The 57671-nt window shown below is 36.8% G+C and carries 41 protein-coding genes, 1 tRNA gene and 1 riboswitch (1 of these 43 running past the window's edge); of the genes, 21 read left to right on the top strand and 21 right to left on the bottom strand.

The features are described 5' to 3' along the window. On the bottom strand, positions 1-1964 hold the 5' portion of the coding sequence (locus VCM44_RS08485; RefSeq protein WP_334678542.1) for a hypothetical protein. It extends 1432 nt beyond the left edge of the window; 1964 of the gene's 3396 nt are visible here — the first part of the coding sequence; its start codon is at positions 1962-1964; the stop codon falls past the left edge of the window. 171 nt (positions 1965-2135) lie between these two features. Between VCM44_RS08485 and VCM44_RS08480 the strand changes: the two genes are divergently transcribed. Next, positions 2136-3509 carry an alanine/glycine:cation symporter family protein gene (locus tag VCM44_RS08480; protein WP_115362708.1) on the top strand — a complete coding sequence of 458 codons (1374 nt, stop codon included), beginning with the start codon at positions 2136-2138 and terminating at the stop codon, positions 3507-3509. Here VCM44_RS08480 and VCM44_RS08475 read toward each other — a convergent pair. The 5 genes from VCM44_RS08475 to asd all read right to left on the bottom strand — a co-directional run bounded on the left by VCM44_RS08475 (position 3506) and on the right by asd (position 8133). Beyond that, positions 3506-3745, bottom strand: coding sequence for a hypothetical protein (locus VCM44_RS08475; RefSeq protein ID WP_115362710.1), 240 nt, complete (start codon positions 3743-3745; stop codon positions 3506-3508). The two genes, VCM44_RS08480 and VCM44_RS08475, sit on opposite strands and share 4 nt — an antisense overlap. A gap of 3 nt (positions 3746-3748) precedes the next feature. Beyond that, positions 3749-4555 (bottom strand): hypothetical protein, encoded by an 807-nt coding sequence (locus tag VCM44_RS08470; protein WP_334678541.1) that lies wholly within the window; start codon positions 4553-4555, stop codon positions 3749-3751. A gap of 83 nt (positions 4556-4638) precedes the next feature. Further along, positions 4639-6183: a DUF1254 domain-containing protein gene (locus VCM44_RS08465; RefSeq protein ID WP_115362713.1), complete on the bottom strand. Its 1545-nt coding sequence runs from the start codon at positions 6181-6183 to the stop codon at positions 4639-4641. A gap of 95 nt (positions 6184-6278) precedes the next feature. Then, on the bottom strand, positions 6279-7028 hold the full coding sequence (locus tag VCM44_RS08460; protein ID WP_120404813.1) for a phytanoyl-CoA dioxygenase family protein: 750 nt from the start codon (positions 7026-7028) through the stop codon (positions 6279-6281). A gap of 7 nt (positions 7029-7035) precedes the next feature. Next, positions 7036-8133: an aspartate-semialdehyde dehydrogenase gene (asd, locus tag VCM44_RS08455; protein WP_120404814.1), complete on the bottom strand. Its 1098-nt coding sequence runs from the start codon at positions 8131-8133 to the stop codon at positions 7036-7038. Between the two features lie 87 nt (positions 8134-8220). Continuing rightward, positions 8221-8433: riboswitch (Lysine riboswitch) on the top strand. 116 nt (positions 8434-8549) lie between these two features. Here asd and lysC point away from each other — a divergent pair. From lysC to VCM44_RS08430, 5 genes are read left to right on the top strand one after another with little or no spacing between them, the layout of a single operon-like run. Continuing rightward, a complete protein-coding gene (lysC, locus tag VCM44_RS08450; RefSeq protein ID WP_334678540.1) occupies positions 8550-9911 on the top strand; it encodes a lysine-sensitive aspartokinase 3 in 1362 nt (453 codons plus the stop codon). After that, positions 9908-10609, top strand: coding sequence for a 4-hydroxy-tetrahydrodipicolinate reductase (locus tag VCM44_RS08445; RefSeq protein ID WP_334678539.1), 702 nt, complete (start codon positions 9908-9910; stop codon positions 10607-10609). Before lysC ends, VCM44_RS08445 begins: the two co-directional genes overlap by 4 nt. 14 nt (positions 10610-10623) lie before the next feature. Further along, the gene (gene dapA / locus VCM44_RS08440; protein WP_120404817.1) at positions 10624-11529 is read left to right on the top strand and encodes a 4-hydroxy-tetrahydrodipicolinate synthase; all 906 of its coding nucleotides are present in this window, start codon (positions 10624-10626) and stop codon (positions 11527-11529) included. A 2-nt stretch (positions 11530-11531) separates the two neighbouring features. Then, positions 11532-12287: a 2,3,4,5-tetrahydropyridine-2,6-dicarboxylate N-succinyltransferase gene (locus VCM44_RS08435; protein WP_115362725.1), complete on the top strand. Its 756-nt coding sequence runs from the start codon at positions 11532-11534 to the stop codon at positions 12285-12287. Between the two features lie 10 nt (positions 12288-12297). Then, the gene (locus VCM44_RS08430; RefSeq protein WP_334678537.1) at positions 12298-13506 is read left to right on the top strand and encodes a PLP-dependent decarboxylase; all 1209 of its coding nucleotides are present in this window, start codon (positions 12298-12300) and stop codon (positions 13504-13506) included. Positions 13507-13510: 4 nt separating this feature from the next. On the opposite strand, the gene VCM44_RS08425 is transcribed toward VCM44_RS08430, so the two are convergent. Together VCM44_RS08425 and VCM44_RS08420 are read right to left on the bottom strand one after the other, a co-directional pair. Then, a complete protein-coding gene (locus VCM44_RS08425; RefSeq protein WP_334678536.1) occupies positions 13511-17002 on the bottom strand; it encodes a hypothetical protein in 3492 nt (1163 codons plus the stop codon). Further along, on the bottom strand, positions 16999-17574 hold the full coding sequence (locus VCM44_RS08420) for a hypothetical protein (RefSeq protein ID WP_120404821.1): 576 nt from the start codon (positions 17572-17574) through the stop codon (positions 16999-17001). Before VCM44_RS08420 ends, VCM44_RS08425 begins: the two co-directional genes overlap by 4 nt. A gap of 183 nt (positions 17575-17757) precedes the next feature. On the opposite strand from VCM44_RS08420, the gene VCM44_RS08415 reads away from it, so the two are divergent. Continuing rightward, positions 17758-18861, top strand: coding sequence for a succinylglutamate desuccinylase/aspartoacylase domain-containing protein (locus VCM44_RS08415; RefSeq protein ID WP_334678535.1), 1104 nt, complete (start codon positions 17758-17760; stop codon positions 18859-18861). Here the strand turns inward: VCM44_RS08415 and VCM44_RS08410 are convergent. Further along, complete coding sequence (locus tag VCM44_RS08410; protein WP_334678534.1) at positions 18851-20152, bottom strand: M14 family metallopeptidase; 1302 nt, start codon at positions 20150-20152, stop codon at positions 18851-18853. The two genes, VCM44_RS08415 and VCM44_RS08410, sit on opposite strands and share 11 nt — an antisense overlap. 65 nt (positions 20153-20217) lie before the next feature. After that, positions 20218-21108 carry a protease HtpX gene (gene htpX / locus VCM44_RS08405; protein WP_334678533.1) on the bottom strand — a complete coding sequence of 297 codons (891 nt, stop codon included), beginning with the start codon at positions 21106-21108 and terminating at the stop codon, positions 20218-20220. Positions 21109-21313: 205 nt separating this feature from the next. Between htpX and VCM44_RS08400 the strand changes: the two genes are divergently transcribed. The 3 genes from VCM44_RS08400 to VCM44_RS08390 all read left to right on the top strand — a co-directional run bounded on the left by VCM44_RS08400 (position 21314) and on the right by VCM44_RS08390 (position 25484). After that, positions 21314-22654: a cyclic nucleotide-binding domain-containing protein gene (locus VCM44_RS08400; RefSeq protein ID WP_334678532.1), complete on the top strand. Its 1341-nt coding sequence runs from the start codon at positions 21314-21316 to the stop codon at positions 22652-22654. 89 nt (positions 22655-22743) lie between these two features. Then, positions 22744-24129: a TldD/PmbA family protein gene (locus tag VCM44_RS08395; protein WP_115362742.1), complete on the top strand. Its 1386-nt coding sequence runs from the start codon at positions 22744-22746 to the stop codon at positions 24127-24129. Then, a complete protein-coding gene (locus tag VCM44_RS08390; RefSeq protein ID WP_334678531.1) occupies positions 24129-25484 on the top strand; it encodes a TldD/PmbA family protein in 1356 nt (451 codons plus the stop codon). Before VCM44_RS08395 ends, VCM44_RS08390 begins: the two co-directional genes overlap by 1 nt. 30 nt (positions 25485-25514) lie before the next feature. Here VCM44_RS08390 and VCM44_RS08385 read toward each other — a convergent pair whose 3' ends face one another. Then, positions 25515-29789, bottom strand: a complete 4275-nt coding sequence (locus VCM44_RS08385; protein WP_334678530.1) for a hypothetical protein — start codon at positions 29787-29789, stop codon at positions 25515-25517. A gap of 199 nt (positions 29790-29988) precedes the next feature. Beyond that, positions 29989-31320: a KamA family radical SAM protein gene (locus VCM44_RS08380; RefSeq protein ID WP_115362748.1), complete on the bottom strand. Its 1332-nt coding sequence runs from the start codon at positions 31318-31320 to the stop codon at positions 29989-29991. Positions 31321-31404: 84 nt separating this feature from the next. Here VCM44_RS08380 and VCM44_RS08375 point away from each other — a divergent pair, with 84 nt between their 5' ends. Next, positions 31405-33591 (top strand): penicillin acylase family protein, encoded by a 2187-nt coding sequence (locus VCM44_RS08375; protein WP_334678529.1) that lies wholly within the window; start codon positions 31405-31407, stop codon positions 33589-33591. A gap of 70 nt (positions 33592-33661) precedes the next feature. Further along, positions 33662-35248 (top strand): hypothetical protein, encoded by a 1587-nt coding sequence (locus tag VCM44_RS08370; RefSeq protein ID WP_334678528.1) that lies wholly within the window; start codon positions 33662-33664, stop codon positions 35246-35248. A 32-nt stretch (positions 35249-35280) separates the two neighbouring features. On the opposite strand, the gene VCM44_RS08365 is transcribed toward VCM44_RS08370, so the two are convergent. Further along, positions 35281-36639 (bottom strand): S8 family serine peptidase, encoded by a 1359-nt coding sequence (locus tag VCM44_RS08365; protein ID WP_334678527.1) that lies wholly within the window; start codon positions 36637-36639, stop codon positions 35281-35283. A gap of 135 nt (positions 36640-36774) precedes the next feature. Between VCM44_RS08365 and VCM44_RS08360 the strand changes: the two genes are divergently transcribed. From VCM44_RS08360 to VCM44_RS08350, 3 genes are all read left to right on the top strand, one after another. Continuing rightward, a complete protein-coding gene (locus VCM44_RS08360) occupies positions 36775-37746 on the top strand; it encodes a 2-hydroxyacid dehydrogenase (RefSeq protein WP_334678526.1) in 972 nt (323 codons plus the stop codon). A gap of 76 nt (positions 37747-37822) precedes the next feature. Further along, positions 37823-38503, top strand: coding sequence for a response regulator transcription factor (locus VCM44_RS08355; protein WP_158536894.1), 681 nt, complete (start codon positions 37823-37825; stop codon positions 38501-38503). Positions 38504-38614: 111 nt separating this feature from the next. Then, positions 38615-39259: a response regulator gene (locus VCM44_RS08350; RefSeq protein ID WP_115362760.1), complete on the top strand. Its 645-nt coding sequence runs from the start codon at positions 38615-38617 to the stop codon at positions 39257-39259. On the opposite strand, the gene VCM44_RS08345 is transcribed toward VCM44_RS08350, so the two are convergent. The 6 genes from VCM44_RS08345 to tilS form a co-directional block, all read right to left on the bottom strand. Continuing rightward, entirely contained in the window at positions 39246-40649 is a 1404-nt protein-coding gene (locus VCM44_RS08345; RefSeq protein ID WP_334678525.1) for a S8 family peptidase, read from the bottom strand. The genes VCM44_RS08350 and VCM44_RS08345 overlap by 14 nt on opposite strands. Positions 40650-40868: 219 nt before the next feature. Further along, the gene (locus VCM44_RS08340; protein ID WP_115362764.1) at positions 40869-41258 is read right to left on the bottom strand and encodes a hypothetical protein; all 390 of its coding nucleotides are present in this window, start codon (positions 41256-41258) and stop codon (positions 40869-40871) included. Positions 41259-41261: 3 nt separating this feature from the next. Beyond that, the gene (locus VCM44_RS08335; protein WP_120404829.1) at positions 41262-42191 is read right to left on the bottom strand and encodes a trypsin-like serine peptidase; all 930 of its coding nucleotides are present in this window, start codon (positions 42189-42191) and stop codon (positions 41262-41264) included. Positions 42192-42248: 57 nt separating this feature from the next. Further along, positions 42249-43082, bottom strand: coding sequence for a dihydropteroate synthase (locus VCM44_RS08330; protein ID WP_334678524.1), 834 nt, complete (start codon positions 43080-43082; stop codon positions 42249-42251). Positions 43083-43095: 13 nt separating this feature from the next. Then, positions 43096-45030 carry an ATP-dependent zinc metalloprotease FtsH gene (gene ftsH / locus VCM44_RS08325; RefSeq protein ID WP_334678523.1) on the bottom strand — a complete coding sequence of 645 codons (1935 nt, stop codon included), beginning with the start codon at positions 45028-45030 and terminating at the stop codon, positions 43096-43098. Between the two features lie 144 nt (positions 45031-45174). After that, the gene (gene tilS, locus VCM44_RS08320; protein ID WP_334678522.1) at positions 45175-46323 is read right to left on the bottom strand and encodes a tRNA lysidine(34) synthetase TilS; all 1149 of its coding nucleotides are present in this window, start codon (positions 46321-46323) and stop codon (positions 45175-45177) included. Between the two features lie 93 nt (positions 46324-46416). On the opposite strand from tilS, the gene VCM44_RS08315 reads away from it, so the two are divergent. The 3 genes from VCM44_RS08315 (at position 46417) to VCM44_RS08305 (ending at position 50772) form a co-directional block, all read left to right on the top strand. After that, positions 46417-46493, top strand: a tRNA-Met gene (locus tag VCM44_RS08315). Positions 46494-46733: 240 nt separating this feature from the next. Next, positions 46734-47930, top strand: coding sequence for a hypothetical protein (locus VCM44_RS08310; protein ID WP_334678521.1), 1197 nt, complete (start codon positions 46734-46736; stop codon positions 47928-47930). Continuing rightward, positions 47917-50772 (top strand): hypothetical protein, encoded by a 2856-nt coding sequence (locus VCM44_RS08305; protein ID WP_115362777.1) that lies wholly within the window; start codon positions 47917-47919, stop codon positions 50770-50772. Before VCM44_RS08310 ends, VCM44_RS08305 begins: the two co-directional genes overlap by 14 nt. Positions 50773-50817: 45 nt before the next feature. On the opposite strand, the gene VCM44_RS08300 is transcribed toward VCM44_RS08305, so the two are convergent. Beyond that, the gene (locus VCM44_RS08300) at positions 50818-51393 is read right to left on the bottom strand and encodes a TetR/AcrR family transcriptional regulator (protein WP_115362779.1); all 576 of its coding nucleotides are present in this window, start codon (positions 51391-51393) and stop codon (positions 50818-50820) included. A gap of 169 nt (positions 51394-51562) precedes the next feature. Between VCM44_RS08300 and VCM44_RS08295 the strand changes: the two genes are divergently transcribed. Then, entirely contained in the window at positions 51563-53197 is a 1635-nt protein-coding gene (locus VCM44_RS08295; RefSeq protein ID WP_334678520.1) for a YiiX/YebB-like N1pC/P60 family cysteine hydrolase, read from the top strand. A gap of 49 nt (positions 53198-53246) precedes the next feature. Further along, complete coding sequence (locus VCM44_RS08290) at positions 53247-54005, top strand: DUF3050 domain-containing protein (RefSeq protein ID WP_334678519.1); 759 nt, start codon at positions 53247-53249, stop codon at positions 54003-54005. On the opposite strand, the gene VCM44_RS08285 is transcribed toward VCM44_RS08290, so the two are convergent. Beyond that, on the bottom strand, positions 53988-54926 hold the full coding sequence (locus tag VCM44_RS08285) for an FAD-dependent oxidoreductase (RefSeq protein ID WP_334678518.1): 939 nt from the start codon (positions 54924-54926) through the stop codon (positions 53988-53990). The genes VCM44_RS08290 and VCM44_RS08285 overlap by 18 nt on opposite strands. A 120-nt stretch (positions 54927-55046) precedes the next feature. Here VCM44_RS08285 and VCM44_RS08280 point away from each other — a divergent pair, with 120 nt between their 5' ends. Then, the gene (locus tag VCM44_RS08280) at positions 55047-57410 is read left to right on the top strand and encodes a Tex family protein (protein ID WP_334678517.1); all 2364 of its coding nucleotides are present in this window, start codon (positions 55047-55049) and stop codon (positions 57408-57410) included. Positions 57411-57671: the final 261 nt, after the last annotated feature.

Genomic DNA, 57671 nt, shown 5'->3' with positions numbered 1-57671 from the left:
AGATCTAGGTATGTCTTATCCATTAACTTGTCGAATATTGGCTCAATATTCCAAACCTGAATATTGTTTTGAGCATAGAGGATCTTCTCACTCAATATCTTTGGATCAAGGTTAATTTGTAAACGTCCTGTATGACGATCGATACCTAAGATATTGTTAAAGAATTCAACAAGATTCTCTTCAGTCATTTCTTCAGGAATCGACGTAAACGGCCCTTGTAGATCAAGTTTTTTAACTTCAATTAATTTATCAACAGTTTTTACAGAGTTAATAGAAGCAAAGTTATTTTTGAAGCTTTCAAGTTTTCTAATTAGATCTTCTTTAATCTCTTTTGGATCAGTTTTCTGCTCATCACCTTCTTTTGATGCAAGAGGATCACTAATTAAATATGTTTTTAAGATATTTGCAGTTGCAAGTTTTGTGAACTCTTCTAGAAAGTATCCTTTATCTGTCTTAGGTGTTAAATGAACTCGGCCTTGGCTTCCTTCACCTAGTACGGCCTCTTTAATATCAAGCTCTAAGACACCATTATCTCTCATATATACATATAGTGATAATTCAAATGGAACAGAGTCCCCATATGTCTTACTATCAAGTCTTATATCTGGATTATTAAAATCAATTCCTTCACCTTCAAGCCCCATCTCAAATAGAGAATTTAACTCTAAATTAACTCTCCCTTTTAAAACAACACCTGGTAAGTGTGGTGCTAACACAACATTTAATTCTTTAAACAATGGTTCTTTTTCGATTAATTTAAAATCTCTAAAAAAGTTTGTGAATTGTGATACAGCATTTTGAGAAACACGAGTTTCAACAAATGGCATTGTCTTGGCCTTGCTTCCACCATTTCTATTTTCCATGTCAATAACATGTCTAAGTTTCAAGTCAGCAATGGATACTCTTAAAAACTCTTCAGCTGCGACAAAGAAGTTAATATTTGCTTTTTGTGGCTCATCAATAAAGTACAAGTCGTCTTTAGAAAGGGCCTTGCGAGCTTTTGAGATGAGAGTTGAGCGGATTTCATCAATAATTCTCTCTTCACGCACGTTCCAATTAAAAATACCTGTTGCTTCCATCAGGCGTGAGTGAAGCTTTGTTAATCTCGTTTCAACGTCTTTATTAAAACCATAAGTAATATATTCTTGTTCTCTTAATTTAAGCAATTCATTAGCGGCAACTTTTCCAGCATCACGAATCCCTTTAATATAGCTAATTGATGGATTACCAATTCCGGCCTCCACCATAAAGGCAGCACCTTGAGCTGTTCCCTTCATTTTCTTTGGTCCAATATACCAAATCTGTAGATCTTCTAAGTCACTATAACGAGTGAATCCAGTAATTTTTGTAAAGTTAAAACGCGCACGTATGCGGTTGTCTTTAATCACAATATCTTGATTGTCGAATAATTCACGAATCATTTTTGATAGGTCTTCATCAGAATAATCAGTTGGAGCTTTATGATCTGCTAGAAAATAATTCAATAGGCTTCGGTTTTTTAATAGTGCAGCTGTAACATTAGTTACCATGTGCATACCATTTGTATAATCAACGTCATCAAGGACAAATTTCTTAATTTCTAATTCAATATACTGGCCACGAACATACGAAGGAAAACCAAGCACTAGAGAGATTGTGTGCTCGTTTAATAATTTATCACCGGCCTTATCTTCCATACTCAAAAGCATCGAATCTGGCATGATTATAGTGGCATCTAAATGAAGAGTGCGATCAATAGGATTTAAATCAATCTTGCTGATCTCTTTAAAGTAAGAATCTTCTGGCTTAACTAGAACATCTTGAAGGTCTTGTCTTAAAAACTTTAAAGGAAACTTTAGTGAAACAAGGGCCTCTTCATTTCCAAATTCCTCATCGGCAGCTTTATAGATAGCCCCGCTGTGTGTACGCTTAGCGTAGACGTGAACTTGTGTCGAAAATATCGACAGTGTCAAAAATATGGCCAACAGAATCCTTGATTTAAGCACTTTATACCTCTCTCATTTGTATGTTGTAGATATAGGTTGCAATCTAAATGCCAATTATTGTCTATAAGAATATTCAAAGCGCACCTTGTTGTAATTTCGACGAAGCTATGGAAAAATTATTGATAATTCAATTAATTACAAAGGATTTACATGAATTTCTCTGCATTTCTTGCGGAAGCCGTCGAGATCGTCTGGGGCCTGCCACTTATTATCTTATTACTTGGTGGTGGGATATATCTCGTTGCTATTTCACGTTTAAAAACATTAGCAGGTTTCTTTCACGCTTTTCGACTCATTTCAGGTAAATTCCATCACAAGAACGACAATGAAAGTAAGGGACAGATCTCTCACTTTAAGGCCTTAACAAATGCCCTCTCCTCTACCGTAGGAATGGGAAATGTTGCAGGTGTTGCAGTTGCAATATCACAAGGTGGACCAGGTGCTATTTTTTGGATGTGGGTTGGGGCCCTAATTGGGATGAATACGAAGTTTTTCGAGTGTACTCTGGCCGTTATGTATCGACGCAATGATCACCACGGAGAAATTCAAGGTGGCCCTATGTATACGATTATCGAAGCGCTACCAAAGTATATGCACTTTCTTGCTTATTTCTTTGCTGGAGCAGGCCTAATAGGTTCATTAGGTGTCTTTAATACAAATCAAATGGCAACATTCATGGCCTCTAATTATAGCATTCCTACACATATCACAGGCATACTGGCGGCCGTTCTTCTTGTCTATATTCTAATGGGTGGTGTTAAAAGAATTGGAGAGGCCACTTCTAAACTAGTGCCAGCAATGTGTACTCTTTATATTGGATGTGCTCTTATTATTATCATTATGAATTTTGGTAACGTTGCCGATGTATTTGCTTTAATTTTCAAAGAAGCATTCGCTGGGCGAGCTGCAGTGGGTGGAGTCTCAGGTCTAGCGGTAATCCATATCTTTAAAACAGGAATCAAACGAGCAACATATTCTAATGAAGCAGGTGTCGGTTCTGCTCCAATGGCCCATGGAAACGCAAAAACAAGTGAACCCGTGGCCGAAGGTCTAGTTGCTATGGTTGGCCCTTTCATTGACACAATTATCGTTTGTACAATGACTTCAATAGTAATTCTAAGTTCACTTTCTCCTGCTGAGCTACAAGAATCAAATGGTGTACTGATTACTCAAATGGCCTTTATGAAAAACTTTGGAATGGCCGGATCGCATCTTCTAGGAATTTCAATTATTCTTTTTGCCTTATCCACTGTCATTGGATCTGCTAACTACTGTGAGAAATGTTGGGACTTCTTATTTGGTGGCGTACCAATAATGGGAGCAAGGCTTACCTTTGCTCTATTCTATGCTTCGACAGTACTACTAGGGGCCGTATCTGCTCCTACAGACATGGTAAATGCAATGGATATCGGATTTGCTTTGATGGCCATACCAAATATGATTGCCACTATTGCACTAGCGCCTAAGGTTAAGCATAAATTTGATGAATATTATGAGAAGTATATTCGAAAGAGTGCAGCTTAGCCCTCTTTCGTATTAATGACTTTTTTCTCAAGTAGATCAATACGCCCCTCGAGTCTTTTAATAAGGTTTAAATAGTGGCGATGGCAACTTAGATCCTGCATTCCACATGTATTTCGACTTAAACGAGCTTTCTTATGTTGAAGTTTGAGGCTTTTAAGATCGTCATGCTCAACATTAAGAGACAGAATTGCTGCTAATACAAGAAATGCTCCACTTAGGATAAATACTCTATTCATGCCCTACCTCTCTAATTCCTTACTCTCAAACTTATCGGCACACTCACCGAAAGCTTCAACTTTCTTTATTTTTTGCTCCCACTCATTCTTATAAGGAAGCTCTTCGCAATCATTAAAGCTGACAAAATTATTCAACGTTACTTTAATTTGTCCTTCACATGAGCTAGTTTCAATAACATAAACACGATTTAAGAAACTTAATGCTTCAGTTGATCTCAATATTTCAACATCATCTTCCTTAAAAGACTTTTCGAGATGATCTTGTATCTCATCTAAACAAATATTTTTATTTCTAGATGGGATTACTTCTTTATCAAACTCAATTTCTTCTATTTTTTGTCCATGTGGATCTGCTGGCATCATTCTTTGGATTTCATCTTGATCTTGTTGTGATAATTCATGATAGCCTCGGATATGATTCCAACCATAGCCCCAAGCATAACCAGTATGAAGATCAGGGCCACCTCCAATATAAACGGCCACTTCCATTGCTCTTCCAAAGATTCCAGAAAAAACATCTGAAACACATTGATTTAAAGCACTATCTGCATCTTTCTTATCTTGGAGAGTTCCACCATACCAATAAGCAATATCGTGCTCAACACAACAATGTTGCCATAGGGTAGGCCTGCCAATCGTTCCATCTGGTGAAACACTAGAGCAGCCATCTGTTTTAAATGGACGAAGGTAATTCTCAATTTTTTTATATGAAACCTTTCCATCAGCAATAGTTAGAAAACCATATTCCTGTGCATTGACAGAATGATTGCCAATTATTGCGATAAATATGAGAAAGATAAGATATTTCATATCTATCAATGTAACAAAAAAGGGCCTATTTCTAGGCCCCTATTGTAAAGATTCAAAAGGTGTAAAAAGTTAGAACAGACTATTTATTTTGAAACCATTGAAAGGACTTTAGTTTCAACTGGTTCCACTTCTGGCAGCTTCCACTTAAGGCTTAATACATCCTCATGGGGAATGTATATCCTAGTAATGATGTAAAATGCTCCAACAGGTGCGGCCAGCCAGTTAGCACGCTTTTTTGAGTCTGATGGCATTTGATTAGAGAAAGTAATTTCAAATGATCCATCTGGATTCTTCATTAAATCACTTTCTCCGCCAAGAGAATAACGTTTTAAGGCATTGTATACAAGAAGCTTAGTCTCAGCATCATAAACTGTTATTGACCAAAAACCATCATTAGGTGGATTTGAATTAAACTTCATACGATACTGTTTACTTCCAACAAGTGTATTACCCTTAGAATCTTTATAACGAATTGGATATATGGCCTCTTTCTCTCCTTGACCTCCCAAATAGGGATGAGCAACCATTGATCTTAATGCATAATCCTGTCCAAAATTATCTAAATCAAATACATAGCTCCAGCCATTTACTATTTTTGTATGTGCGGGATTGTAAATTTGAGCATTAGCGATTTCAACGCCATCTTTTAGAACTTGTTTTAAGATGTCTTGTTGAGCGGGAGTTAGCATCTCTTTTTTAAAGCCTTCAGATGTAATTCCTATCTTTTCTAATTGTTGCATTTGCGCTTTATCAATATCATTTAATACATTATCTAAGAGATATTCATTAAGTTCAGTAAAAAATCTCAATGGATCTTTCTCATCTCCTGGGCGATTTGATAAACCAAATAATTGTACTTTCTTGCCATCAGTGTATTCTGCTAATGGAGTTAACTTATATTGATCTTGTATTTCATGGACTTTTTTTAGATCTTGCTCTGTCTTTTTTAATACTTCAGTACGGCCCCAGAGCCAAACTTTTGTTGTTGGTGAACGAACAACTTTAAGGCCTTTTAACTTCTCGCTACTTCGTCCATTCCAATTTGGTGGAACAATAAGAAAATTTTGTGCATCTGTACCAGTAACTCTCGTACCAACATATTGGATAAGGTTATGCCACATATCAAATACATTAATAACATAGTATCGATCTTTCACTGCCGGAACAGATAACACCATCGGAGACTGTGAAAGATCAAGAATAGCACTTGAGTACAAAGTGTCTTGATTAGGTGTTGGCATATCAGCATCTTCTGGGCCAGGAAGTCTTCTTGCATGACCAAACTCTCCAACAGGTGCACGATAACTTGTATCTTTTTCACTTTGAGAAACTTCTGTGTATTGCCTTGAAACTTGCTCCATTCGAACCAATGTCGATCCCCATAAATATGCATTTATACCTAACGCATATGTTTCTTTTAAAAGAGGATCGTCAGCAGGAGCAATTGAAGCAACACCTCTAGAAACACCATCTTTTTGAGTAGCAGAAGCAGGAAGCCTGGTAACTTGTCCCTCTGGAGTATTACTTTGAACAAGATAGGTTACAGAAAAAACCCATGTTAATAACACCGCTACTGCAACAGCAGGATAGCGATACTTTCCATAATTTGATTTCTTTTTATCTGACATAGAATCTTCCTCGATTAACGACTGTATGCATTAATTTTAGAGGATCTATCAAAGACATGTTCTTAAATATCGTGAATAAAGGTAAAGAAACTCTCTTAAGAGTTTAGTTTCAAGTGTCTTCCAAGACCTACACCTGGATACTCTCTTTTATTAGCACCTGGCTGAGCGTAACCGTTAATAAGGACACGGCGAGGAGAATCGGTTTTATTTAAGCTCGAAGAATGAAAAACATATGGCCCAAAGAAGGCGACGTCACCTGCTTTTAGCATCACATCAACGGCCTCATATTTCTCAAGCATCTCATCGATAATACTAGGATCTTCTTTATAATTAAGATGACCTTCTTGATTGGAATTAGGGATAAATTTAAGAGGGCCATTGTCCGCATTCATATCATCAATGGCAAGAAGAGTTTGAACGTAACTTCCACGGCCATCGACATCTTCCCACATATGTGTTCCATAGCGACGGTGTTCACTATCTTGGTGCCATTTGAATTCTACTTTTTGACCAGGTAGTTTAAAGTGGGCCTGATTAATTAATTGAACCATCTCATTAGATTCAAGGATTCTTGATACAATATTCAGTATTCGTTTATCAGCACCTACATCAAGAAGAAATTCATCGTAGCCACCACACCAAACAATGCGATTTAGTGCGTCTTCATTAAAGACAAATTGAGCTAGCTTTAACATTTGTGTCTCATCAAGAGAGAGACTTGCTTGATATAAATTATCAAAAGACTTTTCAATATTCTTAAGATCTTTGGGATCAAAAAGTCCTTCGACTACACAATAGCCTTGTTGATAAAAGTCTTTTACTAATTTATCGTAATCTAATTCCATATAATGACTATAACACAATATTTAACATGCGACGAAGAGGTTCTGCAGCTCCCCAAAGAAGTTGATCACCAGATGTGAAAATATTTAAATATTCATCACCTAGATTCATTTTTCTAACTCGTCCGACTGTTGTTTTGAGAGTACCAGATACATAACGTGGATTAAGTTTTTCTCGTGTGGCCTCAGGAGTATTTTCAACAAATTCAGTAAATTCTGAAAAGTTCTTGATCATGTCTTCAATCGTTTTAATATCGACAGACTTATTCAATTTAATCGTTAATGCCTGTGAATGAGATCTCAGAGCACCAACCCTTACACAAGTTCCATCAATAGGTATTGGATTATCTTTTCTGCCAAGAATTTTATTTGTCTCACTAAAGGCCTTCCACTCTTCTCGAGTTTGCCCTTTTTCAACAGCGCTATCAATCCAAGGAATCAAATTAAGTGCCAACGGAACACCAAAGCAATCAGCATCAAGTTTTTCACTTTTAAGTAAATTTGAAATATCTGTATCCAGCTGAAGAATCGGCCCTTCCATTATCGGATTGGCCACATCGCCAATGACCTTCATTTGCGTTAGAAGCTCCTTCATATGACGAGCACCACCACCAGAGGCCGCCTGATATGACATCGATGTCATCCACTCTACTAAGTTCTCTTGAAATAAACTTCCAATTCCCATAAGCATAAGGCTAACGGTACAATTACCACCAATAAAGTTTTTCACACCATCATTAAGCGCTTTATCAATAATATCTTTATTAACAGGATCCAGGATTATAAGGGAGTCATCATCCATTCGTTTTGCGGAAGCCGCATCAATCCAATACCCTTGCCAGTTCACTTCATCTAGCGCCGGTCTAAGCTTCTTTGTGTAATCACCGCCTTGACATGAGATTATAATATCCATATCAGCAAGTTCATTTACATCATTAGCATCTCTTAAGGTATGTGTTTTATTATAAATTAATGGGCCATTTTGCCCAGCTTGAGAAGTTGAAAAGAAGTATGGATCAATTTTTGCAAAGTCTCCTTCCATTTCCATTCTTTCTAAAAGAACAGATCCGACCATTCCACGCCAACCGATAATTCCAACTTTTTTCATTTTATACCCCTAGGATGTAATTTTAAATTCACACAAATTATAAAAGTATAGACATCAATGTGTCTATCCACTAGAATATTCCTTGTAAGATTACGAAGAGGAGCATTGCTTAGTAACTAGTGGTCAGGGTGCGCAACGAATAAGTCCGTTACGAATCACTACGATGGAAGCATTGCCGAAATAGTTTGGTTTAGCGCAAGCCTTACTATTGGTCACTAAGGGAGAAGCCTTAGGACTGTCGCTTAACAAATTATTAACTTCAAATAAGTTTGTTTTGTTATGTGGAGAGCTTCGAATGCAAATCCTATGTTATACAACTGTTTAAGTCGGTTATATTTCACAATTCTTTTTTGCATTTAAACACACTCCTTCATACAATTACCTTATTTATTTGAATCACATATAGGATTTTAAGTATGGGTAATGAAAATTCAGAAATCATTGTTGCAAAATTTGGCGGCTCATCTATGGCAAACCTAGAGGCCATGACTCGAAGTGCTCAAATCAGTGCTGCCAAGAACGCTAATATGGTTATCGTATCGGCCGTTTACGGTGTTACAAATCTCTTAGTGGAAATATCTAAACAGGCACCACTTGGTGAAGGTGAAAAGGTAGAAGCACTAGTTGAAGAAATTGCTGATAAACATAATCAAATACTAATTGATATGAATGCAACAGAAGAACTAAAAGAAGATGTTTCTGAGCTTCTTTCAGAAGTTAATATGATTGCCAATGGAATGCTCCTATTAAGAGAATGTTCAGACCGAGCATATGATTCACTTGTAAGTCTTGGTGAAAGAATGTCTTCATTAATTTTTAGCCAAGTACTAGCAGGAATCCATCAAAAGAAGAATGTTGAGTTATTTGATATTAGACAAGTTCTTAAAACTGATGATCAATTTACAAAAGCTTCACCTGATCTTGTGGCAACAAAGGAAAAGGCCCAGCAACATCTAGTTAACGCCAAGTATGGAGATGTCGTATATGTCTCTCAAGGTTTTATGGGATCAACTTCTGAAGGCTTAACCACAACACTAGGGCGTGGAGGTTCAGATTACTCCGCTGCACTTGTTGCAGAGGCCATGGGGGCTGACACACTTCAAATCTGGACAGATGTCGCAGGTATCGCCACAACAGATCCACGTATTGTAAAAGAAGCAAAATTATTAAATGAAATAACGTTTTCTGAAGCGGCCGAGCTGGCAACTTTTGGTGCAAAAATACTTCATCCAACGACCTTAACACCTGCATTACGTGCAGGTATTAAGGTCTTTGTTGGATCGAGCTATGAGCCTGATGCTCCAGGGACTTGGATTGTTGATAAGACTGATTCAGCACCATTAATTAGAGCAATGGCCTTACGTCGAGAACAAAGCCTTGTGACATTATCAACGCCAAAAATGCTTCATGCACATGGTTTCTTATTTGAGATTTTTAAAATATTTAATGACTTTAAAGTAAGTATTGATTCAATTACAACGTCTGAGATTTCAGTAGCACTTACATTAGATGATAGCGCCCTATTAAATAAGAAGATAATTAGTCGGTTATCGGAGTTATGTAGCGTAAAAGTTGAAACTGACTTAACACTAGTAAGTCTAATCGGAAATGAGATCAACCATACACCAGATATTGCTAAGCGAATTTTTAACTCTGTAGAAGGAATCAACGTTAGAATGATTTGTCTAGGGGCCAGTAAGCATAACTTTTGCTTCTTAGTGGATAAGAATCAAGCGGATTCAGCAATTCAAAAATTACATCAGGAATTCATTCAATGAAATTAGCATTACTAGGAAAAGGAAAAACAGGTTCTAAAGTTATTGAGCTTTGTGAAGAAAATAAAAATGGCGAATATAGTGATATTGAATTAAGTGTTTTTGATTCAAAAAATCCTTTAAAGAAAGATGACCTTAATAGATTTGATATGGTTCTCTCTTTTTTAAATGGGGATACTTTTTTAGAGCACTATTTTGATTTATTAAGCACCTCAGGAATCTGCGTAGTTTGTGGTTCAACTGGATTTGAATGGAAACCAGAAATGCTAGATAAAATAAAGGCCGGTGGTGGAACCTGGATAAAGGCCACAAACTTTAGTCTTGGGATGAATCTGGTCAAAGAGATGATTAAGATTGCCTCCAAAGCTAATTCTCTTTTTAGTGAAGAACAACTAAGCTTCCACATCAACGATATTCACCATACAAAGAAACTTGATGCTCCTAGTGGTACTGCCCTCTCATGGAAAGAATGGTTAGATCGTGACGCCGAGATCAGCTCTGAGCGAACTGGAGATATCGTGGGAATTCATGAATTAACTATTGATACCCCTAACGAAATTGTTACAATTAAACATGAAGCAAAAGATCGAAGAATATTTGCCGCTGGAGCATTGTGGGCAGTAAAGCAAATGCAAACTCTTGGGCCAGGACTCTATGATTTTAGTGATGTTGCCCTTCAAGTAATGAAAGAAAATGAATAATAACTGGAGATTAAATGAATAATATAAATGAGAAAGATCTTGAATTTTTAAACTCAACTCCCCTATGGACGGCCGTAATTACGCCTTTACATGAAGATCAAACAGTTGATTTGGACTCATTAGAGCGTATTTTAAGAGCTCAAGAAGAAGCCGGAAATGGGATACTAATCCTAGGTTCAACGGGAGAGGCCCTTAATCTAAATTTAGAAGAAAGAAAGAATATCCTAAGTTTCACAATCGATCTAGACCTTAAGGTTCCACTTATGTGTGGTGTTGGTGGTATCAATCTAAACGAGACATGTGAATGGGTCTCTTATCTTGATGGCCTTGATATCGATGCTTACCTTCTTGTTACACCTTTATATGCAAAGCCTGGTGATGAGGGACAATACCACTGGTTTAAAACACTAATGGATGTCTCAAATAAGCCGGTTATGCTCTATAATGTTCCATCTCGTGCAGGTATCGGACTGTCTCTGGAGGCAGTTAAAAGACTTAATGGGCACCGTGCATTTTGGGCAATAAAGGAGGCCAGTGGCTCAGTTGAGATGTTTGCCAAATATGTTGAGGCCGCAAATGGTGGACGAGTCTATAGTGGTGACGATGCAATGCTGCCGGCCTTTACGCCTTTAGGTGCAAAGGGATTAGTTTCTGTAGCAGCAAACCCATGGCCAGCCGAGACTAATAAATATGTAAGAGACTGCCTAAATGGTGAATTAAATGAAAGCGATGCTCAAATGTGGATTGAAGCAAGTAACACGATGTTTGTTTGTTCAAATCCTGTGCCGGCAAAGTGGCTCATGAAAGAGCAGGGACAAATTGAGACGGCCGTTCTTAGGCCACCACTATCACTAAAAGATATGACAAAAGAATCAATCGTAAAATCAGCAAATGATAAAATTAAGAATTGGAGAAAATAAAAATGACAGTTGATGAAATACTACTAGGCCTAGAAAGTGGAACACTTAGATCAGCACAAAAAGTTGATGGTAAGTGGCAAGCAAATACAGAAGTTAAGCAAATGATTCTTGAGGTCTTTAAGGCCGGAAAGAATGTTGAACAATCAAAATTTGGTTATGAAGGATTTGTTGATAAACACAATATTCCAGCTCAAAAATTTGATACTGATCGCGGTGTAAGAATCGTTCCAGGTGGCTCAAGTGTTCGCCGAGGAGCTTATGTTTCAAAAGGCGTTATTATCATGCCTCCTGCATACATCAATATTGGAGCTTATGTTGACGAAGGTACAATGGTTGATTCACACGCTCTCGTTGGCTCATGTGCTCAAATTGGAAAGAACGTCCATTTAAGTGCTGGAGTACAAATTGGTGGCGTACTAGAGCCTATTGGACTAGCTCCGGTTATTATTGAAGACGATGCTTTTATTGGAGCAGGTGCTGTTATCGTTGAAGGTATTCAAGTTTTAAAACGCGCTGTAATCGCACCAGGTGTTATCCTTTCAAAAGGTGTACCTATTTATGACTGTGTAAATGAGAGAAGACTTGAACCAGGTGAGCCTATTCCAGAAGGTGCAGTTGTTGTACCGGGAACAAGACCGGTAAACGATAAACTTGCCTGGGCAAAGGATCAGGGCCTTTCAATGAATTGTGCCATGATTATCAAATACCGTGATGAGAAATCAGATGCATCACTAGAACTCGAATCATTTTTAAGATAGATAAATTATAATGTTAGATAAAAATATCACAAAAGAATTAAAGAAGTTAACGAAGAGAATCGACTCTTCGTTTTACTTCTATGACTTAGACAAACTTGAAGATCACTTACGATACATCGTAGAGAACAAAGATGAGAGCATTAAACTTTACTATGCATGTAAAGCAAATCCCCTATCATCTATCTTAAAGCTCATTAGAAATTTAGGAATTGGAATTGATGTGGCATCTAAGGGTGAATTAACTCAAGTTGTTGCAAGTGGAGTTAAATCTAGTGATATTATCTCAACAGGCCCAAGCAAATCTCGCGGCTATATAAGAACTCTCTTAGAACATGAAATCAATTGCGTTGTGGTTGAAAGTATCTATCAATTAAAATGGCTAAATGAACAGGCCAGTGAGATGGGAATAAAGGCACGCGCTCTATTAAGAGTTCAACTAGAGTGGGATAGCAAGGAAAAATCTGTTCTTGGTGGCGATGACATCACCGCATTTGGCCTAGATGAAAAAGGGTGGAAATCAATAGATCTAAGCAAGTATGAAAATGTGGAAGTGATTGGCTACCACGTCTTCCAATGGGGGAATATTTTAAGTGCATCAAAGCTTGAAGAAATTTGGGATCACACATGTGCTCGAATTAATAAACTAGCTCAAGATATGGGTGTAAGACCTCAAGTTATTGATCTCGGCGGAGGACTTGGTATCCCTTACCAAAACGAAAGTGAGCGAATTGATTTCAAGGATATCAATGCAGCTCTAGTGCGCCTTAAGAAAAAGCATAAACTTGAAAAGATCTGGATGGAGCTTGGCCGCTACGCCGTTGGTGAGTGTGGACTATACCTAAGCCAAGTTATTGATCGCAAAAACGTTAGAGGACAAGAAATTCTCGTACTTGATGGTGGAATAAATCATATAGCAAGGGCCGCACTCACAAATCAGGCCTTTCCCTGCGAAGTTCTTGAAGAATGTGAATCAAAGCAGAATCAAGAATTCCATGTACATGGTCCATTATGTACATCTCTAGATAAGCTTGGCGTATTTGATCTTCCAAAAGATTGCGATTACGGAAATTGGTTAGTGTTCACCCAATGCGGAGCATACGGTTTTACTGAAAGTATGCCATTTTTCCTATGCCATAACCTGCCTGCAGAAGTCGTTAAGTACAAAGGTGATATCATGATCCCACGTACAATTAAAACTAGTGCAGATTGGATTGAATAAGTACTTATAGTGTATTTAAAACAGGGGCCCCTGGAATATTTCCTTGTGGTGGAGCAAATTGTCTTAAAGGTGCTGGATTAAGTCTTAGCTGGAATGGTTTCCCACTCGCATCAGTTTCCGTTTCACACTCATCTCCATCACATTTATAGATAGGAATTCTCGCTTCTCCACTGATCTTTAGATCTGGAAAGTTTGATGAAGCTGTCGTTGCAAGTTTGTAATCACCATCAGTTTTACATTCAACGCTTACTGTAAAATTAAATCTTTCTTTAGTGACTTCCATTTCTTCGCCATTTTCAACAGCACCAAGAGTTGTTGTTTTAGCGTCAACTTCCTCACCATCATCATCAACTGATGCTGGAATATTCTTTTGAAGTCGACAGGCCGTAACAGGTTCAACATGTGTTACTTTTATAATATTGTCGCTATATTCAATTTTAATATTAAATTCAACATCATCATCCGAATTATTATCAGGGTTTTCATCAACATTTGTTGGCTCTACTGGTTGAATTTCAGGTTCAACGACTGCAACGTTTTCATTATTAGATGTTGTCGTATTTACACTGATAGCAGGTGCGGCCACAACTGTTGCCCTAATATTATCTTCAAGTCCTCTGTTTCTAGTAGTTGAAGTTTGAGGAGTGTTTCGATTTCTTGAAAGGCCAACACTTCCATTAGTAGCGCTATTATCTGATTGTCTTAGTGCATCTGTACCATCTTCAAACATATCAAGTTGTCGTGGCGGGTTATTCGTATTTGTGGAAGCAGAAGTTGCATTATCACTTTGCTTAACAGCATCATCTACATTATCGAATAATCCAATTTGTTCAGTAGGAGATGGCCGAGGGTTTGTATTGCGAACACTATCTGTAGCAGCAACAGTTGCGCTTCTTCTATCGTTATCCATTATTTCTTCAATAGCGGCCCTTCTTGATTGAGATTTACCACTTGGTCCACGAGCAATTTCATCGGCCGTTAAAGAAGATTGTGATCTATTTCTAATAACATCTAATGCACTATCATATGCTTGTGGAGAAATGCGGTTGCCGGCCGCTCCATTAAATCTTACGCTAGGATTAATTAAGTCTGCTCTAAAAAGAGCTCCGGCCGCTTCATAATCGCTTAGGCGAACACCGTTTTGAATCTTGTTATCAACACGAGCATAAAATGCATTAAGCTCTCGTTGTGTCATATTATCAATATCACTTAAAACAGAATCCAATCTTGCTCGATCTTGAACAGGCTTTGCCATTGTCGGTTGAGTCTCATCTAATCGTTCGATAATACTCTTATCTGGCTTATTAAATTGGTACGCCCTTTGTATTCTTGCATTATCTTTGGCCGCTCCAGGTGTACTTTGATGACGGACAATTGAACTGTCAATATCATCGCCAAACTTAAGAACAATATCACCGTTTAAGTTTGGACTTAAGCCTTTTTCCTCTAATAATTTATAATGCTCAGGATGTGATGACTTACTAATCATAATACCTGATCCATCAGCAGTATAACGGACATCCTTAACTGCCATCATATCCATTGGAAAATCATCAGTGAAATGAAAGTCAATATTTGGATTAACAACATCATCACGTGATACCATTGTTCTAAAGTCGTCGACACCATTGAAGTTCTCACTTATTGGCCTAGAGCTAGATGTAATAGAAGTGTTAGACGATTGTCTTGAGAGACGATTATCAGCTTCCATTGTAACGTTACCATGCTCATCAAATAATGAACCTTGCTCTGGTGCTTTTGTTTGTACACCACCATTATCAGCTTGTGCAGTAACCTTACCATTCTCATCAAAAAGACGACCTTGTTCTGGTTCTTTTGCTTGTACTCCACCATTATCGGCCTGTGCTGTTGTCTTACCATTCTCATCAAATAACTCCCCCTGCTTAGGAGAATCATCTGCATTTCGTGAAGCGCTTGCAGTGCTATCAGTTGCATCACTTGCTTTTGAGGCTTGAGAAGAAACGCTAGAGGCACCATCAAAGTAATTAGCTCCTCGTCTTAGTGCATCTGAAGAAGTGGCCAGTGCAGTTGAAGCTCGTCTTTTTGTCGCAAAATCAAGAGTTTTACCAAGGTAGCCATTAAAGGCCGTTGGAATATTATCAAGTTGATTTGCCACACCTCTCATTGTCATAGCAGTAAGTTTATCAGCGGCCCAACCATATGCTTGAACAGCTTGTGCTACTTTTTTACCACCATACATCGCAGTTTTACCTGTTAATTTAGCGGCCATAGAGAAAGCTTTTACCAATTTATTTTTTTGTAGATTAACTACGCGCGGGCCTATTTTAACAGCGAATCCCTTACCTGTTTGAACGATTTTGGCCCCGGCAACACCAGCAATCTTAATCGCCTTACCCAGTGGAGAAAATAAACGTGACTTTGATACGGCCCTTGCTCCGACCATAATACCTTTACCTGCAACTTTTGCAGCATTGATCGTACCAGCAGTTAATAAACCAATTAGGACTTCGCCGCCTACAACGCCGACAATACCACATGCCATATTCAATTTTTGGCCACAAGTTGCACATTCAAAACTTGTCACTGGTTCGACGCAAGTATCTTCACCATTTGCATCTTTTTCAAATTTTGCACATGCAAAATTATCATAAATACTTTCAGTAATATAATTTCCAATACCAGTCATTAAATTGGCAAAACCATCTTTTAATGTATTCACTGGATCATCTAAGAGCTTATCAACAAATGATTCTTCAGCAGAAGAAAGTAAGTGGAGCTTGTCTGAAGCTGCATCTTCAGCTTCCTCAGACCCACTAAAGAAATTTCCTATTTTATTGCCAATCCAACTGAAACCACCAGCAGCGACATCCCAAAAGAATTCCGCTGTACCTATTAAGTTTTTAACAAGGCCATTCCATGCAGTAGAAAGGCAGTTTGTATCAGTAGACTTTGGACATTCCATTCCAAGCTTTTCAGTTATAACGTCGCCAAGACCAAATGAAACAGTACTTGCAGCGTTACAAATTAGATCGTTTACACATTCTGAAGTTGGTTGTGACTTACCCTTACACTCATAAATCTCTTCTAAAACTAGATCCATATCTCTTGCAAGAGTTAGCTGATCCATCACGTTCCAGTCTTGAGTAGCACAAGCATAAAACTCTTCTGCCTCTAAACCTTGAGCGCCATCTTTAATTGATGCGACTTCAAGTGCTAGAAAATCAGGACAATTTATCGCTTTTTCATCGTCACCTAATTTACGCTCAGATGAACTCTCAATACTTTCAACAATACTAGATGGTAATGCAACAGCATCAGAGCGCCAACGGCCAGATGCATCTGTACAGAGCGACTTAGCGGAAGCTAAGTATAATTGGGTGATTTCAACAACGACTTCATCTGGCACTGAGTTTTCAGCTTGTAGTGATAATTGCGCAAATGAATATGAATTAACAATTAAAGTAAGTTGTAATAATAAACTAGTGAATATTGTTTTAACTGAGTTTCTAATCAAGACTCTCCTCCACGTCTACACGATAGACTTTGAAGGACACTATTAATTATTTGACGATCTGATTTTTCATCAGTCATATTCATTAAATACTTAATGTGGAATACTTCTCCACTACAATTGGCATAAATACTCTTTTCTTCAAAATGTTTTTTAGAAACAATGTATTGATGACCGACAGAAAATGAGCTTATTTTAGGTATAGAATTCTCACGAAATTTTAAAAACTTTACGCTTTCGCCTTCATATTTCTCAACCCAACTCAGTCTTCCTTTCTTATAATCGTCAACTTGAGATTTAATCATCTGGCGATCAAGACTTTTGCTTTTAATTTTAGTTGGTGTAAATGAGATGATACTTCGATGGCCACTTGCATGCTTCTTTGACATTAGAACATATGGGAAGCCTAAGATATTTTCTTCAAAACGCCAGTCCTTAGGAACATCTCCTGTAATGACGGCCTTCTTTGTTTTATTTTTAACAACGAAATTACTTGCAAACGCACTACTTGCCGTTAAATACACAACAGTACAAAAAACAAGATGAATGACGCTTTTAAGGCAAGGCTTTCTCATAGTAGTTTTATCGGTAATTTCTTCTTAATACTTAATAAATATTACTGAAGATATTAATATTATTAGTATGTTATAATAGTACTAAATTTTAGGAAATCCCCTCTTCTGTATTCAATAACTTATACTAATTAGGGTGTGAAAACAGCGGCTTAAATAATTGGCTATGAGTAAAAAGGAAAGATGATGTTAACGAAAAGATCTCAAATTATTGATGAAACCAATCAAGGGCAATACGCACTCAATATCTATGAATTAACACCAGAAAATATTAATGAAAATGCACCGACAGTCTATATACAAGCAAATGTTCACGGCGCAGAACTTCAAGGGAATATGGCCATATTAAAGCTTTTAAATCTCTTAGAAGACAAGAAGATTAATAGTAAGATCACCCTAATTCCAAATGCCAATCCTTATGCGACTTCTGTAAAAATGGGAACCTACACTTATGGACGATTCAACCCTATTACCGGTGATAATTGGAATCGCATGTATCTGGACTTCTTCTCACAGTCACAAGGACAAGGCCTTATAAGTGATGATGAAATCAAGGAGTGCAAATCAAAACAAGATTATAAAATTCTTATAAAAAATAAAGTTAATGAGTATCGTCGCTATCACCAAGAGTATGGAATAAATGAGAATAAGAATCTCTTTATCACTCTCCAGGAACTTGCCAGTGATGCCGACATTGTCCTAGATCTTCACACGGCCGGAGTTGGATGTCGTTATGTCTATGGCCCAGATTACTTGAAAGAACAAATGAAAGAATTAAACTTTCCATTTAACCTAGTTATTCCTCCAGAATTTGGCGGGGCCATGGATGAGGCAACTTTTTATCCATGGGTAAAATTTCATGAAATTCATAAGAGTGAAAATACATTTGAATCCTACACTCTCGAATTAGGAAGTGAAGAGATCATCGATTCAAAAGCAGGCAAGGCCGATGCGATCAATATATTTAACTACCTAGTTAAAAAAGGCGTTATCGAAGATAAAGAAATAGAATGTCCAAAAAATGAAGCAACATTTTGCTTACTTAAAGACTACAAATCATTCTTTGCACCAAAGTCAGGTTTTGTGGAATACCATAAGTCACCAGGCGAATTCTTTAAAAAAGGTGAAAAGATTATGAGTCTATACCACTTTGATAAGATGGAGAGGCCAGAAGAGGTCATAACCCCTATTTTGGCCCCAGTTGATGGCATCGTCATAAATCATGCCCCAAGTTCAAATGTGAAAAGGGGCATGAATATATTAGAGGCCTTTACAAATTTTACCTCTTAAAGCTAAGCTTAAAGTCTGAAGCCTTACTACCTTCTGGCAGAACAATAAAGTAGCTTCCGTCAGGATTAATACGATACTCTGTTGAGAAATCTTCATTTTCAACTTTTATCGTTGTTGCATTCTTATTAATTCCTCTAACCATTGGGCCATCAAGACGATCTAGGAGAAGCTGCCAACCCAAACGATTATGGGCAACTGTTGGATCTCTTTTATCATAAGATGGTTGAAAGCCATCAGAGCGTGGACTAACCTCAATAACATAAGGGATGACTTGCTCTTCTTCATACATCCAATCAATATCTGATCCGTCTACAGAATACAGCGTTTCCCAAGCAGTCCCTGGAGTATAATTTAAAACACGTCCAAGCTCCTTTCCAATTCCCTCTACAACCTCACGATTAAGAGTTCTTTGGCCACGGCAACCATATGGGTAAATAACAAGTTCTGAATAGGCGTGATAAGAAATATTAAATACTGGTTTTATCTGTGAGACAAAGTTCATAAGAACATTAGTTTCAGGCTCACTTGCGGCCTCACTTCCGCGATATGTTTGTGAGAATTTCCATCCACTTGAACCACGACAAGCATTCCAATTAGTTGGATAGTTTCGGTTGATATCTACACCGTAGCCACCTCTCGCATTCTTGCGCCACATATTCTCACCTTCCCATACTTTGATATTTCCATCAATATTCACAATAGGAAGAACATAAATCTCATTCGAATCTACCCAATGAGTAATCTTTTGATCTTTGTTATACTTCGTTAAAAGCTCTTTAATAATGTCTGTCGTTACTTCTGCTGTCATAATCTCACGTGAGTGGTGCATACCATTAAATAAAACAGAAGGCTCACTAACCTCATCTTCATCTACATTATCTGAGATCTTCATTGCATAAATCGAGCGTCCTTCTAGAGTCTCTCCAATCTTGATTTTCTTTGCAATTGTTGGGTATTTTTCAGCATACTCAGTCATAAGCGCTTCAACTTCTACAGAGTTTAAATAGCGCTCATCAATAGAGCTTGTAAGAAGCTCATTTCGAGATTCGTTGATTTTGAAATTATATTTTTTAAATTCAATGAATTCATCTTTCGTTAGGGCCACATCAATTAGCTCATTTTTAATATCCACACCAAGAACATCAAAACCATTTTCTTGCAGGCCCTTAAGAGTTTTAGCGTAATTTGATTTAGCGTTGATGGTAAGTACTTTTGATGCTTTCGTAGAACTGCTATGGGCATAGCTAGTCAGTTGAGACAGCATCCATGCTGCCAAGATTAACTTCTTCATTATAACTCCTCATGTGTTAATTATATAATTATCCGCCATGAGGAGATTTTGCACAAATAGTGTTATTAAATGTTAGAACGGCTTTGAAGAGCGTGTATTCTCTTTTCTAATGTAGGGTGAGAACTAAAAATCTCGGCCATTGTTGTGCCACTAGAGATTTTAAAAGCACTCATATTAGGGTTGCTATTATCAACCATTTTAGTACTTTGTTGCAGCTTTCTAAGAGCAGCAATCATTTTCTCACGTCCAGCAAGGCGCGCACTTCCTGCATCGGCCCTATATTCGCGAAAGCGTGAAAACCACATTGTTATTGGCATTGCCAGTAGTCCAAAGACAATATCTAAAACAACAACGAGCATTGTTTGAGCAAAGTAGCCAAGACCTGGTCCTTCATCGTCTTCAGAACGCATAGCATTTGAGATTGCCATGGCAGCTAAACGAGATAAAATCATAACAAAGGCGTTTACCACACCTTGTACAAGTGCCATTGTTACCATGTCACCATTGGCAATATGGGCAACTTCATGTCCAATTACACCCTCTGCTTCATCACGACTCATGGTATGAATAAGTCCAGCAGAGACAGCTACCATGGAATTATTTCGACTTGGCCCTGTAGCAAATGCATTAACTTCATTTGAGTTGTAAATATAGACTTCTGGCTTCTTAATTCCACTTAATTTAGCGTAATTTGATACAGATTGAGCAACCCATCCGTAATTAGGATCGTTTTCACTAATTTCAGTCATTGGATACATTCTTTTTGCCATAAACTTTGACATGGCCAAAGAAATAAATGATCCAGCAAATCCCCATACAGAACAAAAGATGATAAGCATTTCAAAGCTATATCCACCTTGATTCATATGCATTGGAATCCCTAATAGACTAAGGATGATTCCAACTGTTGCGACAACTAAGATATTAGTGAGAATAAAGAGTCCGACTCTTAACATTGTATTTTACTCCATTAAAAAATAATAATATCGACATAATTATGCCTGAAAGCTCTATACGGTCAATAACAACCGTATTGCTTGACAAAAAATTTACAAAAATTCTCCTGGCCCAATAAAAAATACTAAAGAATTAAGGGATTTAGCCGAAGTTAATTAATGAAGTTATAAAACTTCTCAATATTGAGTCAATAAGTCGGGTTAAATGTTTAATAACAAGGTCGTCACAAAGAATGAGATTATCTGGAACGCAATCATATTTGTTGCTGTAATCTTTACTGCTATTGAGGCCCCTTTTTCGTTCATTTTTCAAACCAAGATTCAAAAGTGGCAATTAGTAAGTGATCTTATTATTTCAGGACTTTTTGTAGGTGATCTGATTTTTCGTTTTCAAAAGAAACGTGAACAAAATATGAAGTTCACATCTAAAGGCCATCGCTTAAAGTGGATGACACTTATGAGCGTCGACTTAATTGCCTCAATTCCTTATGACATCTTAAGTTACGCGCTAGGCTTTCACGCTTTTACTTACTTTAGATTATTTCGCTTAGTACGAGTTGTAAGATTATTTGAAATAGTCTCACATCTTGCCTTTGTGCCAAAGGCCATTAAATTTACGGCCATTTTAACTGTCTTCTCAGTTGCAGTTCACTGGATTAGCTTATGCTGGATTATGATTGCTCCAATAGATCAGGCGCAAGTCATTGACCGAACTTCACATTATATAACGGCCATGTATTGGACGGTAACTACTCTTACAACAATTGGTTATGGAGATATTACTCCTACGACAAATCAAGGTCGCCTCTTTACGATGGTGATCATGATCTTAGGAGTTGGTGTTTATGGTTTTGTCATTGGTACTGTAACAAAAATGGTTCAAGATGGTGAGCGCTACAAGCAACAAAACCGTGAGAAGATGCATGATCTAGCAAGCTTTATGAAGCATTATAATGTTCCAGAGAGACTTCAACAAAATGTTTTCAGTTATTACAATCACCTTGTAACAAAGAGACTTACAGAAAACGATAATAAAATTATTAATGAATTACCTCAGGCCCTTCAAAGTGAGCTATCAGTTTACATGAATATGAAGTTAATTCGAAATCTGCCATTCTTTAAGAATTTAACATCAAGCTGCCTTAAAGAGGTTGCTGGTGCCCTTGAGCAAAAATACTACGGACCTGGACAAACTATTATCAATATCGGTGAGACAGGAAGTGAGATGTATATCATTGGCCATGGTAGTGTTGAAGTAATTCTAAGCGATGGAAACGTTGTAGCAACTCTTCACGAAGGTCAAATCTTTGGTGAAAGTGCTCTCCTACACGACACGAAGAGAAATGCTAATGTTCGCGCTCTTGGATATTGTGAACTTTACCGACTCGACAAAGAACAATTTGATGAAATCACAACACGTCATGATGAATTAATTGATCGAATCTCATCTCTAACCTCTCGTCGCTCAGGTGATCGTTCAGAGCGTCATTCAGCAAGTGTGAAACGCATTCAGCAAAAGCTTAAAGAACAAGACGAAGCTGCGTAATAAAGATAATCTATTGCCTCATTAGAATGAATTACCTTCCTTTAAACATGTTCATTTGTTAGAATATTCTCACTTTTGGAGGATATACTATGTTAGATAATCAAATCGCAAAAGAAGTTATTGACTATGCAATGTTGCGTGGTGCTGACTTCGCAGAGATCTTTATTGATCGCCAAACTTTTGAATCAATCTCAATTAAGAGCTCAAAAGTCGACAATATTGAAAATGGAATTAATTTTGGTATCGGAATTCGTCTCTTCTATGGAACGAAAGTACTCTATGGATATACTAATTCAAAAAAGAAAGAAGATCTTTTAGATATTGTTTCTTCTCTTAGTGCAAAAGACTTAAGAGATCCAATCACGACAGCGACAAATTTTAATTTTGAAAAAATTAATCAAGCACACTTCGTGCAAACAGGTCTAAAAAATAATATCTCACTAGATCAGAAAATACCTCTACTTATGGCCATTGATGAAATGACTCGTAAGCAGACTGATAAAATCACGCAAGTTCCAATTGGAACAACTCAAAGAATGCAAGAAATTGAAATTTTCAATTCTGAAGGTTTACACATTACAGATGAGAGAAATTATATTCGCCTAAGAGCATCTTGTATTGCAAGTGATGGAACGATTCAAGATAGCGCAGGATACTCTCCAGGGGCAATGCTTGGTTGGGAATTCATTCTTGGACAAGATCCAAAGTATATTTCTGAAAAAATGGCAAAGGAAGTTCTAACAAAGCTTAAGGCCAAGCCATGTCCAGCTGGAAAAATGCCAGTTGTAATTGATAACGGATTTGGTGGAGTAATCTTTCACGAAGCTTGTGGTCACCTATTAGAAACAACGTCTGTTGCCAAGAAAGCATCAGTATTCTGGGATAAGAAAGGCGAGCAAATTGCTTCTAGTGTCGTTAGTGCTGTTGATGATGGAACAAACCAGAACTATTGGGGATCGATTAATATCGACGACGAAGGTATGGCCACTCAGAAAACACAACTAATTAAAGATGGAATTCTTACAAACTTTATGGCCGACAGAATGGGCGCTCAAAAAACAGGTCACCCAAGAACTGGTAGTGCAAGACGTGAGTCTTATAAATATGCTCCTACTTCACGTATGAGAAATACTTATATTGAAGCAGGAAATGATAAGTTTGAAGATATGATCTCTTCAATTGATCACGGAATTTACTGCGCTCAAATGGGCGGTGGCTCAGTTAGTCCAGGAACAGGAGAGTTTAACTTTTCGGTAATTGAAGGATATGAAATCAAGAATGGAAAGATTGGAGATGCTGTAAAAGGAGCAACTCTAATTGGAACAGGACCTGATACCCTAACAAAGGTTTCCATGGTTGCTGATAACCTCGATTTTGCCGCTGGTGTATGTGGTTCAATTTCAGGTGGTGTAAATACGACCGTAGGTCAGCCAGCACTTAAAGTTGACGAGATCCTAGTTGGTGGAGGTAAGTAATGAGCACGAAGACAAAACAACAAACACAAAAAGAAATAATTAATAAAACCCTTAATATGGCAAAAGACATGGGATTAAATGACGTTGACGTTATCATCTCAGGCTCTGAGTCTTTCTCACTAAAAGCAGACAGTGGTGAATTAAGTGAGTATAAGAAGGCCAATACAGGTGCCCTTGGTGTACGTGTTATTAAGGATCAAAAGGTAGGTCTAAGCTTCACTGAAGACCTAGGTGATGATGCAATTAAGACTATTCTTGAAAATGCAGCACAAAATTCGAAATTCTCAAAAGTTGATGAATACCAATTAATTGAAGAAGGTACACAAGTTGATGATATCAACCCTGTGGCAAATATTGAGTATTCACCTGATGCTAATGAGATGATTGAAAAAGCACTTTTTTTAGAAGAAGAAGTTAAAAAGCGTGATAGCAATTGTGAGTCTGCACCTTATAATGGAATGGCCGAAGGAATTTCAAATTTTGCCATTGGAAACTCAAAAGGTGTTCTTTGTACACATCAGTCAAAATCATATACTGCATACACATCTGCTCTTGTAAAAAAGGGTGATAAGAATGCTATGCACTACCTATTTGATTCAAAAAGAGACTTTAGAGAACTAGATTACGATAAAGTAATTAACGGATCTCTTGAAGTGGCCAATAACTTCATCGATGCATCCCAAATTAAAACTGGTGATTATGATGTTACATTTGAAGTTGATCTCTTTGATAATATCATTTCAAGTTTCATGCTACTTTTTAGTGCGAAGGCGGCAATTGATAAATCAAATCCATGGCGTGAGAAACTAGGAGAAATGGTAGCTGATTCAAGACTAACTTTTAAAGATGATCCATTCTTTAAGGCAGGCCACAGTGTTTGTCCATTTGATGGTGAAGGAAAGAAGAAACAAACCAATACCCTACTAGAAAATGGAAAGCTAGTTCAATTTCTTCACAATAGTGCTACAGCAAGAGAGCTTGGACTAGAAAATAACTTCTGTGCAACTCGTGGAGCAAAGAGTCCTCTTAGTGCCACGACATCAAACTTTCTAATTGAAGCAGGAACAAATACACAAGATGAGTTCAACTCACGTCGATATGTGGAAATTCTAACGGCACAAGGGCTTCACAGTGGTATCAAACCAATCTCTGGTGAGTTTTCACTTGGAGTAAGTGGACGTATTTGGAATAACGGTGAAATAGAAACTTACTTTAAGGATGTAACTGTAAGTGGAAACTTCTTTAAGATGCTAAGTGAAATTGATCTTATAAGTGATAAAGTTGAAGCATCAAGTGATCACTCACTTTTCACTCCTAAAATTCTATTTAGTAATTTAATGATTGCAGGATCATAAAAATATTAAGGCCACGAAAGTGGCCTTTTTTTATTCTAATACCTTTGGAAAAACATATAATTGATAGCGTTGCGAGATGATTTGAAATAAAGAGACACCATCTCTTTCCCACTCTTTATCTTGCTTAGAAAGCTGTGCCCTGCGACTATCTTTTTCTTTTAGATTTCTAAGATGATCTTTTAATTGTCCTGCCGTCATTTTAGAGTTACCAATCGTAACAACAGCGTCATCATCCATTTCAAAAAGGCCTTCAGTATCTTCTAAGTTACTAAAGTCTATTAAGCTATCCTCGTTTAGTGCATTTGAACCCACTTTAGTATTAGAAGAAGTGCCAACACCACCCTTACGAGACTTACCATTCTTTAAAGCATCCGGATTTATTGCTTCTTGAGAATATCCTTCTTGTTCGCCATTTGACGATGTATCTTCACCTTGCATTCCTAAGCGTGATCCTCTAGAGCGCTGACTGCTACCGCTACCAAATGTTCCATCTCTAAATGAATCAGAAAGAGAAGATAAAACACCATCATGCTCGGAACGTCTTTCATCTGCTAATTTTTGTAAATTATCAAATTCAGAAGATTTCCCTCGCTTCTTTAGGGCATCCCTCATTAAACCCAGATCCTTACGACGACGATCGTTATTAGAGATCTGTCTTGAAACTCCTCTACTTAGATCAGAAATGGCCTTATTGCTTGAGCCTTTTCCTGCTTCTAGACGACCTCGAATAGAAGAATTGGCGCCTTTCTTATTAGTCATAGCATCTTTGAAATTATTTGTAGCGGTACTAAAACCTGAAAGCCAATTGGTAAACTCACCAAATCCATTATTAAGCTGTATCTGATCCCATGGCTGCTGAGTTTGCTTTCTATCTAGTTTTGTATTATCAGTAAGACCTTCTTTAACAGTATGCCAATAATTATGCATTTTAAGTGCGTACGCAGCTGTGGACGAGAGATTAGCAAGGGTTTGTCCCATGTAATTATTCATCTTAGCTATAAGAAGCTCAAAATACGGAATGAGTCCTGGTGTGATATAATAATCAAGCTTTGTTACCTTAGGAGCATAGAAGTGATAACGATAAGCATATTGAGCAAATTCTTGTGCCATACGCTTACGATCCGTATTTTCACTCTCAAAGCCATTATCTTCAGATATTAAAGTTGATAAGAAATATCCCTTTGCATGATCGCGATAGTAATTTGTGACCTTATCATCAAGCGGAAAATAATTTAATGTCTTTTCTTTTTGAGCATTAAAACGTATCGGACTTGAAGAGCGATAGCTCGTATTATAATTTGAGCTCATATCAGGTAAGAAAGGATCAATTATCCTAAGTGCTACTCCACCTTCTCGTTTGACGTATGTATTTCTGGAGCAAACACCTACGGCCATCTCCTGATTACAGACATCATTTTTTCGCGACAAGAATTTCATACATTTAATTTTATATTTTTTACCAACTGTTATACCTGCTACTTTCCACTTACTTTTTCGACGTGGCCCACAAATATTTTCAGGACCTCTTTCAGGATCAAGATCCATGTCAGCATCACTTAAAATTCCCATCACTCCTGTCATTGATACATTTACGATGCGATTAAATAATGAATTCTTATGAAGGCCTAAAAACTTCATCAATTCCATGATCCAACAAACAGGATAAAGACATTTTCGAGATAAAGTATATTTTTGACCATTATATTTAATGTAGTTCCAATTATATTCTTTTAACCATTGCACAGTATATTCAAAGAGAGCTGTACCATGTGATAGATTTTGTAGACTTGCATCTTCAATGGCCTTAATTTTCATAAGGGCCATATCTCTTAAGAATAAAGTGAAATCCTCACCGTGTCCCTTTGCTGTCTCTTTCCTTATCGCTTCAAAAGAAACTTTTCCTTGTGAGACAAACTCATCATAACGAGAAGTCTTATCACACTCTCCACTTCCAATACATGCCGTTACTTTATCAAGAGTTTGTACAAAATAATCATTTTCTCTTTTGGCAACATTATAGCCTTCATTTTTAACAATTTTTGTCCCAACAGAGTTTTCAACAATACTCTCGTTACCACCGGCCTCTTCCACGGCCTCGACTTCTTTTTTGTGAACTGTATCAAGATAATCTTTAGAACCTACTTGGTTACAATTTTCTTCATTTTCATCACACACCGTTTTTTCACTATTAATGACATATGAATCATACATCCCAAGCCCATTACAATTAGCAATGTAATTGGCCTCAACATCAGGTTGTAACCAATCCGTAGGACTCATTGGGCCGACTGTATCAACACAGCGACACATCATCTCAAGAGATCTTTTCTTTAGCGTGGAATATAGTTTATAAAGTGAATGCTTATATTTTACGGCCTCAAACCTAACAACATCTCTAATATTATAACGTCCATTTCTATCCTTAGGGTTATTACCATCAAAACCAGCAAGATATTTAGGATCTTTTCTCATATAATAATTAATAATGTTATTTTGAGCATCAGCAGTAATCTTTCCATTATAGAATAAATGAAGAAAGATCTTTTCTTCTTTATCAGGAAGATTATTTAGATAGTTTTGAATTTCTTTTAAAGCTGCCTCACCCACACTTTGATCAAATTCATCCCAAAGAGGTTTTCCTTTGCCAACCATCGATGGATCAAAGAGATCAAGATTATAGCCTCGCATTGAGTTTACTTGAACATTCCAATTATATTCGATGTTACTGGTACCAGTTAAGTTTCCTCTAGCTGCTTCAGCAGTATTATACTGGGATTTAATATGAAAGAAATCTCCTTCATCTTTACCACCAGTTGTATAATCCATAGCAAACATCATCATCATCATTTCAAAATAACTATCTGACTGCTTTGATAGAAAATCACCGAAGAGATTTACACGACATGACTTCATATCTGAGATTGATATATCTTTAAATAAAGGAGAGCTGTCATCCATACCTGAATATAATTTATAATCAGGATCTGTTGAATCACCACCTCTTAACATTGAGATATAATCAGCTTCAATAACACCATCATTAATATTAACTTTAATATTATTTACACAATTATCAATCCTAGATTTTCTTCTCGAGGTATTAGGGTCTCCAAGTTGCGTATTCTTATCAATACAGCTATTTAAAGCACTTATATAAGGTGCTTGAAACGATTCAAAGGCACTCTCACTATGTTGAGGGTGTTTTGGATTAGTCTTTGTTTGGTTTCTAAAGTCATCTAAGATCTTAGTTGCCTCAGCTTTTTTACGAGCAACTGCACTTTGGTGATTGGCCTCAATTGTAATTTTATCTGATAATTCCTTAAAACATTCCTGTCTTGGGTATTCATAAGAAAAACCACTATCGCGATCTCTTATTTTAACTGGCTTAGAATCACAATTACTAATTTGTGACTCTAGTTGATTCATATAAGTATTAATTTTCGAATTGTTAACACCATTGTCAGTTAATAGCTTTTTCATATTTGCTTTTGCGCTGACAACTGAAGTTTTTAATTGTTCACTTCTTTCAACTTCAGCAGCTTCTACACTTGGAATTAATAACTCCATTAAGAAAGCAGGAATTGCTGAAAAAGACGGAATAATTGGAGCACAAACTCCGTTTGAGTTTTTAAATAAAGACTCACAACATTCTTGATTCTTTCCTGGTCGACTTCCAATACCAATACATGAAGAGCATTTATAATTTGCTTTACACGTTTTTGTTTCTTTATCACAACTATTAGAGCAGCATTCAGAGTCACGACGACAGCTTTCTTTAAAAGTTTGGCAAGTATTGATATCAGTAACCCTTATCATTCTCTTGCATGAGCCCTCTAGACAATAATCTGAAAAAATAGAACAGTGTTGATTCTTATTTTTAGGGATAAGGCACTTTTCATAAGGACGCTGTGACTGATCTTTCACATCTAACTTAATTGGGAAATCGCATACCAATTTACCACTACATTGATTAGTGGCCGAGTAACAAGCATCCCCAGCATTAAGATACTTCTTTTCAGAATACATATACTCAGAAAGTTTGTGTGCTCTTTTGTTCTCAGGTTCTTTTTCTAATTTAGAATAAATAAGATTTTGAAATTCAGTACTTGATTCAGGTAGTCCTTGCTTTATATATTCAATAACTGCTTTTTTATCTAGCTTCTTTGATGAACCTAGTAATTTTTTAATCTTAGGGATTTCACTTTTTTGAATTGATTTAAAATTATTCCCATAGACACTGACTTGTGAAACAAGAACGAGGCCAAGAAGTATAGTAAAAATATTATTGAATTTTGAGCGAAGCATAAGTTTCCTCTAGTGGCCTCTCATTAATTTTTATTAAGAGGCATCATTATTTCATATACTTATTTTATCGGAAGAATGAGTTCATTACTCAAGTGTATTGTAGGATGTTGAAATTAGGTAAGATTTTCGAGATTTTAATAGCTTATGTGTGCCAACTTAATGACACACATAAGCATATAATCAATAACTTAGAAAGGTATTAAACTTTTTTGATGGCCTCATCAATCATGGCCTTACGAGTTGCTGCATCTTTCCAGCGATCTTGTGCATCAGGGGCCAATTTATGAATTGGATCAAAATAAGTGAAAACTTTATCTGGTTTAACGTATGGTGCACGCCAAACAGAGATACCATTTTCTTGATCGTAGTATTCATAAGAAGCTACGTGACGCTTTCCACCACCACCAGGTAGGTCACAGACAAAAGTTGGAGTATTAAATCCAGCTGTTGTACCACGAACTGCTTTTTCCAGTTCTTCACCTTCGCCAAGAGTTGTTCTGAAGTGTTCACATCCTGGCACCATATCGTGCATATAAACATAGTATGGTTGAATATTCATATAACCAAGTTTACGAGTTAGAAGTACCATCTCATCAACATGGTTATTTACACCTTCTTGAAGAACTGCTTGGTTACGAACTAAGATTCCTTCACTAAAGAGACGGTCCATGGCCATTTGAGACCACTTCGTAATTTCAAGCGGTGAAGAGAAGTGCGTATGAATTACCATTTGTTTTCCAAAGCCAATAGCAAGCTTATGAACCTTAACTAATGCTTCCATCCACTTATCATCTGTAAGAATCTTTTGAGGGAAAATTGCAATTCCCTTAGTAGCATAACGAATACGTCTAATATGAGGTATCTTTAATAAATTCTCACCAATGTACTGGATTTGTTTTGGGTTGAGCATGAAAGCATCACCACCAGAGATAACAACGTCTTCAACTTTTGGATGTTGAGCAAGATATGCAAATACATTATCCCAATGCTTTTGATTTGCTCCATAAGACTCTTTTTCAACAGACTCTGTAGAGCCACCAATAACACGTGATCGTGTACAGTAAGAACAATATACTGGACAAATCGTTAGCGGAAGAAAGAGTACCTTATCAGGGTAACGATGTGTCAGCATCGGCACTGGCGAGTCAACATCTTCACTAAGAGAGTCTGCCATATGCATAGGGTGATCTTCTAAGAACTGAGAACCGATTGGTAAGAATTGTTTTCTTAGAGGACAATTCTCAGGATCGTCCCAATTAATAAGTGCAAAAACGTAAGGAGTGATTCTGATATTCATTGGAGTTATTTGTTGGCCTTTTTGTAGGTCTTCAAAAAACTCTTTTGAAATTTTATCACCTAGTACTTTTTTGACTTGGTCAATTTTACGAATTGAGTTTTTCAGCTGCCATAAGTGGTCAGAAAACTCTCCTCTAGTAACGCCTGCCCATGCAGGAATCTTTTGCCAGAAATCATCATTTCTAAAATTGCGATGTTCAAGATCTGGTATCTTTGAATGATCAATATTAGTCATATAAAAAATCCTTGAATGTAATTTGTAATATTATATCTCAAAATATTGCTTTTTAGGAAACGCTAATCGTGTCATTATAAATATATGGAAAAACCTAATTTAGACTTCAAGACAAACATTTTAGATAATGTAACTAGACAGATATCGACAAAAGACGTCAAAAGCTTTCTTCACGCCCAAGGCTACTATCATGGAAAAGATCGCTTCATGCAAATGGAAATGCTTAGACTAATTGCACAAGGTCGCCTATGTGAGTGTTTAAAAGATACAGAGGAAACATTTGCTATTGATAAATATATGCGTGAATTAGGAATAGACTATTTTGCGAGACAAGAGATAGACAATCTTGACGAGAAAACGTCTAATCTACTCAGCTATTATGTTAATGGAGTAAACAAGGCCATGAGCGAGGGCCTACCATTTGAGTTTAAACTTCTCTCACACACGCCTCAAACTTGGCAAATTAGTGACACAATACTAACAATCAAGGCCATGAGCTTCCTCGGCCTGGCCCAAGGTCAACAAGATCTTGAAAAGCTTATTATACAGCTTCTTCAAAATACAAATCACCAAGATAAGCAAACACAAGATATTAAAATAGAAAGAGTAAAGTCCCTTGCTAAGGGCGCTCTTGATACTATTAGTGATAGTGAGATCAATCTTTTACAAAAAGTAAAAGTATATAATCCCCTAATTCCTGAAAGTTATGAGTTTTTAAAATTTATCCCTAAAATTCAAGCATCTAATAATTGGGTATCAAATAAAATGGGCCACGCAATACATGCATGTGATCCTCACTTAGAATGCAATCGCCTACCGGCCATTTGGTATGAAATGAAAGCAAATATCCAAAATGTTGGAAATTTCTTTGGTATTACTATGCCTGGTGTCCCAGGGTTTGTTATGGGAAGAAGTGATGATACTGCTTTTTCTTTTACATATGGTTTCATGGATATGGTGGATCATTTTATCGAAGAAGTACGCGATGGAAAGTATCGCTTTGAAACGAACTTTTTTGATTTTAAAGTTCGAAGAGATATTATTAAAAGAAAGAATAAAAAAGATGTCGAAATTTATATTAAAGAAACACACGCTGGCTTTCTAGAGGCAGATAGTGAAATAAAAAATATCAAAGATGGCCACTATTTATCAATGGCATGGTCATGTCGAAAAAGAGGTGGCGCAAAAACTCTTAAGGCAGTTCTGGATATCTTTCATGCAAAAAATGTTGATGATTTATTTAAGTGCGTTTCAGATGTAGCAATAAGTTGTAACTGGCTCCTATCAGACTCTGAAGGTAATATTGGCTACCATCAATCAGGAGTCCTACCTAAGAGAAACTTTTCAGGACTGTATCCAATTGAAGGATATTTTAAACAAAATATTTGGCAAGGCTATTACGAGGGTCATCAGCTTTATCATTTTAAAAACCCTAATGAAAAAATTATTGCAACGGCCAATAATAGGATTCAAGATGAACACTTCCCTACTGCTATAAATGCACCAATGGCCTCATATCGTAAAGATAGAGTAACTGAGCTTTTAGTAGAAAATCAAAAGCATTCAACAGATCTTTTTAAACAGATGCAAGGTGATACTTTTTCAAGACAGGCCGACCTTTATATTAATGTTTTTAAGAGCGTATTTAAGGAATCAGATCTTGGAAGAAAATTAATTAACTGGAACCGTAATTATGATGTAGATAATAAAATTGCGCCTATTTTTGAATCGTTTTATAAAACACTTCTAAAAACGTTCTTTAGTGATCACTTACTTGGAAAACAAGTTACGACATATTGTATGGATGAGACATCGATTATTGCAGACTTCTATGGTTTATTTGATCGTATTTTTCTGACAAATGATATTGACCATATTTGGTTTAAGGATACAGCAGACAAGGATACATATATTGCCAAGGCCCTTAAAGAATGTGAGCAAAGGCAAGCTGATACCCGCTGGGGAGATATCAATCGCTACAAAATGAAGCATATTCTCTTTGACGGAAAACTACCGTCTTTTCTAGGTTTTGATGTTGATAATATTGAAATACCAGGAAATCGATCGACAATTACTCAGGGTGCTGTCTATGAAGCTCATGGAAGAACAACATCGTTTGTCCCTTCATGGAAAATGGTAACCGATCATCGCAATCACGATGTCTATACAGTTCTACCAGGAGGACTAAGTGATCGCAGATTTTCAAAGAACTATAAAAGCGACCTAAGTAACTGGATTCATGGAAAATATCGACAGAATTCAATTGTTTAAAATCTAAACCTAATATGTAAACTTTACAAACTTAGGCCTACAATTTTCTTTATTTGCTATAAATGACTCTATGAAATCATCAAAGCAAAATCGATATATTGTTGGGCCAATACTACTTATCCTAGTTAATACTTTCACTCTAGCAAGTGACACTTATAAGAATATGCTAGAGAGCGAATTAAAGTCTTTTACAACAGATACTGAAGAGATTTCATATAGAACAACATTCACTCCACGCTACGTATTGAAGTACCATGAGAGAGTCAAAATTGTTGAAGAATATCGTGAGCTAGAAAGAACGTTGACTTCTAGAGATCATGAGATTGAAAAAATTAGAAAGTACGTAAAAAAGAAGAATTATCTTAAGGCGCTAAAGGCCATTGATTATAAGATTCAAAAATATAATACTGCAATTAACTTAATGAATTATTTGATGATGAGTGGAGATAACTTTATTGCTGCACTATCTGATGACTTTGAAGATATAAATTATGATTCAAAAGCGTTTGAAAAACTCTTTAAGTCAGTAAAAAAACAAATGCAGTATAACTCTCGTTATTACAAACAAAGACGTAATGACCGTCATTCACATACAGGCTTTGATAAATATGAACTAAGAAATCTTAGAAATCCTACAATATTTGACTTTAATGAGTTGAAAGATGAAATAAGCTCACTTGCAAAGAATACGAAAGATAAAGAAATTGTTGAAAAGATATTTGATGGGATTGAAGAATTTCAAGGTGAAATCAAGGCCTTTAAAACATTAAAGAAAGAAACTGAATGGAATGCTGGAAGATATACAATATTCTACGGTATTAAAGAGTTTATTTTAAAAAGTTTAAGCTACGTTGCCCTACCGATGAAGCATGCAATAAAAGAAGAAGAGCTTCAAAAGGTATCTGAGAGAGAATTTCAACCAGGTGATATCGGAGCGATTCAACGATATGGGAAACTATCAAATTTAGTATTTAAAGGAAATTGGACCCACGGCCTAATTTACATCGGTGAATACTCGAAGTTTTCAAATTACTTTAATGTGGATGAAGAAACCAACGAATTATATGCACAAAAGTGTATCGACCAAGGACTTAATTGCAAAAATTATCTTAGTTACTTACATGCGAAATTTCCTGACTCAATGAAGGAATATAAGAAAAGTGAAGAAGACGGTAATCCATATGTAACACTTGAAGGCCTAAAGCCTGGGGTTGTCTTTATGGAATTAGGTCCTTCGATGGCATGGGATAACCTAGTTATCTTAAGGCCAAATTTAAAAAAGAAGGATAAGGCCCTAGCACTTGAGAGAACATTTTCAAGCATTGGTAAGAAATATGATTATTCATTTAATGGAAATTCATATTCTCGATTTGTATGTACTGAACTAATTCAATACTCATATGAATCAAATCCACATGAAGATAAAGAAGGTATTGATTGGGATGTAAATATTGTCATGGGGCGACCTGCAATGTATGGTTTTGATCTTGTGCAAACGTTTATCAATCAAGAAGAAGATAAGAATCGTCCAAAACAGCTTAGTTTAGTGCTATTTATGAAAGGTCTAAAAAAGAAAGAAATTAAGCGCTCATTAAAGGAGCCAGAATTTGGAACGGCCAAGAGAGGAACAATAAAAGAATTAAAAGATACTCTATAAGAAAAGGCCGCTTATGCGGCCTTTTTTATTTGTTATTTTAAAACGAAATTTGAAGGAAGTGGTAAAACAGATCCTTTGATATAAATCGGAGTACGACGATACTTCTCTCTTACTTCTACTTCCATATCAGCAACATCTTCTTTAGCTGAAGCAATGGCCTTTGATAGAGAAATATCTAAAGAAAGTATTGCTGCACGCTGTGCACGTTCAGAATTTACAACACCACCAGTCTTAACTTTACCAGCTAGAAATGACTTCGTATCAACTGTTTCCATAATGATCTTTTTAACATCAACAGGCTTTAAACTTGGATTGATATCAAGAATCTTTCCAGCAACACCAGCTACATAAGGAGCGGCCTGTGAAGTTCCAGAAACTTTAATATACTTATTACCTGGAGCACTTGAAAGAATACCAACGCCTGGAGCTGCTACATCAACCATCTTCTCACCATAATTAGAAAAAGGTGCAAGTGATGAATAATCAATAGTTGCCGCTACTGATAATTCATTATCACCTTGAATATTAGTTGGTGATGTTGGGTACTCATCATTGTTAAGTCCATCATTACCGGCAGCAAAAACAAATAAAGTATTTGGTGCTGCTTTTAGCATTGATTGTGAATTATCAACTAAAGCATTAACAAAGTATTTAGCATAATGCTCTACTGTCTCAGGATTTGGTTCTTTTTTAGAAACAGTCTTCATAACAGTTTCAACAATCATTTTTGCTTGTGGGAATCCCGTACCAAATGATCCGTTAGCAACCTTAGCTCCGTGATCAGATACATAGTAAGCAATTTCATTGAAAGTACCAGTCTGAGCTTTAGCAAGAGCATCGATTGCTCTTTTTACAAGAAAATCAATAATTCCCTTATCTTGGTTAAGTGAAGCAATTTCTTGTCCTGGAAGTTTTACTTCTGTTGGAATAAGTTTTACAGCTAAGATTTTTGCATCATCAGACTTTGTAGCACTAATTCCCGCTACGTGAGTTCCGTGCATAAAGTTACCGTAAACAGTCATACGCTTAATAAAGTCTTCATTTTTAATGATTGACCTCATCCAGTCTAATTCTTCAGGAGTAATCGTCCCACGCATCGACTTTTCTTGTAACTCGAAGAACTTAACCATATCGTCATTTAACGTTCCAAGATATTTGTAATCAATTACCTGATTATTAGATTCAGCAAAGTTCCAACCATAAACATCATCTTGGTATCCATTACGATCTTCGTCTCTTTGGTTACCAGGAATCTCTAATTGATTAATCCAGGCCTTTGGAGCAATCACTTCGTGTTGCATATCTGTACCTGAGTCAATAATAGCGATAGTTGCTGCTGAAATTTGAGATGTTACAATGGCCGCTGCCATTATCTTTGATAAGTATTTCAAAATCTCCTCCATTGAGTATTTTTGCATAAATATAGTCTAATCTATATTTTAAAAGTATATTCTATGATGTAAAGCCGCTTTAGCAAAAGATCTGACAACACAACGTTTAAACGGTGCATAAACAAAGGTATACAAATGAAAAAATTTAATATTTTCGCCACAGATATAATCCAAGGTCCCCTTTATGAGAGGCTTAAGAAAGATGGTCATAAACTTACAGTTTGGGATCGCAAAGAAGATGGCCCTCTCACAAGTGAGAAAATGATAGAAAATGCTAATGACTCTGAAGTGATAATTTCAATGCTTAGCAATACAATCGATGCCTATATATTGGCCCAGCTACCTAAGCTAAAACTCATCACTCAATATGCTGTTGGGTTTAATAATATTGATATTAAATATGCTCACTCTAAAGAAATCATTATTTGTAATACGCCAAATGTTTTAACTGAAGCCACAGCCGAATTAGCAATGGCACTTATGCTGGCCGTTGCAAGAAATTTAGAAGCTGCAAGAAAGAATGTTCTTAATAACGAATGGGAAACATGGGAGCCTTCAGGCTTTATTGGAAATTCTTTATTTAAGAAGAAACATGGAATCATTGGTGCAGGAAGAATAGGAACTCAATTGGCAAAAATGTGTAAGGGCGCCTTTGATCAAGAAATATACTACACTGGCCCAAATCGAAAAGATGAAATTGAATCCAGTTGCGATGCTAAATATTTAAGTTTAGAAGAATTGGCAAAAGAATGCGATATCATCTCAATTCATTGTCCATATAATGAAGAAACCCATAAGCTAATTGATAAAGAGATATTCGCTCTTTTTAAAAATAACGTTATTCTCATAAATACAGCACGTGGAGAGATCATCGATGAAGAAGAGCTCTTCTCATTCTTTGATAAGCACAAAGAAGCAAAGGCCGGTCTTGATGTTGTGTGTAACGAGCCATTAAAAGCAGACTCTCCCTTGCGTAAGTTAGACAATGTGTTCATCCTCCCCCATATTGGCTCCGCCAACGACGAGGCGCGCTTAAACATGGCCCAATTAATTTACGACAATATTTCTGCGTTCAGTAAAGATGAAGAATTAAAAACAAGAGTTTAGTTTTGTTTACTAAAATTAAGCTGAAGATTTCTTGATAAATTTATACATTATATTCATGAATATAAAGGAGCTATTCATGAAAAAAATATTAATCATAGATGATGATCAAGAAATTCGAGACCTACTGCGTGCATTGCTGGAAAGTAATTATAATATTATTGATGCCAGCAATCAGGATGAGGCCATAGCAATTGCTTGGCAAGAAAAACCAGACTTAATACTCTTGGATATCTTATTACAAAATGAATCAGGATTTGAGATTTGCTCACAATTGAAAATGAATGAGGAATTAAAAGATGTTCCAATTGTCTTTATTTCTTCAAAGAATAATGTCAACACAAGAGTTACTGGGTATCAATTAGGAGGTATAAACTTCATCAGCAAGCCGTTTGAGCCTTCTGAAGTTAAGAGTATTATTAATACGACACTAAAGTCGGTCAATAATGAAAATGCCATGGAAGTTATAAACTATCGTGACATAGCTTTAAATGTACCTTCTCAAGAAGTTAAGATCAAAGGCCATCGCATTCATTTTACGTCTTCTGAATTTAAGATCATTCATCTTCTACTTAAGAATGAACAAAATGTTCTCGCAAGAGAAAAAATCCTAAACCATATTGCACCAGACAATCATAAAGTGAATGACCGCATGATTGACACGTATATTAGTTCCATCAGAAAAAAGATTAAGGATTCTAATTATATTATTCGCAGTGTTTATGGCGAGGGTTACAAGATTCAAGAAATCTCTGCATAGTGCAGAGATTTCATTTCTAACTAACTTATACAAAAGCCTATTTAAAGAAATTTAATTAAAATTTAGACTACTTATCCTAAATTTGACTCATGACTCAATTATACTGAGTGTATGAAAAAGCACATCATGGTTATTGACGACTGCTACGAAACCGCCAAGCTCCTTGCCACTAGCCTGCAAAACACATTTAGCTTTCATGTCAAGTATCATACTAACCCATTCAAGGCCATTGAGGATATTAAAACTCTAGCATTACTTGGTGATGATAAACTCTATATCATCTGTGATTACATGATGCCTCAAATGGATGGTATTGAATTATATGATGAGATTTCAATTCTTGATAAGAATATCAGCTTTATCCTCTTAACGAATGAAAATGATAGCCAGGTGATTGAAGAGGCAGCAAGAAAAGGAATCGACCTCTTTCTATTAAAACAACAGGGTTTTGACGTTATTATTAATCAGATAAATAAGATCATTAACGACGACAGCACTCTTGGCCATGAATTAATTGAGGTATTTGAAGTCACCGATATAGTACGAGGTTTTAAGATCGTTGAAAAAGGCTTTGGGCATTTGAAATTAATCACAAAAGAAGAAATCCCTCGTAATGCGATTATAAAGATAGGTACAGGTTCAAACGATAATGATATCTACCGAGTTAATAGCTGCAAGATAGTTAATGATAAAATTGAAGTTGACTGCTCACTACTTACCTCAGAGGCACCGGCAAGACATCTTAGAGCTGCTTAGTAAACTTGTATCGATGAAAAATAACAACGGCCATGATAAAGAAAAGGCCAATAAGTGTTCCATTTCCGCCTTGGCCACCACTTACATCTTCAATAGTCCCACATGCTCCACCGCTTTTGTTACCAGAAGAAAATCCATCATTTAAGGCAGCTGTACCACCCACAAGGACCGGATCTTTATAACTAAAGTTAGCATTAGGAGTTGTGTTATAAGCAAGGGAGACAGCCTCATATGGATCCACAGCACCTTTAGAACAACTCTCTTTGTCACAATAATATGAAACAGCTGTTTGAGTAATAATTTGTCGAACTTGATCTGGATATAGGCCTGGATTTGCTTGGTAAATCATTGCGGCTGTTGCAGAGATAAAACCTGCGGCCATTGATGTTCCATTCATACTAGCAAATGACTCAGTACTTGGTGTGGTCTGACCACTATTTACTGTTGATAAAATCCCATCCCCTGGGGCAGCAATATCAACAATGCTACCAAAGTTTGAATATGTTGAACGACTTCTTGATTGATTAACAGCACCGACTCTTAAAACACCTCGACAATTTGCAGGGGTATAAAATGTTGCATCTGCATTTGAGTTTCCTGTTGCAACAACCACTACTGCACCTTGTGACTTCGCAAAGTCAATCGACTCTTGCATATAACGACTACAACTTCCGCGGGCCCCTAAAGACATATTAATAACTTTTGCAGGATTTGGATTTTGGCCAGCTCCTCTCACACTTCCACCAGCGGCCCAGCGTACAGCATCTGCAATATCAGATGTTAACCCACCACATGCACCTAAAACTCTTACCGGAAGAAGATTGATTCCTTTTGCGGCACCAACAATACCGTAGTTATTATCAGAGCGAGCAGCAACGATTCCAGCGATATGAGTCCCATGCCATGTTGAAGAACTTGAGCCTGCACTACAAGTGCCAGAATTATCACCGAAGTCCCCTTCATCACTTGGATCACTATCACGGCCTCCACCGTCACGAGAATTGGCACCATCGGAGATCATGTCATAGCCTCCCACAACATTTTGGTTAAGTTCAAAATGTGATGTGATACCAGTATCAATAATGGCAACTGTTACATTTGGTCCACCGTCGGCCAATGCATATTCACGAGCATGATAGAATGAATTTGAAAGATAATTATTGAAGTACCATTGGTTAGAATAATAGGTATCATTATACTCACCGTAGTGAGCAAATAGTCTCCTATCCTCTTCCACATATTCAATATCGCCTGAAATAGAAAAGCTTGCAAAGCTTGTTGTAGGATTTGCGATTGATGTTTCGCTTGAGCCATCTTTATATTTAACAATATAATTGGCCGAAAGATTGGCCGCGAAACTCGCGGCCAGAGCAAGTATTAAAAAGCGCATACTCATCCTTGAGTCTTTGTGTCGGTCATTCGACTATCACTAGCATCCTGCCGGTGACATGCTTATATATAAGCACGAACCGTGCCAATTGTTCATTTTAAGATATCCACTACATACAAAGATATGCTGTCAAAATGAACCACATTAGGGCCAATGTGCTTACACAAAGGTGTCATCTTTGTGACTTAAATAAAATTAAATTTGGATAATAAAGGTTAATTAGGATTCAATAAGAGTGACTTTCCATCTGCGATTGTCAGGGTCTGTAAGAAAGAAAAACTGGATTCCTTCATGGACAAGAATTTCTGGTGAGCGCTCACTCGATAATATATTTAGATCTTCACCTGAGCTTTCAAGACGGTAATTTACAAACTCCACCTTCTTTTGAAGCTCGATTAATTCATCTTGAGTGCTAACGATAAAATCAAAGACAATATTATTTCCAACTTGAGCAAGCTTTGGCCTTTCAATGACGAGAAAGCGTATTTGATCGTTATAGAGAACAATAGAGTCAGATGCATTTTCTATTTCTAAGTCAAATACATCACTCAAAAAAGATGATGTAAGATGTGCATTTGAACTGAATAAAATGACCTGACCGAGTTTCATTCTTTAATTATTACGGCGACTTTCGATATCGTCAATAATGGCACCAATTTTTAAAACTGACTCTCCATCACAACCATCTTCTTCACAATAAACAACACGATTACATTGCTTCTCAGTGTCCCAAATAAGATCATCATGGCCACGAATTAAAAGCCCTACCATCTCATGTGTTTTCTTATCAAAGACAGGGCCACCACTATTACCACCAAACGCATCAAGATTTGTATTGTAGAAAAGCTCATCATCATAGCGAACAAAACCATTAGTTGAATAACGAGATAGGAAACCATTAGGGTGTCCAATCATATAAACTTCATCACCATTTTGAAGTAGGTCTTTTTTTATCTTAACTGGCCTACGCCCACCTTCTACATTACGATCTAATTCGATAAGTGCGTAATCAAAAGTCTTATCTCTTGTTTGATGATACGCTAAGATCTTACTACAGTGATAGACTTGGCTTTTAACAAAGTATTGAACCTTATTTTTAGATCCTAAATCGGCCCTTGCATCAAAGACAAAGCTTTTTCGATCACATGCTAATTGATAATTTTGAATACAATGAGCTGCTGTTAAAACAGTCTTAGGTCCAACTAATACAGAACTGCACCCACCATAGGCCAAGTCATTTAGAAACTCGTTTTCACCTTCACACATTTTGGCCTTTTTGAAGAAATTCTGTCCCTTAGCACTATATAATTTACCATCTAGGATTTCATTTAAACTGAAGCGATTAACCATAAGAGCTGTCGCATGAGCACCATTTTTTACGTCCTGAGATAACTCACCTGTCGTATCAGCAATATCTAGTTCACCGTAAATGGCCTTATCAAGATGCTTAAAAAACGAAGCAGCACCATTAGCAACAGATGCATTTGAATTAAGAGTTGAAAAACAAAGTAAAGCTGTGAAAATGTAATTAGATAATCTCATAACCGCCCTTAAAATAATCGTAGACCAGTTATAGGACAAATTTGGTTCAAAAACTATCTAATCTGTAATATTTCCAGCCTCATGTACACGAAAATACAGCTGTTTTACACCATTTAGGCGTGTTTTAAGACGTTTTAGATATTTCCAATGAAACTTTTCGCTAGCAGTGTGTATATCTGTCATTTCATCTTCACTGCCTTCAAGCCTTACAAGATGTTGCAGAAATGATTTCTTAGAGATGCCAATAAGCCAATTTTCATGAATATCTTGGATCTTGTGGATATTTTCTAATAATTCTAAGTTCTGATTTAAAGTTTTAGAAAATCCAAAGCATGGATCCAGAATTAAGCGATTCATATCGAAATTGTGCTCGCTTAAGAAAGCAATCTTATGATTGAAAAATTCTCTTATAGAATTAAAGTCTAGGTTCTCGTTGAGATAATCCATGTGAGAATTTGCTAAACTTCGCTTAGGTGCAAGATTATGACAAAGTATATAGCGCATCTTAGGATACTTATTAAAGAGGGCCAGCCCTTCCTTATCAATGGCCCCAGAAACATCATTCCAAATGACTTCACTAAAATGATGGCCATACGAGTGCATGAACTCTTCCATTGTTTCGACTTTATAAGTATCAATCGATATGGTTTTAAACGCCTTAAGACGATCTAAGTGCTGTGAGATATACTCATCAAGTCTTTGCCATTCTTGCTTAAAAGAGATGGCCTCATTAAAAGGGGCCGTACTTTCAGCGCCAATATCAAGGCCATATTTTGCTTGCTGGAATTTTTCAAGTTGGCCGATTTGAAAATCATTATCGAGATTTCTATGGCCGTCAGAGAATGAATTAGGGGTAGCGTTAACTACCCCTAAAAATAAAATATTTGTCATATTTAAAAATAAACTATGCTAGTTTTGGATCATCGATAGGCTTATTGACAGCATCAGACTTCTTTTCTTCTGAAGCCTCTTCTTTTTCTCCAGAAAGTGTTGAAGTAGACTTTGAAGACTCTTCATCAATAACTGGAACACCAATATCCTTACCGGCAACAAGATCATTGATCTGATTGATATCAAGCGTTTCCCAAACAACAAGCCCTTCAGCTAAGCGGTTTAAGGCATCACGATTATCAGTTAGAATCTTCTTTGCAAGCTTATAGTTCTCATCTAGGAAGCGGTGAATTTCTTCATCAATATCCTTAGCTGTTGCTTCTGAGTAACCTACACCTTCACTTGGTGCAGTTGAACCAAATGGAGATGCGCCTGGTTGAGAGAAGTTTCTCGGTCCCATCTTCTCACTCATCCCCCAAGAACAAACCATGCTAGAAGCAAGTTGTGTTGCTCTTTCGATATCATTTGAAGCACCATTAGAAATTTCGTTAAATACGATCTCTTCTGCTACACGTCCACCCATTAGGAAGGCAATATAGTTTTCAGATTTTTCTAATGTCAGGTTGTGCATATCTTCATCTGGAAGAGTTTGTGTAACACCTAGAGCTCCACCACGAGGCATAATTGATACCTTGTGAATTGGATCTGCTTTAGGAAGATTAAGTCCCACAAGAGTGTGACCAGCTTCGTGATATGCTGTAACTTTCTTCTCAAAATCAGAAAGTACCATCGACTTTCTTTCAGGCCCCATAAGGACTTTATCTTTAGCTTGTTCAAAATCAATCATTTGAAGAACTTTCTTACCATAACGAGCGGCAAATAAAGCGGCCTCATTAACAAGGTTTGCAAGGTCTGCACCAGTAAAGCCTGGAGTACCCTTTGCAATAACTTCAAGATCTACATTTGTATCAAGAGGTGTCTTTCTTGTGTGAACTTTAAGGATTCCAAGACGTCCACGAACATCAGGAGGTCCAACTGTTACACGACGATCAAAACGACCAGGACGTAGTAGGGCCTTATCAAGAACATCAATTCTATTTGTCGCAGCAATTAGAATAACACCTTCATTGGACTCAAAACCATCCATTTCAACAAGAAGTTGGTTTAGTGTTTGTTCACGCTCATCGTGTCCACCACCCATACCGTGTCCACGGTGGCGTCCAACAGCATCAATCTCATCGATAAAGATGATACATGGAGCATTCTTCTTACCTTGTTCAAAAAGGTCACGTACACGAGAGGCACCAACACCAACGAACATCTCAACAAAATCAGAACCTGAAATTGAAAAGAATGGAACACCTGCTTCACCAGCAACGGCACGGGCCATAAGTGTTTTCCCTGTCCCTGGAGGACCTACTAATAAAACACCTTTAGGAATTTTCCCGCCAAGGTTAGTATATTTCTTTGGATCTTTTAAGAAGTCCACAACTTCGGCCAATTCTTCTTTGGCCTCTTCAACACCTGAAACATCTTTGAATGTAACCTTCTTATCATGTGGTGATAAGAGACGTGCTTTTGATTTCCCGAAACTCATGGCCTTTCCACCACCAGCTTGTAGCTGACGTAAGAAGAAGATCACAATGAGGAATAAGAAAATCATTGGTCCCCAGTGTAGTAAGAAAGTCGTGAAGACATTTTGTTTTTCTTCCGCTTCATACTCTGGGTAGATTCCGTGTGACTCTAAAATTTTAAAAGTTTCTGTACCTGTTGTCCCTGTTGTTTCAAACCAAGCACCTTGCTCATAACCATCTTTGAATTTACCAAGAATCTTATCCTTTCCCTTAAGAACGACTTTCTCAACGTGCTTACTCTTGATTGCGCTAACGAAATCAGGATAAGTCACTGGCTTATAAGTCTGTCTGCTCTCTGAAGAGATCTTTGCGATTGCCGCAAACATGAGGATTAAGATGATCCAAAGAAGTAACGTTTTGTTTTGTCCTTTCATTAAAATCCTTTTTAATTTACTTTACTCATAAATTATTTAAATACTTACTATTTGTTCACAATACTGTTTCTAAAAAATAAAGCTATATTGTAACCTCATAGTTACTAAAATGGTATCATTTTAGTGAGTGTCAAGCCTAGTTATTTAAAGCCACACTAAAACTTTACCGGCTTTACGCCATGAGTAATGAACTGGTTGTTTAATTTCCGAAAAAATTTTTCTTAAAGTTGAGTTCTCTAGTGGAGTTTTCTTGAGACTATGCTTTGCATTAGTATTATTTGATAAGAATGGAACACCTTCAGGAATCTGCGTAGTTTTATCGTTTAAGAATTCTAATTTACAACCCTTTTTAACAACGGCCAAATAAGGACCAAAAGCATAGACCCTAATTCCACCAGAAAAATCTAATGGTCCAAGCCTTGGACTATTAATTAGTCCCTCTAATTCATTAAATTGTTTGTAAGTCTTTCCTCGTGTTGTTGAAGCTTGAGATAAAATAGTTCTTTTCAAATTCTCATCAACACACCCGTGGTGTTTAATAAGGATCCCCCACTTTCTTTTAATGATCTTATAATTTTTGTCCTCAAGCCCTTGCTTTATTTTTTTCATGCGATTCATGCGCTCGCAATAATGCTTAAGGTAGCCAGGCCAACGAGATGAGATTGATTCTTTTACAATCTTTCTAATATGATTACGCTCAAAGCGTATATCTTCATTTGAATAATCTTCTAGCCAAGTGAGCTTGGCCAATTTGGCGTATTTTAGAATATGTTTTTTTGAAAAAGCAAAAAGTGGCCTATACACTCTCCCGTTGCGGTATGGGATGCCTAGATCAATATCTTTTCCTTGAGACTTAAATTGCTGCAATAGAGACCACTCAAAGCAATCATCTAAGTGATGGCCCGTAACGAGTAACTCATCATTTTCTAAATCATTCTTTAAAATGTCATAGCGCAATTTTCTGGCCTGTGCTTCAAAGTTTCCATCATTAAGACTTAGCTCTACTTTGAGAGACTTCATCGGGATCTGATACTTATGAGCAAAGTTTCTTACAAGATGCCTTTCGGCCCTAATCTCTTCTCTTGTCCCATGGTCAACGTGTATAAGCCTAACGTTGGCCCCGGCCATTAGAAGTAAATGCGTTAAGGCAATAGAATCAAGCCCACCACTACATGCCACGACTATAGGGGCCGAAAAATCAAAGTTCATCTCTTTGTTGAAACGGATGAAATGAGCAAGCATTTGCTTGGCCTTTTGTGGCAACTGTTTTTGTTTAATCTCTCTTAACGACATGATAATTTACAAATTCCTTAATATTAACTTAAATATAATATTGACAATTAACTCGCAAGTCACTAATATCCTATCATTCTTTTGAATGTATGTGCGAATGTAGCTCAGTTGGTTAGAGCGACGGATTCATATCCCGTAGGTCGGCAGTTCAAATCTGCCCTTTCGCACCATTCTTTTCTATCTAAGCGCCCAAAAATTCGTTAACAAGGTAAACAAAGTTTAAACAAATAAACTCGAGCTACCGTTCATTTTTTTTACACTGTTTAACCACTACACAGTAACTTACTAAACTAAATTCCGATACTTACACCAGTTTTCAGTAGTTTAAAGTTTTTACACCCGTGAACTTGTTTCATGGAACATGGCATCATTCCTGCAACTCTAATAACATCGTATCAAATAGGAATGACATGCAAAATAAGAAGCTATTGAACAAACATTTAATTTTACTAGGTTTCGTACTTTCATCACCAGTACTTGCACAAAGTGGTGCCTTAAAGGCCGATGTTTTTAACTCAGGTCTTGAGTCAACTTTAAAGAACGCAGGTATTGATGAGTTAAGCTTAACGATTGGTGCAAAACTTGGCTCTCTTGATTCACGTACTGACAAGGGAACTGTTTATGAAACAAATATGAACGTTGAACTTGAAGCAGAAGTATTTGAGCATGTTGATTTTAATTTTGATGGTGGATTTAAATACCAAACAGGTAATTCATCAACTCAAGAAACTGGAAGAATTAGAACATATAAGCCGAAGTTCTCTTATAAGCACGGATATTTCTCTTATAAGATGTTTAACTTTGCAAAGATAAGTGCAGGTGCACTTAAGAATAGTACAAACACAACTTACATCTCACCATTTGTTAACGGTGGGAATTCATTTCTAGGTGTAAGAGAGATGCTACTAACTAAAGTTGGAAACTTCTACTTTAGATTACAAGCGACTCAGGCCCAGCCACAGAACGCTTTACTAAGAGAAACTTTTAATATCGATGATAATGGTGATCCACAATTCTTTAACGAGTCTGTTGACATCACTTATTTAACAAGAGGTTTCAAAGTTTATGGTGCAGCAGGTACTTACCGTTATAAGAACCTATCTGCTGATATTGCTGATAATGATTACTTCTGGGGTAACTCTGTAAGTAAAGGAGCAACACCAGACCAAAGTCTTTACCTATATGACTTTACAGGAATGTATGCAAATGCAGGTATTGAATTTGGAATTGGAAATGATCGAATTAGACTAAAAGGTGCTTACGTTAAGAATACAGAAAGCGCAGTACCAGATGATAAGAACACAGGTTTCGCTTATGTAGCCGCTTATGAAACAAAGATTTCAGATAAGAAAGTAACATTTGAGGCCCTAGGATTTGAAAATCAGGCCGACACTGCTCCAGCATTTTATCGTGGTACGCAGTTAGCAAATGACTACAAAGGCTATCAGGTAGGAATCAAATTAGAGAATAAGAAAGGATTTAAAACAGAAATAAATTACATGAATCGAACTGTTCTAGGAAACACTGACTCTGTTTATTTAATTGATGGATACAGTGATGAACAAGTTTACACAATCTCCCTAAGGAAAGAATATGACATTTTGTAAGACATTTAAAAACATTACTCTCTTAAGCATGTCTATGCTTATGCTAACAACTCTTGTTAGCTGTGGTAGTGATACGTCTAACGATGAAAAACAAAAGCTTGCAAGACAGCTTAAGGCACAAGCAAATGAAAGTTCAGTAATTACTGTATCACGCTTTAGTGTTGAAGGTGTGTCTGAAGATAAAGCAAACGTTAAATCACGTATTGCTTATCACAAGACATTTCACGTTAAGGCCTGCCTATCATCAAAGATTGGAAAGAGTCTTCAATATCGTAAATTCTTTGTAACTGGAGACAACTTCCAAACAATTGAAAGAGAAGCAGATGAGTCAAGCTGTATCCGTTGGGATGAGCCAGTTGAAATGGACTACTCTCTACCAAATACATACTTACCAATGAGTCGTAAGATTATACTTTCTTCAAGTGCAAATATTTCTTACGACCTTAAGCTTGCTGTTAACCAGTATGCTAACAGTATGATTCATGGTAACAACTATCACCTATCACAAGGTCTTAATAAGGATCGTTTATCAAATGACGAAATTATTAATGTAAAAAACATTAAGATCACACCTAAAGGATACGGACTAGTTGACCCAAGAAATGATAACTTAATCATTGATAAGAAGGTTGTTGTTTCAGCTTGTTTAAACTTAAAAACAAATGGTTCATCACTTTCAAATGAGTTTATTAAGGCCAAGCTTGTTAATCTTGAAAAACAAGAAAATGGTGAAGAAAATGCTGTTACACAAATGTATGACCTAACAGATGGACAACTTGATGAATCAGGGTGTGCTGAAGTTAAGTTCTACTTAGAACACGAAAGATATACGAATACGAGACGTATTCCATTTAATCTTGAAATCGAAGTACAAAACAAAACTCTTAAGAACGCAAAAGTTACAAGAGGGCTTTGTCTATACCCATGGTCAAACAGTGGATGGATCTTTGCAGAAGTTTCAAGATCAGGAAAATGTGAAGAAGATAACAATAACCAAAGAGCTCGTTTATTTGTTGACCAAGTAAGCTACAGCTTCTTAGGACACGATAACAATAATGGTTTTCACCTTAATAACAACCTTGATCTTGTTGTTGAGAAATCATTTATCGTAAAAATGTACCCAAAGGTACACTACGGTAACTACGCTCACCACATGAACCCAATTGAGCCGTTCTATCAAGGTAAGCTGAAGCTAGAAGTATACTTCTTAGCTCCACTACAAGGTGATATCGACCTTACAAATGAGAATAAGCATAAGTTTAAACTTATCTCAGTAGCGTCACGTGAAGTAGAAGTAGAAAATAACTTACTAAAAGCAAGAATTGATATGCCAATTAAGTTTGTAGACATGCCATATGTACATACGAGAACTTTTGCGGCCGTTAAGCTTTCACCAATTTTACGTGAAGGTGATGATCCAAGAACTGCACCTCGTCCAGCATGGGCAGCAGGTACATTCCACGCTTCATCAAAAACTTTTAACTCTGTACTTCATACGCAACTACAAGTTACAGATAAGTTTTCTGAAGCGGATTATCAGAACAACAAGATTAAAGAAAGTATGAACGAAATGATTCAACTTGAAAACTACCTTGAGTCGATGTCTAAGAACATCCAAGGCGTGACTAAAGCAGATATCATTAAAGCAAAACTTGCTCCACGTTATACAAAGAGTGCTGAAAAGCTCTTTACTGAAGAGCTAGATAAGCACGATCTTTTTGATAAGACGATCAACTTAACTGATAGAGCATTAAACGATAAGCTAATTGCTGAAAACAAACTTTCACAAGCTGAGATTAATGGAATCTATGAAGATAACTACAATGCAAACACTTTGAAAAAACTTTGTGGTGCATTCTTTGATCAGAAAAAGACAGGAATCTTTTGGAAGACGTACCTGGACTACAATATGAAGAAGTGTATTGAGAGGCCATGGGACTTTATGATGATTACACCTGTATCACACGTACAAGAAGTAATCTCTAAACCAAAAGTAAGTCACTCGAATACAATTCGTATCTCGAAGTCGACTGGAACTGGAGACTACTTTACAGAAAGTAATAGAGTTGGATGGTCACATGGTTATAAAACTGGTGTAGGTGCAAAACTTGACTTCAAACTACCATTTGGTGACAAATCACCTGTTGGCGGAGGAGTTGGAGTATCAGCATCATATGACTGGTCAACATCATGGTCACTTGATCGCTCAAACGGAAATAACAACAGAACTGACAACAGCCAAGGAATCGACCTATATGCTGAGTCAATTACACTTAACTTTGAAGCAATCACTAAGCAGTGTTTCATGGTAGAAGGGACTTCAAAATGGAAGGCCGTTTGGGTTGATAACCACCTACCATCTAACTATGGACTAGGCGGAAGTCTTAAGTACGTAGCAGAAAATAACCCAATGAGGTATAAAGTATGTAAAGGCGTATCAGGTAAAGAAAGACTTGAAGAGACTTGGTACTTCACAGGAGAAGGTTTCCAATTCAACTCAATTCTTCGTGACCGTCTTGGTATGACTGAAAATATGTACACGATGATGTTTAGAGGACGTAAAACACTTTACAAGTTTATGGACTTCTTAAGCAAAGCTTCAACGAGTATGTTTAACATCAAGGAAAGAAAGAACCAATCACCTGATGTATATATGCTAGATGTATATAAGTCATATAAAGAAGCATTTGATAGTGATCACGATTTAATTGATGATCAAGCGATACCTGGAACGGTTGAAAAGTTTGATCCAATTAAAAACGGTGGTGACCATAACTTCTCAGAAGATAGTTGTGAATTACCAAAAGACAATTACAACCATGCTTCAATTGATTTTTGTTAAGAATTAAAAACAAGATAAAAGAAAAGGCCGCTATTGCGGCCTTTTTTATTTTCTATCGTATTGTGAAAAAAGATAATCAAGAGTGTCATCATCGACATCGCGATATAGACAAATCCCTAGCTGCATAAAATAAATTCTTAAATGCTCGCGGTGATCGAGGTTTGGATGCTTCTTGCTTAGAATCTCAAAGAGCTCGACTTCTGCTTCAGCAATAATATCTGAAAGGTCATTACCTGCACCTTTGTTAATCATATAAAGAGCAAGTAAATAAGGCATTTGGATAATTTGATCTCTTACAATCTTAATCCTTTCTCTAATACCTACAGAATGTTCTTGAGTAAGATTGAAGACCGTACTAATCATGTACTTCACGGCCTCTTTTAAAATAACATCCTTTTCCTTACCTAAGTAATAGTAAATAAGAGAGCGTGTAACGTCTGCCTCTTTTGCAACCTCAGCGATCTTCCAATTAAGATGCCCTTTGGCCACTTCTAACTTAGTTACAGCGTTGAGGATACGAAAGTGCACTTCCTCATTCTTTTTAGGTTTTACTGTTCTTAGAGGCTTATTATCGCCTTCATCATTTGTTTGTAAGTTTGTTGAATCTGTCATAATTGTCATAAATCAATGTCTAAATGTTTAATATTTAAGTGTCTTCCCAATATTACCTTTCTATACCCGATAATAATACTTAAGTTTTAAAAGGTAAAATCCGATAAAAATTTATTAGCACGTGTTCGACTAAAATTATTGTCGATAGTATTTTTTATCTAGTTATGGGGGAGATTTGATGAAAAAACGGTTACTTACAAGTGGACTTTGCCTACTTTCACTTACTATTCCAATTGGATGTCAGCAGAAATCTTACCGTACCCCTAGCTCCCTTAAAAACTCGAACTTCGATTCGTTAATTCATGAGATGCATGAATCTGTTTCAAAAGGTGTAAAGTCGCCTAAAGAATGCGCTCAAAAGACTCAATATTATTATGGAAAACTCTTTGAAATAGAATCCGATGATATCGACTTTTCTGAATTCTCTAAGTATCAGATGCAGGATTTTACAATGGCATCTTTTAATATACGTCTTGATTTGAAAGAAAAACTTAAGGCACTAAATAGTAACGACGAACTAACACAAGAAGAACTTGCGTGTTTAAAAGGTGTAAAAACAATTTTTAGGGCCCTTCGCTATCTCGAAGACTATTTTATCGAATCCTACTATGCTTCAAGACAGAAGGGTTCAAAACCAATCGACTTTAATACACTTGATTATTCAAATAACAAAATAAAAGATCTTCCTGTTCACTTTATGGTAAATCCAGATTACTCATTTGAAGGTGTTGAAGATTTAAAATCTGGAGACATTATCTTATCCAGAGGTAATGCCTACTCTAGTGCTGCCATTGCAAGAATTGGTGATGATGACCATCAATTTTCTCACTTAACTTTAGTGTATCGTGATGAGAAAACAAATAAGCTCTACACATCAGAGGCCCATATTGAAGTTGGAAATGTGGTTGCCCCATTTCAAGTTCATCTTGATCAGAAAAATTCTCGAACAGTTGTCTTTAGACACAAGGACGAAAAGCTTGCTCACCTAGCAGGTAAAATAATGCATGAGCGCTTCTCTAAATATTCAAAAGAGAAAAAGAAGAATGTACCTTATGATTTTGCAATGGATTATCACGACGACTCAGAAGTCTTTTGTTCTGAAGTAATTTATCATGGCTACAAGAAAGCCTCAGAGCAACTATCTAGTAAATCAATGGATATACCTGAATATAAAACAACATTTAATCCAGCTCTTCTAACCTTCCTTCAAGACTTTGGTCTAAAGGTGACAAGTGAAAATATCTCTAGCTTTAAAACATTTGGGCCAGGAGAGATACAATTTGATTCGCGTTTTGACTTAGTTGCAGAATGGAGAAACCCAAATAAATTAAAAGATACACGTTATAAAGATGCAGTACTAACAAAGATATTTGAATGGATGGAAAATAAGAATTACGCCTTTGATCCTGGGCTAGGTACAAAACTTGGAAATGATTTTGCTTGGCTTGCAAGACGCTCAATCGTTACTAGAGGATTAATTAAATTTGTAGCTGGTGTTGATCTTGAAGAAAAATTTCCTCTAAACTTAGGCTCCAAACAAATTGATCTTTTTGTTGTCTTAGATGAAGTTGGAGAACAACTATATAAGAAAATAGAAATTGCAGAAAAAGAGAAAGGAAAGATCTTATCATTTAAAGAAATGTTTGAAGTTCTTGAAGATTACCGAGTACAAGATGAGAAGGTATACGGCCAATACTTAAAAGATAAGAAATTTAATCAAAAGCAAATGCATGGTGGTAGTCGCAGAAATGGTGTTAGAAGGCGTAGAAAACTTACACGCCCAGACTTTCATCACCTCTTTCACAGTTCATAATACGTAAAGTCTACTTTAAGACTTATAAAATTTAGGCTATATTGGCCGCATGAAAAAAGAAAATCTCACACTCATTCATGCGGCCCATAATAAGCTTTGTAATCACCCACTTTATTCAAATATTGAAAGTATTGAAGATGTAAAAATTCTCATGCGATGGCATGTCTTTGCTGTATGGGACTTCATGTCTCTACTTAAAGGTCTACAAAGAGAAGTTACATGTGTTGAAACACCCTGGATTCCATCTAAGTACGATAAAGAATGTGTTCGATTTATTAATGAAATTGTTCTTGGTGAAGAAAGTGACGAAGACTTAAATGGTGGCCATATTGATCATTTTACAATGTATCTAAATGCCATGAATGAAGTTGGAAGCGAAACAAGTGATATTAAAAAATTCTTAGAAACATTTTCATTTGATGGCATTCCTATGCCTGTAGCAAAGTTTAGTGCATTTAATCTAAACCTATGCACTAACACTGAAAACCCTCACCTAATGGCATCGGCCTTCTTCTGGGGACGTGAGAATCTTATTCCTGACCTCTTTACATCTTTTGTAAAAGTTCTTGAAGAAAAGAAAATACATGCACCGTACTTTAAACACTATCTTGAGCGTCATATCGAATTAGATGGAGATGAGCATGGAGAACTTGCAGGTAAATTACTTGCTCAACTTTGTGACAGTGAAGACAAACAGAGACAAGCAACTCAAATCGCTCTTGATTCTCTCGATTTAAGATACAAACTTTGGGACTATGTCCTTGAAGAAATTCTTGCTAGTCGTGAAAATTTAGAGCATATCAACTAGCTCTTTTGCTAAACTAATTCCTGCACTCCAGCCATTTTTATAAAGGCCTGTGAGTGCATAAACGCCCTCTTCAACCTCTCCACAAAAGGGAGTACGCCTTTTACCCTTGTGGCGAATACCAGTGTGTATCTGCGGAGAACCAAGCTGCTTCAGTTCAGGAAGATCACCTTCAAATACTGCTAGCTTTTCATAGACTTCTTTTGGTGAATGAAGTTGGCAAAGTCCCTCAATCGAATTTGCGCCAAATAATAAGAGCTCATCTTCTTTTCGATAAACAAGGTTATAGTGGCCGCGACTTAGGACAAATGATTTATCAGCTTTAAAATTGTTCCAGCTAAAAAATGTCCCCTTAACAGGTTTGCCTTCAGGAAGATTCTTATTCTTATAATAAAGTGATGTATAGGCCGAAGTGGCCAAGATAACCTTTGCATTGGTTTTAGGCAGCTCAGTAACTCTTTGAACTCGACTTATAATTTTATCTTCATACTGCGCCTTAAGCCAGGCTAGAAAAACTTGTGGATTAATTAAGTAGGCATCCTTAGCAACCGTTTGCAAACCTTTAAAGTTTTCAAAATTTGTTCCATAACGTGCTTCAAATTGCTTAAATTTTAATGGATCTTCTTTTATATCTGGAGGTAAGTAGTATTGAGTAGCTGGGTGAACCCCCTGTATCCCCTCTTGCTTAAAGAAAGTATCAATGAACTCATGTGCATGAAATAAGATGTCACCGAGCTTTGAAAGGCCTTCAGCAAATAGGCCCATCGAAACAACGCTAGTTGTATTAATAGAGCAAGGTGGAAAAGCGTCATTATCAAATAACTGACAAATTCGTGAATCAGGGTGCTTTCTTGTTAAAAAATAGAGAATACTGCGTGCGGCCACGCCATCTCCAATTACAATATAATCAAAATCTTTTGTCATAATAAACTCTTACATCAATATTTTTAAGTTAACCAGTGGAATTTACTCAAGTTTTTATTGTCATACCAAATTCAATCCCTATACAATTTTAACTCAAATTTAGTTAATGGAGTATGAATTATGTCAGAAGAGACAACGAAGTCGACAAAAAACCCTATGGACGTTATCGATCAAAATGCCGTCTTATTTTGTGTGGACAACACAGATATCACAGCAAAACAAATCATGGCCGTACTGGCAATGCTACTTGTGGAAGATTGTACAGTTCCATTTATCACTCGTTATCGTAAAGACAAAACTGGTGGATTAGACGAAGAACAAATTCGCCTCATTCAAGAAAAGTATGACGAATATATCGAGCGTGAAAAGAGACGTGAATTCATTCTAGAGGCCATCACTAAACAAGAGATGATGACTCCAGAGATTGAAAAGAAAATTAAAGCGGCAACAAATATTAACCAGCTTGAAGATATCTATGCGCCATTTAAATCAAAGAGAAAGACAAAGGCGCAAATCGCAAAAGAAGCAGGGCTTGGGCCATTCTCAATTCTAATGAAAGAGTCAAAGCTTCCTATGCCAGAACTTGCAAAAGAAGCACTTAAGTATATTAATAAAGAAAAGAAAATCGCAACTTTTGAAGATGTATTAAAAGGCGCTTGTGACATTATTATTGAAGAAATTGCTCACGACACGGAACTTAAAGAGCAATTACGTAACGATTACTGGGCACAGGCAATGATTAAGTCAACTCCTCGTAAAGGTTATGAAGAGGTAAAAGACTGGCAAAAGTACAAAGACTACTTTGAATATGAGCAAAAAGTTAGTGATCTAAAAGATCCAAAAGCCGCTCACAGATTCCTAGCGATTCGTCGTGCACAAACTGAGAAGATCCTAAAAGTTGAAATTATTTTTGATGAAGAATATGCAAATAATCTTATTCTATCAAAGAACTTCCCTGACACTACAGTCACAAGTTACAAGGCATTAGTCGATTGTGCATCTAAGGCCTATAAGAATTATATTCACTCTTCTCTTGATTTAGAAATCAAGGGTGAACTTAAGAAACTTTCAGACGAGTCAGCAATTGATGTTTTTGGTGTAAACCTTAAGAACCTTCTATTACAACCTTACCTTGGATCTAAAACAGTTCTAGCGCTTGATCCAGGAGTTGTGACTGGTTGTAAGACAGTTGTTGTAGATAATACGGGTAAATTTGTTGTTGATACAGTTGTCTACCCTCACCCACCAAGAAATCAGGTACGTGAGTCTGCGACAATTTTAAATGCCATGATTGAGCAATTTAATGTTGAATATATAGCAATTGGAAACGGGACATTTGGTCGAGAGACTCTCCAATTTGTTGAAGATAATATTACTGCGGTTAAAGACGGAAAAGTTAAAGCAACAATGATTTCTGAAGATGGTGCTTCAATTTATTCTGCTTCTCCAATTGCAAAGAAAGAATTCCCAGATAAAGATGCAACAGTAAGAGGCGCCATTTCAATTGGCCGCCGCTTCCAAGACCCTCTAGCAGAGCTTGTAAAGATCGATCCTAAGTCTATTGGTGTTGGCCAGTATCAACACGATGTAAACCAGGTTCGTCTAAAAAAATCACTAAATGGCGTGGTTGAAAGTTGTGTTAACTTTGTTGGTGTTGATATCAATACGGCATCGGCCCCACTACTTTCATTCATTTCCGGAATTGGGCCAACAGTTGCGGGAAATATCGTAAAGCATAGAGATAAGAATGGGCTATTTTCAGATCGAAGTGAAATCCTAAAGGTTTCACGTTTTTCTGAAAAGGTCTTCCAACAAGCAGCAGGATTCTTAAGAGTTTATAATGGGAAGAATCCACTTGATGCGACATTTATTCACCCTGAAAACTACGATATGTTAGAAGAATGGGCACAGAAGAATGGATACACGCTTGAGCAGTTAACAACAGATAATGCAGTTGCAAATAAACTGAAGTCAGATAAGGACCTCATTGCAAAACTTGGTGAATTTACTGTTAATGATATTTATAAGTCACTAACTGCACCTTCACAGGATCCTCGTACAGAATTTAAGACAACAGAGTTTAGAAAAGATGTACGTGAAATTAAAGATGTAAAAATTGGTGAAAGATATCCAGGTATTGTAAAAAACATCACTCAATTTGGTGCCTTTGTTGATATCGGAATTAAAGAAAATGGTTTAGTTCACGTAAGTCAGATGGCCGATCACTTTGTTGAGAATGCCCTTGATGTTCTAAAAGTTGGGCAAGAAGTTTCTGCCGTTGTTCTTGACGTTGATATGGATAGAAAGCGTATTGCTCTATCTCTAAAATCTGACGGAGCTGAAGAAGCAAAAACTTACGAGCGTCCAACAGGTGGCCCACGTAAGAGTAATCCTCGTGGTGGAAAACCTAAGATGCCAAAGCAAAACGATGCACCGTTAAAGAACAATGCATTCGCTGCTCTTAAGGGATTTAAGGTTAAATAGGTGCGGCATTGTCTGCCCAAAGGCAGACTATTGGACGCACCTATAGCTCCCCTTCACTTTAGCTAGAAAATGATATTCAACAAGCCGGGTTCAAGCCCGGCTTTGTTGCCTCAGGAGCAATGGGAAAGTCTTCGCAATTCAAGCGACATTTTAGCGCAGCTAAAATTAGCGAAAAAATCTTTCTCATATAACCGAATCACGCGAGCTACGCTCTTTGATTCTTAAATCACATCCATCTATGCTTCAAAACTGTCCTTTGGG

Source organism: Halobacteriovorax sp. DPLXC-1, assembly GCF_036903125.1.
In the GTDB taxonomy this organism is placed as follows: Bacteria; Bdellovibrionota; Bacteriovoracia; order Bacteriovoracales; family Bacteriovoracaceae; genus Halobacteriovorax_A; species Halobacteriovorax_A vibrionivorans.
Note: the sequence above shows the minus strand (reverse complement) of the source record. Positions and strands in the feature narration are given on the sequence as shown.

Excerpts from the sequence above, each read along its gene's own strand:
- VCM44_RS08295 (WP_334678520.1), top strand. The coding sequence starts at position 51,563 with ATGAAAAAACGGTTACTTACAAGTGGACTTTGCCTACTTTCACTTACT.
- VCM44_RS08390 (WP_334678531.1), top strand. The coding sequence starts at position 24,129 with ATGAGCACGAAGACAAAACAACAAACACAAAAAGAAATAATTAATAAA.
- dapA (WP_120404817.1), top strand. The coding sequence starts at position 10,624 with ATGAATAATATAAATGAGAAAGATCTTGAATTTTTAAACTCAACTCCC.
- VCM44_RS08480 (WP_115362708.1), top strand. The coding sequence starts at position 2,136 with ATGAATTTCTCTGCATTTCTTGCGGAAGCCGTCGAGATCGTCTGGGGC.
- VCM44_RS08410 (WP_334678534.1), bottom strand. The coding sequence starts at position 20,152 with ATGAAGAAGTTAATCTTGGCAGCATGGATGCTGTCTCAACTGACTAGC.
- VCM44_RS08470 (WP_334678541.1), bottom strand. The coding sequence starts at position 4,555 with ATGAAATATCTTATCTTTCTCATATTTATCGCAATAATTGGCAATCAT.
- lysC (WP_334678540.1), top strand. The coding sequence starts at position 8,550 with ATGGGTAATGAAAATTCAGAAATCATTGTTGCAAAATTTGGCGGCTCA.
- VCM44_RS08280 (WP_334678517.1), top strand. The coding sequence starts at position 55,047 with ATGTCAGAAGAGACAACGAAGTCGACAAAAAACCCTATGGACGTTATC.
- VCM44_RS08285 (WP_334678518.1), bottom strand. The coding sequence starts at position 54,926 with ATGACAAAAGATTTTGATTATATTGTAATTGGAGATGGCGTGGCCGCA.
- htpX (WP_334678533.1), bottom strand. The coding sequence starts at position 21,108 with ATGTTAAGAGTCGGACTCTTTATTCTCACTAATATCTTAGTTGTCGCA.
- VCM44_RS08385 (WP_334678530.1), bottom strand. The coding sequence starts at position 29,789 with ATGCTTCGCTCAAAATTCAATAATATTTTTACTATACTTCTTGGCCTC.
- VCM44_RS08375 (WP_334678529.1), top strand. The coding sequence starts at position 31,405 with ATGGAAAAACCTAATTTAGACTTCAAGACAAACATTTTAGATAATGTA.
- VCM44_RS08460 (WP_120404813.1), bottom strand. The coding sequence starts at position 7,028 with ATGGAATTAGATTACGATAAATTAGTAAAAGACTTTTATCAACAAGGC.
- VCM44_RS08360 (WP_334678526.1), top strand. The coding sequence starts at position 36,775 with ATGAAAAAATTTAATATTTTCGCCACAGATATAATCCAAGGTCCCCTT.
- VCM44_RS08355 (WP_158536894.1), top strand. The coding sequence starts at position 37,823 with ATGAAAAAAATATTAATCATAGATGATGATCAAGAAATTCGAGACCTA.
- VCM44_RS08350 (WP_115362760.1), top strand. The coding sequence starts at position 38,615 with ATGAAAAAGCACATCATGGTTATTGACGACTGCTACGAAACCGCCAAG.
- VCM44_RS08305 (WP_115362777.1), top strand. The coding sequence starts at position 47,917 with ATGACATTTTGTAAGACATTTAAAAACATTACTCTCTTAAGCATGTCT.
- VCM44_RS08415 (WP_334678535.1), top strand. The coding sequence starts at position 17,758 with ATGTTAACGAAAAGATCTCAAATTATTGATGAAACCAATCAAGGGCAA.
- asd (WP_120404814.1), bottom strand. The coding sequence starts at position 8,133 with ATGAAAAAAGTTGGAATTATCGGTTGGCGTGGAATGGTCGGATCTGTT.
- VCM44_RS08380 (WP_115362748.1), bottom strand. The coding sequence starts at position 31,320 with ATGACTAATATTGATCATTCAAAGATACCAGATCTTGAACATCGCAAT.
- VCM44_RS08465 (WP_115362713.1), bottom strand. The coding sequence starts at position 6,183 with ATGTCAGATAAAAAGAAATCAAATTATGGAAAGTATCGCTATCCTGCT.
- VCM44_RS08475 (WP_115362710.1), bottom strand. The coding sequence starts at position 3,745 with ATGAATAGAGTATTTATCCTAAGTGGAGCATTTCTTGTATTAGCAGCA.
- VCM44_RS08395 (WP_115362742.1), top strand. The coding sequence starts at position 22,744 with ATGTTAGATAATCAAATCGCAAAAGAAGTTATTGACTATGCAATGTTG.
- VCM44_RS08430 (WP_334678537.1), top strand. The coding sequence starts at position 12,298 with ATGTTAGATAAAAATATCACAAAAGAATTAAAGAAGTTAACGAAGAGA.
- VCM44_RS08445 (WP_334678539.1), top strand. The coding sequence starts at position 9,908 with ATGAAATTAGCATTACTAGGAAAAGGAAAAACAGGTTCTAAAGTTATT.
- VCM44_RS08420 (WP_120404821.1), bottom strand. The coding sequence starts at position 17,574 with ATGAGAAAGCCTTGCCTTAAAAGCGTCATTCATCTTGTTTTTTGTACT.
- ftsH (WP_334678523.1), bottom strand. The coding sequence starts at position 45,030 with ATGAAAGGACAAAACAAAACGTTACTTCTTTGGATCATCTTAATCCTC.
- tilS (WP_334678522.1), bottom strand. The coding sequence starts at position 46,323 with ATGTCGTTAAGAGAGATTAAACAAAAACAGTTGCCACAAAAGGCCAAG.
- VCM44_RS08435 (WP_115362725.1), top strand. The coding sequence starts at position 11,532 with ATGACAGTTGATGAAATACTACTAGGCCTAGAAAGTGGAACACTTAGA.
- VCM44_RS08300 (WP_115362779.1), bottom strand. The coding sequence starts at position 51,393 with ATGACAATTATGACAGATTCAACAAACTTACAAACAAATGATGAAGGC.
- VCM44_RS08340 (WP_115362764.1), bottom strand. The coding sequence starts at position 41,258 with ATGAAACTCGGTCAGGTCATTTTATTCAGTTCAAATGCACATCTTACA.
- VCM44_RS08370 (WP_334678528.1), top strand. The coding sequence starts at position 33,662 with ATGAAATCATCAAAGCAAAATCGATATATTGTTGGGCCAATACTACTT.
- VCM44_RS08335 (WP_120404829.1), bottom strand. The coding sequence starts at position 42,191 with ATGAGATTATCTAATTACATTTTCACAGCTTTACTTTGTTTTTCAACT.
- VCM44_RS08310 (WP_334678521.1), top strand. The coding sequence starts at position 46,734 with ATGCAAAATAAGAAGCTATTGAACAAACATTTAATTTTACTAGGTTTC.
- VCM44_RS08345 (WP_334678525.1), bottom strand. The coding sequence starts at position 40,649 with ATGCGCTTTTTAATACTTGCTCTGGCCGCGAGTTTCGCGGCCAATCTT.
- VCM44_RS08290 (WP_334678519.1), top strand. The coding sequence starts at position 53,247 with ATGAAAAAAGAAAATCTCACACTCATTCATGCGGCCCATAATAAGCTT.
- VCM44_RS08330 (WP_334678524.1), bottom strand. The coding sequence starts at position 43,082 with ATGACAAATATTTTATTTTTAGGGGTAGTTAACGCTACCCCTAATTCA.
- VCM44_RS08400 (WP_334678532.1), top strand. The coding sequence starts at position 21,314 with ATGTTTAATAACAAGGTCGTCACAAAGAATGAGATTATCTGGAACGCA.